This window comes from Janthinobacterium sp. 1L-D-8-B-C4, assembly GCF_057291295.1.
Genome location: NZ_JBXAVX010000007.1, coordinates 57,034 through 113,282 on the forward strand (window position 1 = coordinate 57,034; position 56,249 = coordinate 113,282).

Annotated in this window: 52 protein-coding genes, 1 tRNA gene and 1 pseudogene (2 of these 54 only partly in view); 32 read left to right on the forward strand and 22 right to left on the reverse strand. The window is 61.3% G+C overall.

Going from position 1 to position 56,249, the window contains the following annotated elements:
* Positions 1–277: the end of a pyridoxal phosphate-dependent decarboxylase family protein gene (locus AC0Z42_RS13855; protein ID WP_485468795.1), read on the forward strand. It extends 1,175 nt beyond the left edge of the window; the window shows 277 of its 1,452 coding nt (coding positions 1,176–1,452); the start codon falls outside the window, past its left edge; its stop codon occupies positions 275–277.
* A 14-nt stretch (positions 278–291) separates the two neighbouring features.
* Positions 292–1,524: an ATP-grasp domain-containing protein gene (locus AC0Z42_RS13860; RefSeq protein ID WP_485468796.1), complete on the forward strand. Its 1,233-nt coding sequence runs from the start codon at positions 292–294 to the stop codon at positions 1,522–1,524.
* Here the strand turns inward: AC0Z42_RS13860 and AC0Z42_RS13865 are convergent.
* Entirely contained in the window at positions 1,521–2,453 is a 933-nt protein-coding gene (locus tag AC0Z42_RS13865; RefSeq protein WP_485468797.1) for a hypothetical protein, read from the reverse strand. The two genes, AC0Z42_RS13860 and AC0Z42_RS13865, sit on opposite strands and share 4 nt — an antisense overlap.
* 63 nt (positions 2,454–2,516) lie before the next feature.
* Between AC0Z42_RS13865 and eutC the strand changes: the two genes are divergently transcribed.
* Positions 2,517–3,299, forward strand: a complete 783-nt coding sequence (gene eutC / locus AC0Z42_RS13870; RefSeq protein ID WP_485468798.1) for an ethanolamine ammonia-lyase subunit EutC — start codon at positions 2,517–2,519, stop codon at positions 3,297–3,299.
* Between the two features lie 15 nt (positions 3,300–3,314).
* On the opposite strand, the gene tsaD is transcribed toward eutC, so the two are convergent.
* Positions 3,315–4,355 (reverse strand): tRNA (adenosine(37)-N6)-threonylcarbamoyltransferase complex transferase subunit TsaD, encoded by a 1,041-nt coding sequence (gene tsaD, locus AC0Z42_RS13875; protein ID WP_485468799.1) that lies wholly within the window; start codon positions 4,353–4,355, stop codon positions 3,315–3,317.
* A 228-nt stretch (positions 4,356–4,583) separates the two neighbouring features.
* Between tsaD and AC0Z42_RS13880 the strand changes: the two genes are divergently transcribed.
* Positions 4,584–4,973: a Rieske (2Fe-2S) protein gene (locus AC0Z42_RS13880; RefSeq protein WP_485468800.1), complete on the forward strand. Its 390-nt coding sequence runs from the start codon at positions 4,584–4,586 to the stop codon at positions 4,971–4,973.
* A gap of 120 nt (positions 4,974–5,093) precedes the next feature.
* Here AC0Z42_RS13880 and AC0Z42_RS13885 read toward each other — a convergent pair whose 3' ends face one another.
* Both AC0Z42_RS13885 and AC0Z42_RS13890 read right to left on the reverse strand, forming a co-directional pair.
* Positions 5,094–6,155, reverse strand: a complete 1,062-nt coding sequence (locus tag AC0Z42_RS13885) for a 3-deoxy-7-phosphoheptulonate synthase (protein ID WP_485468801.1) — start codon at positions 6,153–6,155, stop codon at positions 5,094–5,096.
* Between the two features lie 89 nt (positions 6,156–6,244).
* Entirely contained in the window at positions 6,245–6,919 is a 675-nt protein-coding gene (locus AC0Z42_RS13890; protein WP_485468802.1) for a hypothetical protein, read from the reverse strand.
* 146 nt (positions 6,920–7,065) lie between these two features.
* Here AC0Z42_RS13890 and ybiB point away from each other — a divergent pair, with 146 nt between their 5' ends.
* The 7 genes from ybiB to AC0Z42_RS13925 all read left to right on the forward strand — a co-directional run bounded on the left by ybiB (position 7,066) and on the right by AC0Z42_RS13925 (position 15,154).
* Positions 7,066–8,058, forward strand: a complete 993-nt coding sequence (gene ybiB, locus AC0Z42_RS13895) for a DNA-binding protein YbiB (protein WP_485468803.1) — start codon at positions 7,066–7,068, stop codon at positions 8,056–8,058.
* A 54-nt stretch (positions 8,059–8,112) separates the two neighbouring features.
* Complete coding sequence (locus AC0Z42_RS13900; RefSeq protein ID WP_485468804.1) at positions 8,113–9,327, forward strand: BaiN/RdsA family NAD(P)/FAD-dependent oxidoreductase; 1,215 nt, start codon at positions 8,113–8,115, stop codon at positions 9,325–9,327.
* A 192-nt stretch (positions 9,328–9,519) separates the two neighbouring features.
* Positions 9,520–9,732 (forward strand): 30S ribosomal protein S21, encoded by a 213-nt coding sequence (gene rpsU / locus AC0Z42_RS13905; protein ID WP_008451879.1) that lies wholly within the window; start codon positions 9,520–9,522, stop codon positions 9,730–9,732.
* A 180-nt stretch (positions 9,733–9,912) separates the two neighbouring features.
* Complete coding sequence (locus tag AC0Z42_RS13910) at positions 9,913–10,365, forward strand: GatB/YqeY domain-containing protein (RefSeq protein WP_485468805.1); 453 nt, start codon at positions 9,913–9,915, stop codon at positions 10,363–10,365.
* Between the two features lie 140 nt (positions 10,366–10,505).
* Entirely contained in the window at positions 10,506–12,302 is a 1,797-nt protein-coding gene (gene dnaG, locus AC0Z42_RS13915) for a DNA primase (RefSeq protein WP_485468806.1), read from the forward strand.
* 460 nt (positions 12,303–12,762) lie between these two features.
* Positions 12,763–14,967 carry an RNA polymerase sigma factor RpoD gene (gene rpoD, locus AC0Z42_RS13920; RefSeq protein ID WP_485468807.1) on the forward strand — a complete coding sequence of 735 codons (2,205 nt, stop codon included), beginning with the start codon at positions 12,763–12,765 and terminating at the stop codon, positions 14,965–14,967.
* 108 nt (positions 14,968–15,075) lie between these two features.
* Positions 15,076–15,154 (forward strand) — tRNA-Ile (locus tag AC0Z42_RS13925).
* A 147-nt stretch (positions 15,155–15,301) separates the two neighbouring features.
* Here the strand turns inward: AC0Z42_RS13925 and AC0Z42_RS13930 are convergent.
* Positions 15,302–15,811, reverse strand: a complete 510-nt coding sequence (locus tag AC0Z42_RS13930; RefSeq protein WP_485468808.1) for a hypothetical protein — start codon at positions 15,809–15,811, stop codon at positions 15,302–15,304.
* Positions 15,812–15,890: 79 nt separating this feature from the next.
* On the opposite strand from AC0Z42_RS13930, the gene AC0Z42_RS13935 reads away from it, so the two are divergent.
* From AC0Z42_RS13935 to AC0Z42_RS13950, 4 genes are all read left to right on the forward strand, one after another.
* The gene (locus tag AC0Z42_RS13935) at positions 15,891–16,976 is read left to right on the forward strand and encodes a type VI immunity family protein (protein ID WP_485468809.1); all 1,086 of its coding nucleotides are present in this window, start codon (positions 15,891–15,893) and stop codon (positions 16,974–16,976) included.
* Between the two features lie 269 nt (positions 16,977–17,245).
* Entirely contained in the window at positions 17,246–17,446 is a 201-nt protein-coding gene (locus AC0Z42_RS13940) for a type II toxin-antitoxin system VapB family antitoxin (RefSeq protein WP_485468810.1), read from the forward strand.
* Positions 17,446–17,829: a type II toxin-antitoxin system VapC family toxin gene (locus AC0Z42_RS13945; protein WP_485468811.1), complete on the forward strand. Its 384-nt coding sequence runs from the start codon at positions 17,446–17,448 to the stop codon at positions 17,827–17,829. Before AC0Z42_RS13940 ends, AC0Z42_RS13945 begins: the two co-directional genes overlap by 1 nt.
* Before the next feature lie 22 nt (positions 17,830–17,851).
* Positions 17,852–18,187 carry an FKBP-type peptidyl-prolyl cis-trans isomerase gene (locus AC0Z42_RS13950; protein WP_485468812.1) on the forward strand — a complete coding sequence of 112 codons (336 nt, stop codon included), beginning with the start codon at positions 17,852–17,854 and terminating at the stop codon, positions 18,185–18,187.
* Between the two features lie 23 nt (positions 18,188–18,210).
* Here AC0Z42_RS13950 and AC0Z42_RS13955 read toward each other — a convergent pair whose 3' ends face one another.
* From AC0Z42_RS13955 to AC0Z42_RS13980, 6 genes are all read right to left on the reverse strand, one after another.
* Positions 18,211–18,618, reverse strand: coding sequence for a response regulator (locus tag AC0Z42_RS13955; protein ID WP_485468813.1), 408 nt, complete (start codon positions 18,616–18,618; stop codon positions 18,211–18,213).
* A gap of 9 nt (positions 18,619–18,627) precedes the next feature.
* Entirely contained in the window at positions 18,628–20,070 is a 1,443-nt protein-coding gene (locus AC0Z42_RS13960; protein ID WP_485468814.1) for an ATPase domain-containing protein, read from the reverse strand.
* A gap of 145 nt (positions 20,071–20,215) precedes the next feature.
* The gene (locus AC0Z42_RS13965; protein WP_485468815.1) at positions 20,216–20,917 is read right to left on the reverse strand and encodes a YjjG family noncanonical pyrimidine nucleotidase; all 702 of its coding nucleotides are present in this window, start codon (positions 20,915–20,917) and stop codon (positions 20,216–20,218) included.
* A 52-nt stretch (positions 20,918–20,969) separates the two neighbouring features.
* Entirely contained in the window at positions 20,970–21,461 is a 492-nt protein-coding gene (locus AC0Z42_RS13970; RefSeq protein ID WP_485468816.1) for a DUF4265 domain-containing protein, read from the reverse strand.
* 86 nt (positions 21,462–21,547) lie between these two features.
* Positions 21,548–22,363 (reverse strand): Crp/Fnr family transcriptional regulator, encoded by an 816-nt coding sequence (locus AC0Z42_RS13975; protein ID WP_485468817.1) that lies wholly within the window; start codon positions 22,361–22,363, stop codon positions 21,548–21,550.
* Between the two features lie 253 nt (positions 22,364–22,616).
* Entirely contained in the window at positions 22,617–22,814 is a 198-nt protein-coding gene (locus AC0Z42_RS13980; protein ID WP_485468818.1) for an oxidoreductase-like domain-containing protein, read from the reverse strand.
* Between the two features lie 348 nt (positions 22,815–23,162).
* On the opposite strand from AC0Z42_RS13980, the gene AC0Z42_RS13985 reads away from it, so the two are divergent.
* The 10 genes from AC0Z42_RS13985 (at position 23,163) to AC0Z42_RS14030 (ending at position 35,851) form a co-directional block, all read left to right on the forward strand.
* Positions 23,163–24,752 carry a DEAD/DEAH box helicase gene (locus AC0Z42_RS13985; RefSeq protein WP_485468819.1) on the forward strand — a complete coding sequence of 530 codons (1,590 nt, stop codon included), beginning with the start codon at positions 23,163–23,165 and terminating at the stop codon, positions 24,750–24,752.
* Between the two features lie 138 nt (positions 24,753–24,890).
* The gene (locus AC0Z42_RS13990; protein ID WP_485468820.1) at positions 24,891–25,805 is read left to right on the forward strand and encodes a glycosyltransferase family 2 protein; all 915 of its coding nucleotides are present in this window, start codon (positions 24,891–24,893) and stop codon (positions 25,803–25,805) included.
* A 70-nt stretch (positions 25,806–25,875) separates the two neighbouring features.
* Complete coding sequence (locus AC0Z42_RS13995) at positions 25,876–26,658, forward strand: glycosyltransferase family protein (protein ID WP_485468821.1); 783 nt, start codon at positions 25,876–25,878, stop codon at positions 26,656–26,658.
* Between the two features lie 21 nt (positions 26,659–26,679).
* The gene (gene rfbB / locus AC0Z42_RS14000; RefSeq protein ID WP_485468822.1) at positions 26,680–27,747 is read left to right on the forward strand and encodes a dTDP-glucose 4,6-dehydratase; all 1,068 of its coding nucleotides are present in this window, start codon (positions 26,680–26,682) and stop codon (positions 27,745–27,747) included.
* Positions 27,744–28,640: a dTDP-4-dehydrorhamnose reductase gene (gene rfbD / locus AC0Z42_RS14005; protein ID WP_485468823.1), complete on the forward strand. Its 897-nt coding sequence runs from the start codon at positions 27,744–27,746 to the stop codon at positions 28,638–28,640. The genes rfbB and rfbD overlap by 4 nt, the downstream gene beginning before the upstream one ends.
* A gap of 17 nt (positions 28,641–28,657) precedes the next feature.
* Positions 28,658–29,203 (forward strand): dTDP-4-dehydrorhamnose 3,5-epimerase, encoded by a 546-nt coding sequence (rfbC, locus tag AC0Z42_RS14010; protein WP_485468824.1) that lies wholly within the window; start codon positions 28,658–28,660, stop codon positions 29,201–29,203.
* On the forward strand, positions 29,203–30,024 hold the full coding sequence (locus AC0Z42_RS14015; RefSeq protein ID WP_485468825.1) for an ABC transporter permease: 822 nt from the start codon (positions 29,203–29,205) through the stop codon (positions 30,022–30,024). The genes rfbC and AC0Z42_RS14015 overlap by 1 nt, the downstream gene beginning before the upstream one ends.
* A complete protein-coding gene (locus AC0Z42_RS14020; RefSeq protein WP_485468826.1) occupies positions 30,014–31,381 on the forward strand; it encodes an ABC transporter ATP-binding protein in 1,368 nt (455 codons plus the stop codon). Before AC0Z42_RS14015 ends, AC0Z42_RS14020 begins: the two co-directional genes overlap by 11 nt.
* 64 nt (positions 31,382–31,445) lie before the next feature.
* The gene (locus tag AC0Z42_RS14025; protein WP_485468827.1) at positions 31,446–34,547 is read left to right on the forward strand and encodes a glycosyltransferase; all 3,102 of its coding nucleotides are present in this window, start codon (positions 31,446–31,448) and stop codon (positions 34,545–34,547) included.
* Positions 34,544–35,851: a glycosyltransferase family 4 protein gene (locus AC0Z42_RS14030; RefSeq protein ID WP_485468828.1), complete on the forward strand. Its 1,308-nt coding sequence runs from the start codon at positions 34,544–34,546 to the stop codon at positions 35,849–35,851. Before AC0Z42_RS14025 ends, AC0Z42_RS14030 begins: the two co-directional genes overlap by 4 nt.
* A gap of 126 nt (positions 35,852–35,977) precedes the next feature.
* Here the strand turns inward: AC0Z42_RS14030 and AC0Z42_RS14035 are convergent, their stop codons facing one another.
* A complete protein-coding gene (locus AC0Z42_RS14035) occupies positions 35,978–36,877 on the reverse strand; it encodes a sulfurtransferase (RefSeq protein WP_485468829.1) in 900 nt (299 codons plus the stop codon).
* A gap of 125 nt (positions 36,878–37,002) precedes the next feature.
* Here AC0Z42_RS14035 and dnaE point away from each other — a divergent pair, with 125 nt between their 5' ends.
* Positions 37,003–40,551 carry a DNA polymerase III subunit alpha gene (dnaE, locus tag AC0Z42_RS14040; RefSeq protein ID WP_485468830.1) on the forward strand — a complete coding sequence of 1,183 codons (3,549 nt, stop codon included), beginning with the start codon at positions 37,003–37,005 and terminating at the stop codon, positions 40,549–40,551.
* Positions 40,552–40,612: 61 nt separating this feature from the next.
* Here the strand turns inward: dnaE and AC0Z42_RS14045 are convergent, their stop codons facing one another.
* The 4 genes from AC0Z42_RS14045 to AC0Z42_RS14060 all read right to left on the reverse strand — a co-directional run bounded on the left by AC0Z42_RS14045 (position 40,613) and on the right by AC0Z42_RS14060 (position 43,481).
* Positions 40,613–40,843, reverse strand: coding sequence for a DUF6139 family protein (locus tag AC0Z42_RS14045; RefSeq protein WP_094441797.1), 231 nt, complete (start codon positions 40,841–40,843; stop codon positions 40,613–40,615).
* A 178-nt stretch (positions 40,844–41,021) separates the two neighbouring features.
* Positions 41,022–42,008: a DUF535 family protein gene (locus AC0Z42_RS14050; protein ID WP_485468831.1), complete on the reverse strand. Its 987-nt coding sequence runs from the start codon at positions 42,006–42,008 to the stop codon at positions 41,022–41,024.
* Positions 42,009–42,051: 43 nt separating this feature from the next.
* A complete protein-coding gene (locus AC0Z42_RS14055; protein WP_485468832.1) occupies positions 42,052–42,579 on the reverse strand; it encodes an adenine nucleotide alpha hydrolase family protein in 528 nt (175 codons plus the stop codon).
* A 104-nt stretch (positions 42,580–42,683) separates the two neighbouring features.
* Entirely contained in the window at positions 42,684–43,481 is a 798-nt protein-coding gene (locus AC0Z42_RS14060) for a MipA/OmpV family protein (protein WP_485468833.1), read from the reverse strand.
* A gap of 155 nt (positions 43,482–43,636) precedes the next feature.
* Between AC0Z42_RS14060 and AC0Z42_RS14065 the strand changes: the two genes are divergently transcribed.
* The 4 genes from AC0Z42_RS14065 to AC0Z42_RS14080 all read left to right on the forward strand — a co-directional run bounded on the left by AC0Z42_RS14065 (position 43,637) and on the right by AC0Z42_RS14080 (position 47,984).
* Entirely contained in the window at positions 43,637–44,302 is a 666-nt protein-coding gene (locus AC0Z42_RS14065) for a response regulator (protein WP_485468834.1), read from the forward strand.
* Positions 44,302–45,702, forward strand: coding sequence for a sensor histidine kinase (locus AC0Z42_RS14070; protein ID WP_485468835.1), 1,401 nt, complete (start codon positions 44,302–44,304; stop codon positions 45,700–45,702). The genes AC0Z42_RS14065 and AC0Z42_RS14070 overlap by 1 nt, the downstream gene beginning before the upstream one ends.
* A gap of 87 nt (positions 45,703–45,789) precedes the next feature.
* The gene (locus tag AC0Z42_RS14075) at positions 45,790–47,379 is read left to right on the forward strand and encodes an ATP-binding protein (RefSeq protein WP_485468836.1); all 1,590 of its coding nucleotides are present in this window, start codon (positions 45,790–45,792) and stop codon (positions 47,377–47,379) included.
* The gene (locus tag AC0Z42_RS14080; protein ID WP_485468837.1) at positions 47,376–47,984 is read left to right on the forward strand and encodes a response regulator transcription factor; all 609 of its coding nucleotides are present in this window, start codon (positions 47,376–47,378) and stop codon (positions 47,982–47,984) included. The genes AC0Z42_RS14075 and AC0Z42_RS14080 overlap by 4 nt, the downstream gene beginning before the upstream one ends.
* A 10-nt stretch (positions 47,985–47,994) precedes the next feature.
* Here AC0Z42_RS14080 and AC0Z42_RS14085 read toward each other — a convergent pair whose 3' ends face one another.
* The 3 genes and pseudogenes from AC0Z42_RS14085 to AC0Z42_RS14095 form a co-directional block, all read right to left on the reverse strand.
* Positions 47,995–49,095, reverse strand: coding sequence for a glycosyltransferase family 9 protein (locus AC0Z42_RS14085; RefSeq protein WP_485468838.1), 1,101 nt, complete (start codon positions 49,093–49,095; stop codon positions 47,995–47,997).
* A 149-nt stretch (positions 49,096–49,244) separates the two neighbouring features.
* On the reverse strand, positions 49,245–50,456 hold the full coding sequence (locus AC0Z42_RS14090; RefSeq protein WP_485468839.1) for an O-antigen ligase family protein: 1,212 nt from the start codon (positions 50,454–50,456) through the stop codon (positions 49,245–49,247).
* A gap of 234 nt (positions 50,457–50,690) precedes the next feature.
* A pseudogene (locus tag AC0Z42_RS14095) lies at positions 50,691–51,929 on the reverse strand (malic enzyme-like NAD(P)-binding protein); the annotation flags it as partial.
* 207 nt (positions 51,930–52,136) lie between these two features.
* Between AC0Z42_RS14095 and AC0Z42_RS14100 the strand changes: the two are divergent.
* Entirely contained in the window at positions 52,137–53,162 is a 1,026-nt protein-coding gene (locus AC0Z42_RS14100; protein WP_485468840.1) for a LacI family DNA-binding transcriptional regulator, read from the forward strand.
* Between the two features lie 90 nt (positions 53,163–53,252).
* The gene (locus AC0Z42_RS14105; RefSeq protein ID WP_485468841.1) at positions 53,253–53,789 is read left to right on the forward strand and encodes a hypothetical protein; all 537 of its coding nucleotides are present in this window, start codon (positions 53,253–53,255) and stop codon (positions 53,787–53,789) included.
* Here the strand turns inward: AC0Z42_RS14105 and AC0Z42_RS14110 are convergent.
* The 3 genes from AC0Z42_RS14110 to AC0Z42_RS14120 all read right to left on the reverse strand — a co-directional run.
* A complete protein-coding gene (locus tag AC0Z42_RS14110) occupies positions 53,768–54,388 on the reverse strand; it encodes a LysE family translocator (protein ID WP_485468842.1) in 621 nt (206 codons plus the stop codon). The two genes, AC0Z42_RS14105 and AC0Z42_RS14110, sit on opposite strands and share 22 nt — an antisense overlap.
* A gap of 75 nt (positions 54,389–54,463) precedes the next feature.
* Complete coding sequence (locus AC0Z42_RS14115; protein ID WP_485468843.1) at positions 54,464–55,240, reverse strand: AraC family transcriptional regulator; 777 nt, start codon at positions 55,238–55,240, stop codon at positions 54,464–54,466.
* A gap of 151 nt (positions 55,241–55,391) precedes the next feature.
* On the reverse strand, positions 55,392–56,249 hold the 3' portion of the coding sequence (locus AC0Z42_RS14120) for an alpha/beta fold hydrolase (protein WP_485469026.1). The gene runs 57 nt beyond the window's last position; 858 of the gene's 915 nt are visible here — the last part of the coding sequence; the start codon falls outside the window, past its right edge — the gene reads right to left on this strand; it ends in the stop codon at positions 55,392–55,394.

Below are 56,249 nucleotides of genomic sequence, written 5' to 3' on the forward strand. Positions count from 1 at the left end.
GCGCGTGCAGGCAACGCCGGAACTCGAACTGCTGGCGCACGTAACGCTCAATATCGTCTGCTTCCGCCATCGCGGCATAGCTGGTGGCGACAGCGACTCGTTCAATGGCGAGATCGTCGCCGACCTGCATGAATCGGGCATCGCGGCGCCGTCGTCGACCACCATCAATGGGCAGTTGGCGATCCGCGCCGCCATCGTCAACCACCGCACACGCGCGCAGGATATCGATGCGCTGCTGGCCGCCGTGCTGCGCTTTGGCGCCGCGCGCCTGTCTTGATTTTTGGAAACACCATGACTGATTTGATGCAACAGGCTGGCACGCCGTATGCGCCGCTGATCGGCCTGGCGCCGCTGATGCGGCTGGCCTTTTTACAGCAGGACCTGGCGCCCCTGGGCGAAGCGCTGCTGGCGCGGGCCCAGGCGCACCCCGATGACGCGCATGCATACCTGGATTTTTCCACCGTGCTGCAACTGAAAGGCCAGCGCGAGCTGGCGCTGGCGGTGCAGGCGCAGGCGATCGAGCTGCAGCAGTGGTACAGCCTGCCCGCGCAGGCGCCACAGTCCGGCCCCGGCCTCAAGCTGCTGGTGGTAATGGGACCGGGCGACCTGATGTCGAATACGCCGATCGAATTTTTGGTCGAGCAGTCCGACGTGGCGATGGACTTGCTGTACCTGACGGCCGATAGCGACTTTCCCGAAGAAGTGCCCGAGCATGATGTGCTGCTGGTGGCGGTGGCCGAATCGGATGCGAACCAGCCCTTGTTGGCGCGCCTGGCGACGTTACTGGAAGGGTGGCCGCGCCCGGTAGTCAACCTGCCGCAGCATATTGCACATACCTCGCGCGACGGCCTGTGCGCGCGGCTGCGGGACGTGCATGGGGTGGCCATGCCGCGCACGGCGCGTCTGGAACGTGCGAAACTCGAAGCGCTGGCCAGCGGCGAACTGCAGGTCGGCTCACTGCTGCCCGGCGACGATTTTCCGCTGATCGTGCGCCCGCTCGGCTCGCACGCGGGCCATGACCTGGAACGCATGGCCAGCGCCGCCGACTTGCAGGCGTATCTGCAAAAAGTCGACGCCGAACGCTTTTATATCGCGCGCTTTGTCGACTATCGCAATATTGATGGCCAGTACCGCAAATACCGCATCGCCCTGATCGACGGCCTGCCATATGTCTGCCACTTTGCCGTCTCGTCGCACTGGATGATTCATTACCTGAACGCGGGCATGGATGAAAGCGCGGTCAAGCGCGAGGAAGAGGCGCGCATCATGGCGCACTTTGACGACGAATTCGCGCGCCGCCATGCGCAGGCGTTCGCCGCCATCGATGCGCGCATGGGGATGCCGTATCTCGGCATCGACTGCGCCGAGACGCGCGACGGCGAACTGCTGGTGTTCGAGGCCGACAACGCCATGATCGTGCACGCCATGGATGCCGAAGAGATGTACCCGTACAAGCGACCCGCCATGCAGAAAGTGTTTGCGGCGTTTCGCACCATGCTGGCGCGCGCGGCAAGCGGCGCCTAGCCAAGCAATCGCGCCAGCAGGGCGCGTTTGGCCGCGCTTCGCGGTGCATCCCAGTAGCCGTCGAACTGCAGCAGCAGCTGGCCATCGCGCTCGATGCGGATCGCTTGCGGCTTGCCCAGCATGACGGCGTGCACATAGCTGGCGAACGACTCGGCAAAGTCCTCGTGCACGCTGGTGGCGGCGTACAGCGTGGCGAAATTTGCGCCTTGCAGCCGGCGGTAGGCGTCGGCCATCTGGCTGCCGGCCAGCCTGGCGCCATGGTAGTAGACGATGTCGCTGCGCAGCGCAAAGTCGTTCTCTGCCAGCGGCACCACTTGCCGGTTCGCGTCGATCTGCCAGGCCAGCGGCAGGTAGTGATACTCGTCGGCGCCGCGCAGCGATTGCGCGTCGAGCCACCAGTCGTGCAGCAGATTGCGGCCCGCCGACAGCACATGGCCGAATTCATGCAGCAGCAGGTATTGCAGCGCGCCCCGGCGGTTGTCGTCCTCGGGCAGCGCAATCTGCGCCGACAAGGAAAAACCGTCTTCCGCGGAAAACGGGGTATTTTCCTTCCAGCTGGCCCATTCATTTGCCGTGCGCGACTCGAACGCATCGACGTCGAGCGCCACCACCACGCCCAGAATCGCACCCTCAAGGCTGACGACGATATCGCTGATGGCCGACGATCCCAGCTGGCGCGCATAGCGTACGCCCAGCAGCACGCCGTCGAGCAGCGCCTGCACGGAGGCCGGCATGGTGGCCATCGCCGCGCGCACGTCGGCCTCAAAGGCGGCGTCCACTTCGGTCGACGACGGCCGCTCGGGCACGTCCATGGCGAGATTGACCTGCGTGACATGCGCGATGATTTCATCCTGCGCAGGGCCGAGCCGGTCCAGCAGGGGAGTATCGTACAACTGGTCCCACAGCACGGCATCGGCGGCGGCGATCATGGTGCTCCTTGGTGATATGCTGATGCGCAGTGTAGCAAGATTCCATTACCGCGGGAGCATGCCATGGCCAGTAGCGATACCGTTGTCACCGAAAATCCCTGGCAGGAACTGCGCCGCCATACGCAGGCGCGCATCGCGCTGGGACGCAGCGGCGTCAGCCTGCCGACATCACGGCAGCTGGCCTTCCAGCTGGCCCACGCGCAGGCACGCGATGCGGTGCACCTCGAACTCGATGCGCAAGCGCTGGCGGTGCAGGAACCGGGCAGCATCGTCTTGCACAGCGCCGCCACCACGCGCGCCGTCTATTTGCAGCGGCCGGACCTGGGGCGGCGTCTCGACGATGCCTCGCGCGAGCGCCTGGCGCAAGCTCCGCAAAACATGGACCTGGCGCTGGTGGCCTGCGACGGCCTGTCGGCGCTGGCGATCGAGCGCCATGCGGTGCCGTTCCTGGCCGCTCTGCGCGAACGGCTGGCGCTGGAAGCGTGGACGGTGTCGCCTTTGGCGATCGTGCAGCAGGGGCGGGTGGCGGCCGGCGATGAGGTGGGCCAATTGCTGCAAGCGCGCGCCGTGCTGGTGCTGATCGGCGAGCGGCCCGGCCTGAGTTCGCCCGACAGCCTCGGCCTGTATCTGACGTGGGCGCCGAAGGTGGGCCTGCTGGACGACCGCCGCAACTGCATCTCGAACGTGCGCCCGGAAGGCATGGCGTATGCGCAGGCAGCGTACCGGCTGCATTATTTGCTGTCGCAGGCGTTTGCGCGCCAGTTGTCGGGGGTGGCGCTGAAGGATGAGACGGTGGAGCAGGAAGGCGCGGCCCTGGCGGGCGCGCGCAATTTTCTCCTGGAGTGAATCCGATCTCGCGAGTTAAATTTCTCGGATTTCGTCCAGCGGCCACCGCGGCCGCACATTGAACGCATAGTCGCGCTTGGCCGCTTCGGGGTTGATCTGCAAGCGCATGGCGCCGGCAAAGGCGATCATGGCGCCGTTATCGGTACAGAATTCCAGCTCCGGGTAATACACCTTGAAGCGCTTTTTTGCCGCTGCCGCGTTGAGCGAGGCGCGCAGCTGGGCGTTGGCGCCGACGCCGCCGGCGATCACCAGCCGTTTCAAGCCCGTGTGCTTGAGGGCCGACACGCATTTGGCGGTCAGCACTTCGACGATGGCGTCGACAAAGCCGCGCGCAATATTGGCCTTGTCCTGCTCGCAAATATTGGCGATGACCTTTTCTTCGTGGTTCTTCACCACCGTCAGCACCGCCGTTTTCAGGCCGGAAAAACTGAAATTGAAGTCCTTCGAATGCATCATCGGGCGCGGCAGCTTGTAGGCCAGCGGGTCGCCGAATTCGGCCAGGCGCGAAATAGCCGGGCCGCCAGGGTAGCCCAGGCCCAGCAGCTTGGCCGACTTGTCGAACGCTTCGCCGGCCGCGTCGTCCAGCGTTTCGCCCAGCATGGTGTACTGTCCCACGCCATCGACGCGCATCAGCTGCGTGTGGCCGCCCGATACCAGCAGGGCGATAAACGGGAATTCGGGCGGCTCGGACGCCAGCAGCGGCGACAGCAGATGGCCTTCCAGGTGGTGGATGCCCAGCACCGGCTTGTCGATCGCCAGGCCCAGGCTGCAGGCCACGGACGAGCCGACCAGCAGCGCGCCGGCCAGGCCAGGGCCTTGCGTATAGGCGATGGCGTCGATCTCGGGCAGGCTGATGCCGGCCTTGGCCAGCGCTTCGTCGAGTAGCGGGATGGCGCGGCGGATATGGTCGCGCGACGCCAGTTCCGGCACCACGCCGCCATACTGCTCGTGCATGGCGACCTGCGAATAGAGGGCGTGCGACAGCAGGCCGTGGTCGGTGTCGTACAGGGCCAGGCCGGTTTCGTCACAGGAGGATTCGACGCCAAGAACAATCATGGAAGGTGCAAAGTAGGGGGAGTAATCCGCCATTGTAAAGGAAAGCGGCCACGCCAGCCTGGCCGCCGGCGCACCATTTCGGCGGCAGTGTGCACTTGCGCAGTGCGCGGTGGATGGCATTTGCACGCGATTTCCCCTTGCCGGCGGTATTTCAGCACTGGCACCGCTCTTGCTTATGGAACAGGTGTGCTTTTCTCACGGGAGCTTGTGATGCCGGAACAATGGAAAATGATATGCCGCCTGAAGGACATGCCTTTGGCGGGCGCGCGCATGGTGCAGCGTGGGCTGGCCTGGCAGGATTTGCCCGGCGTGGCGCTGTTTCGCGCGGCCGATGACACCGTCTATGCGCTGCTTGACACGGTGCCCTGCCTGGGCGGCCCGCTGGCGCATGGCGTCCTGATGGACAAGAATTTGCTGGGGCCGAAGAACAGCTGGATCATCGAACTCGATTCTGGCCGGCTGGTCGCGCCGGTGCAGGGCGTGGCGCGCATGTATGCGGTGCGTGTCCTGGACGGGCGCATCTACCTGGACCTGAAACAACTCAATGTCCCGGCCAGCAAGGCCGAACAGGCGCTGGCCGGCTCGCTTGCGCTGCTGCCGCACGTGCAGATGGCTTGATATGGCTGGTGGAGGTGTCGGCTTACGCGCTGCGCGCTAAGCCGACCTACCCGACGTACGCCGGTGACGTCGTAGGTCGGGTTAGGCGCAAAGCGCCGTAACCCGACAACATCGCCGGCATTACTTCGGACGATTGACCAAATGTGCATGCGCATCGCGCAGCATCGTCGCGGTGGTATCCCAGTCGATGCAGCCGTCGGTGACCGAGCAGCCATAGGTCAGCTGCGACAGGTCTTGCGGGATCTTCTGGTTGCCGCTGACGATATTCGATTCGATCATCACGCCCACCAGCGAGCGGTTGCCCTGCACGATCTGGTGGATGACATCGGCCATTACCAGCGGCTGCAGTTCCGGCTTCTTGTAGCTGTTTGCGTGCGAGCAGTCGACCACCAGGTTGGCCGGCAGCTTGGCCTTGGCCAACGCCTGTTCGGCGATCGCGATCGACACCGAATCGTAGTTCGGACGGCCGTCGCCGCCGCGCAGCACCACGTGCCCATACGCATTGCCGCGGGTGCGCACGATCGAGACATTGCCTTCGCCATTGATGCCCAGAAAGGAGTGCGGGTGCGCCGACGACAAAATCGCGTTGACGGCGATGCTGATATCGCCATCGGTGCCGTTCTTGAAGCCGACCGGCGTCGACAGGCCCGACGACATTTCGCGGTGGGTCTGCGATTCGGTGGTGCGCGCGCCAATCGCGGTCCAGGCGATCAGGTCGCCCAGGTATTGCGGCGAGATCGGGTCCAGCGCTTCGGTGGCGGTCGGCAGGCCCAGTTCGCACACGTCGAGCAGGAACTGGCGCGCCTTTTCCATGCCTTCGTTGACCTTGAACGAGTCGTCCATGTACGGGTCGTTGATATAGCCTTTCCAGCCGGTGGTGGTACGCGGCTTTTCGAAATACACGCGCATCACCAGCAGCATCGTGTCCTTCACTTCCTCCTGCAGCGTTTTCAGGCGGCGCGCGTAATCGAGGCCGGCCACCGGATCGTGGATCGAGCAGGGGCCGACCACCACGAACAGGCGCTGGTCCTTGCGGTCAATGATGCCCCGCAGCGCTTCGCGGCCGCGATTGACGGTGTCGAAGGCGCTGGCCGACAGCGGCAGTTTGGCGTGCAGTTCGGCCGGCGTGGGCATCGGCGCGAAGGAAGTGACGTTGATATTTTCGATGTCTGGCGTATTCATGATTCTGGCTGGGCTTTCGCTATTGCATGCTTTAAGAGGCAATAGTGTAGCGGAAATGCGCCCTGGCGGCGGATTGCCGGGCAAAACGCTTATAGCCTGGCTGCTTTTTCGATGGAAAACGCCAGGCGCGCCACGCGCTGGTGATTGCCGGCCAGCTCCGGCGGCTTGTCCAGGTTGGGGTGGCGCCGTATGTGCGCCAGGATCACCTCTTCATGCTGGGCGATCTGCTGGTCCAGGCAGACGATTTGCCGCCTCAGCAAGGCATGCAGCGCCTGCTGGCCGGCCTGCCGGTGGCTGTTTAGGCGGGCTGCTTCCTGGCGGCGCACATCCTGTACCGCCTGCAGCCGCTGCAGCCACAGCCGCAGTTCCATATAGGCGGGCGAGGGCGGCGTCCAGCGCGGCGGCTGGACTGCCGATGCATAGTTTGCCAGCAGCACGGCGCCCATGCCCATCCCATGCAGGCCGCTGCTGAGTGCGAACTGCTCCAGCGCGGCTGGCGGCGCATCGCACACCTGCATGCCCATCAGCGCCAGGCTGCGCGCCGCCGTGTCGCTGTGCGGCGCGTCCAGGCGCATGCACACGCGCAAGCCGGCAACGGCCACGCCGTTTTTTTGCAGCCAGCTGCGCAGCCAGCGGTAGCCGGCCATGTCGTTTTCCAGCACCTTGCACAGCAGTTCGCCATCGCGCAGCACCACCGCCTTCAAATGCAGCTTGCTCGTTTCCAGTCCGACCACGGCCTGGTCCGGTTTGTTTGCGTATCCCATGATGATTCCTCCATGTAACCATATACGCGGCGCGTGGGTGGCCGGATTCAAGTACGTGGCAAACGTTGTTGATTTACAACGTAATCAGGTCCCCCATCGGCACTACCGGCTGCAATAAACGCGGCAAATCCGTGTAAGCTGGCGCCATGACTACCGTATCCATTCCCCATACCGACGTGGCCGGAGAGCCATTTCCCGCCGCCCGCTTCATCAAGGAGATCGGCCGCGGCAAGAACGGTGCGCGCAGCATGACGCGCATCGATGCCTGCGCCCTGTACCGCGCCATGCTCGACGGGCGCGTGTCCGACCTGGAGCTGGGCGGCATTTTGCTGTCGATGCGCATCAAGGGCGAATCGGTGGAAGAGATCGCCGGCTTTCTCGACGCCGCCGAAGCGTCGTTTGCACCGCTGCAGGCACCAAACGGGCGATACGCGCCGATCGTCATTCCCAGCTACAACGGCGCGCGCAAGATGGCCAACCTGACGGCCTTGCTGGCGCTGCTGCTGGCGCGCGCCGGCGCGCCGGTGCTGGTGCATGGCGTCAGCCTGGACCCAGGCCGCGTCACCACCGCCGAAGTGCTGGCCGCGTTGGGCGTGAACTCCTGCGCCACCCATGCCGAGGCGCAAGACGCGATGGCGCGCGGCGAGGTGGCTTTCATGCCGATCGCCGCCCTGGCGCCGAAGCTGGCCCATATGCTGTCGCTGCGCCGTGTATTGGGCGTGCGCAATTCCACCCATACCCTGGTGAAAATCATGCAGCCGTTTGCCGGGCCGGCGCTGCGCCTGGTGTCGTACACGCACCCGGAATACCTGGAAATGCTGGGGGAATATTTCATCACGGCGGCGCCAAACGGGCGTGGCGACGCCTTTCTGATGCGCGGCACTGAAGGCGAAACGGTGGCCAACGCCAACAAGGCGCAGCAGATCGACTGGTTCCACGACAAGGAGCGTACGGTGCTGGTGGAAAAGCAGTTGCTGGTCGAACAGTTGCCCGATTTGCCTGTGGAGCGCGATGCGGCCACCACCGCCGACTGGATACGCCGGGTGCTGGCCGGCGAAATCGCCGTGCCGCCATCGATCGCGGAACAGGTAGAGCAATGCCTGATGGCGTCGGGCAAGATTGCAAGCACCGCCGCCTGATGGCCTGGCGCCGTTTACAATGGCGCTTTGTAATCAGCGGTGACCGGAATTCTTATGGCAAAACAATTTGATGTGGCAGTGATCGGCGCGGGCGCGGCCGGCATGATGTGTGCGGCGGTGGCCGCCCAGCAGGGCAAGCGCGTGGTGCTGATCGATCACGCGGCCAAGCTGGCCGAAAAAATCCGCATCTCGGGCGGCGGGCGCTGCAATTTCACGAATATCCACGCCGGCCCGCAGCACTTCCTGTCGGAAAACCCGCATTTCTGCAAGAGCGCGCTGTCGCGCTACACGCCGCAGGACTTCCTCGCGCTGGTGAAAAAACACCGTATCGGCTATCACGAAAAGCACAAGGGCCAGCAGTTCTGCAATGACTCGGCCGAGCAGATTATCGAGATGCTCAAGGACGAGTGCGCTGCCGGCGACGTGCACTGGCGCATGCCTTGCAAGATCGACAGCGTCGGGCGCCACGATGACGGCGGCTTCGTGCTGCATACCGACAGCGGCGAGATCGAAGCGGCCAATCTGGTGATCGCTACCGGCGGGCTGTCGATCCCGAAGATCGGCGCCACCGATTTTGCCTACCGCATCGCCAGCCAGTTCGAGCTGAAAATGGTCGAGCCGCGCCCGGCGCTGGTGCCGCTGACGTTCGACCCGGCCAGCTGGGCGCCGTTTGCCGAGCTGTCGGGCATTGCATTGGAGGTCGATGTCGAGACAGGCAGCCTGAAAGGGCGCAAGCCGAGCGGCGCGCGTTTCCGTGAAGACTTGTTGTTTACCCATCGCGGCCTGTCCGGCCCGGCAATCTTGCAAATATCCAGTTTCTGGCAGCCCGGCACGCCGATTGTCATCAATCTGCTGCCCGAAGTGGATGTGGCGCAAACCCTGATCGAAGGCAAGGGCAGTTTGAAAAAGCAGCTCGGCAATATTGTTGCGCAATGGCTGCCCGAGCGCCTGGCCGACTGCCTGCTGGCCGTCAACGGCCTGGCGGCGGATGCGCGCATTGCCGACATGCCCGATGCGCAGTTGCGCAAGCTGGGCCAGGCCATCAACGCCTGGTCGATCGTGCCGAACGGTTCGGAAGGCTACCGCAAGGCCGAAGTGACGCGCGGCGGCATCGACACGCGCGAGCTGTCGCAGCAGACCATGATGGTCAACAAGGTGCCGGGCCTGTATTTCATCGGCGAATCGGTCGATGTGACGGGCTGGCTCGGCGGCTACAACTTCCAGTGGGCCTGGGCCTCGGGCGTGGCGGCCGGCGTGGCGCTGCAATAAGCAAGATGAAACCGCTTGCGGTAAAATGAATTGACGCCACAGCGCGTTCCATTATTTGCGTGGTTTACGCCACAGCCGCAAGGCCTTGTCAGCCGGGATCCCAAGCGCAAGCAGGGAAGGGCTTCCCTTTTCTGATAAAAGCTGCTACTATCTACCTCTTCCTATACACCACCTCAACGGTTTGAATTTTACATGACCACTATTCGCCTTAAAGAAAACGAGCCGTTCGAAGTCGCAATGCGTCGCTTCAAACGCACCATCGAAAAAACGGGTCTGCTGACCGAATTGCGCGCACGCGAATTCTACGAAAAGCCAACAGCTGAGCGCAAGCGCAAGCTGGCCGCTGCTGTCAAGCGTCATTACAAACGCATCCGCAGCCAACAACTGCCGAAAAAATTATTCTAAGACTGTCCAGTCAGAACCAACCCGGGTAGCACGGCGCATTGTTCGCCACGGGTTTTGTTTTGATTCGCCTGGAGCACAGCTTCAGATGAGTCGCATACCCGCTCCGGTTCGCCGCAGCGGGTTTTCGCTTTTGTGGCCTGCACGCTTGCACCGCCAACAACACCAATAACGAGGATTGCCATGAGCTTGAAAGAACAAATTACCGAAGACATGAAAAATGCCATGCGCGCCAAGGAAACGGGCAAGCTCGGCACGATACGTCTGCTGCTGGCCGAGATCAAGCGCAAGGAAGTCGACGAGCGCATCGAGCTGACCGACGCGAACGTGACGGCCATCGTTGAAAAGATGATCAAGCAGCGCAAGGACTCGATCACCCAGTTCGAAGCCGGTGGCCGCGCCGACCTGGCCGACATTGAAAAAGCCGAACTGGTGCACCTGGCCGGCTATATGCCTGCCGGCCTGTCCGACGAAGAAGTGGCCGCTGAAGTGGCCGCCGCCGTGGCTGCCTCGGGCGCCGCCGGGCCGCAGGACATGGGCAAGGTGATGGCCATTGTCAAGCCGAAGCTGGCTGGCCGTGCCGACATGACGGTGGTGTCCGCGCTGGTCAAGAAGGCCTTGACGCCGGCTGCGTAGGCCTTATCTTCAAGCCTTATTTCAAACCTTAACGGCTGCTGGCGATTGCGCTGGCAGCCGCAGCGCCACACGTTGACCTGGATCAACATCCGGCCGCGTGCGGTAGTATAGTCTGACCTATAACAAAACCGCCCTCGCCAGTGATACCACAATCTTTCATTTCCGATTTGCTCAACCGCGTCGACATCGTCGATGTTGTCGGGCGCTATGTGCAGCTGAAAAAAGGTGGCGCCAATTTCATGGGCTTGTGCCCGTTCCACAGTGAAAAATCGCCCAGCTTTACCGTCAGCCCCACCAAGCAGTTCTATCATTGCTTCGGCTGCGGCGCGCATGGTACTTCAATCGGCTTCCTGATCGAGTATTCGGGCATGGGCTTTGTCGACGCCGTCAAGGACCTGGCGCAAAACGTCGGCATGGTGGTGCCCGAGGCGGACGATAAAATCCCGCCGGCCCAGCGCGCGCAGATCCAGGCGCAAAGCCTGGCCCTGTCCGACGCCATGACGCAGGCGTGCGACTATTACCGCGGCCAGCTGCGCCATGCGCCCGACGCCATCGCTTACCTGAAAAACCGCGGCCTGACCGGCGAAGTGGCGGCCCGCTTCGGCATGGGCTACGCGCCCGGCGGCTGGGACAACCTGCGAAGCGTGTTTGCCGACTATGAAGTGCTGGCGCTGGTGGAAGCGGGGCTGGTGATCGACAAGGTCGACGAAGACGGCAACAACCGCAAGCGCTACGACCGTTTCCGCGAACGCATCATGTTCCCGATCCGCAATACCAAGGGCCAGGTAATCGCCTTTGGCGGCCGCGTGCTGGACCACGGTGAACCGAAATACCTCAATTCCCCGGAAACCCCCTTGTTTTCCAAGGGATTCGAACTATATGGGTTGTTCGAGGCGCGCCAGGCGATCCGCGATGCCGGCTATGTGCTGGTGACGGAGGGCTATATGGATGTGGTGGCGCTGGCGCAGATGGGCTTTCCGCAAGCGGTAGCCACCTTGGGTACGGCCTGCACGCCGACCCATGTGCAAAAGCTGCTGCGCCAGACCGATAACGTGATTTTCAGCTTTGACGGCGACAAGGCCGGCCGCCGCGCGGCCCGCCGCGCGCTCGAAGCGAGCCTGCCGCATGTGTCGGATAACAAAACCATCAAGTTCCTGTTCCTGCCGTCCGAGCACGATCCGGACAGCTATATCCGCGAATTCGGCGCCGAAGGCTTCGAGCGGCAGGTGCACGAGGCGATGCCGCTGTCGCAGTTTTTGCTCAAGGAAGTGTCGGGCGAACACGATTTGTCGGAACCGGAAGGGCGCGCGCGGGTCCAATTCGACGCCAAGCCGCTGTTGCAATTGATGGCGCCGTCGTCGCTGCGGCTGCAAATCGTGCGTGGCCTGGCACAACTGACGCAGTCGACGCCGGCCGAGATCGAAGCGCTGTTCGAGCTGGCCAAGCCGGTCGCCGTGGCGCGCCGCGCGCCGCCCAAATCGGGCCGTCCGGTGCCGGTCGGGCTGGAACTGAAGATCATGCGCATGCTGGTGGCGCATCCACCGTTGAGCCTGCAGATCGATGCAGCGGCGCTGGCCGCCTTCCAGCACCTGGGGCCCGATGCGGCGCACAGCCTGGGGCAACTGGTGGAGGTAAGCCAGGCGCTGGGCGAGCACGGCAGTTTTGCCGCGCTGGCACAGCAGTTGAAAGAGTTGGGCAGCGAGTATGACGAGATCATCGGCGAGATCGCCGCCGGCAGCGAATCGGATTACGACAGCGAGCAATCATGGCTGGTCAGCACTATCCGCGAGATCAAGCTGAACGCCCTGAAGGCGGAATTGCAGCAATTGTTTGCGTCGGGTTTGCCATCGGAGAAAATTGGTGTACGCTACCGCGAAATCATGCAGGAGCAGGGCGAACTGGAGCGCCAGCGCGATGCGGAGTTGGTAAATAGGTAATGTTTCCCGCAGGATATTGTGTGGACTGGAAAATCATTTTTCGCGTGCTATAATCAAATGCTAAGTATTGTGTGCTTTGGCAAGCTAGTTTTGTTCGTAAATAGTGTTTGTTTTCAGTAAGTTAGGCTCTTGATCGGCGCAGGGATCGCGTCGGCAGCCAGGGCCCAATGGCGGTGTCATCATGCCAGGCTCTCGCTCCCGCGCGCTCGGATGCAGTATTTTCTGCCGAAACGGCTGGCGACAGCTGGTGGACAGGAAGTGTTGCGTTTCACGCGGATCGTGGCCGATGAGGTGTAAGTAACGTAACAGTGTCGAACCTGGGTTGTCGACAGGTTCGAAGATGGTGGCTTCCGTCGAGACGCGGGGGCTGGCAGCAAACTTTATCCTAATCCACCGTAAAGCAAGTCGTGTGTAATCGAAAGCGCCTGTGCCAATCAAGAAACCCGAATCCAAAGCGGCTGTGAAGCCCACTAAAGTTACCACGAAAGCCGAAAAGGCGCTGGACCGGCCCGAAACGCGGGTCATCAGCGCGCCCGTGGTAAGCCAGACCACCGATGCCGCCACCCTGGCTGCGATCGATACGTCGGGCTATGTCCTGCCCTCGGTAAAAGTGCCAGGCCGGCGTGGCCGCAAGCCAAAAGAATTCCAGCCAGAAAATGACGAAGTCGCCGCGCTGAACGCCGTCGAACGGGCCGAACTCAAAGCCGTCGACAAGGCCAAGGCCAAGGACCGCAAGGCGAAAGAGCGCGCGCTGCTGAAAGACGCGTTCTCGTCCGACACCGAAGCGAGCGAGGAAGAACTCGAACGCCGGCGCCAGAAACTCAAGACCCTGATCAAGTTCGGCAAGGAACGTGGTTTCCTCACCTACGCCGAGATCAACGATCACCTGCCCGAAAACATTGTCGACCCAGAAGCCATCGAAGGCATTATCGGTACCTTCAACGACATGGGGATTGCCGTCTATGAGCACGCGCCCGATGCGGAAAGCCTGCTGCTGACCGATAACGTCGCCGTGGTCACCAGCGACGACGAGGCGGAAGCGGCGGCCGAGGCCGCGCTGTCGACAGTTGATTCCGACTTCGGCCGCACCACCGACCCGGTGCGCATGTACATGCGCGAAATGGGTTCGGTCGAGCTCCTGACGCGCGAAGGCGAGATCGAAATCGCCAAGCGCATCGAAGACGGCCTGAAAGACATGATACAGGCCATTTCCGCCTGCCCCGTGACGATCGCCGAGATCATCGCCGCCGCCGACCGCATCGGCAACGACGAGACCAAGATCGATGAAATCGTCGACGGCCTGGTCGATGACAGCGAGCCGGTGGTCGCGCCGGTGGTTGCCGCGCCGGTCGAGGAAGACGACGAAGAAGGCGAAGAGGAAGAAGAGGAAGAGGGCGAAGAGGAAGAAGCGAGCGCCTCTGGCGCGGCCGGTTTCTCGGCCGAGCAGCTTGAAACCCTGAAACGCACGGCGCTGGAAAAATTCGCCGTGATTTCCCATCAATTCGACAAGATGCGCCGCGCCTTTGAAAAAGAAGGCTACAACTCGAAACCGTACGCCAAGGCGCAGGAAGCGATCTCGCACGAGCTGCTGGGCATCCGCTTCACGGCCAAGGTCGTTGAAAAGCTGTGCGACACCCTGCGCGGCCAGGTCGATGAAGTGCGCCATATCGAGAAGCAGATCCTCGACGTGGCCGTCAACCGCTGCGGCATGCCGCGCGCCCACTTCATCAAGGTCTTCCCGGGCAATGAAACCAATCTCGACTGGGTCGATGGCGAAGTGAGCGCAGGACACGCCTACAGCGCCATCCTGGGCCGCAACATTCCTACCGTCAAGGAACTTCAGCAGCGCCTGATCGACCTGCAGGCGCGCGTGGTGCTGCCGCTGCCGGACCTGCGCAACATCAACCGCCAGATGGCGGCCGGTGAAATGAAGGCGCGCAAGGCCAAGCGTGAAATGACCGAGGCCAACTTGCGCCTGGTAATCTCGATCGCCAAGAAATACACCAACCGCGGCCTGCAATTTCTCGACCTGATCCAGGAAGGCAATATCGGCCTGATGAAGGCGGTCGACAAGTTCGAATACCGCCGTGGCTACAAGTTTTCGACCTATGCCACCTGGTGGATACGCCAGGCCATTACCCGCTCGATCGCCGACCAGGCGCGCACCATTCGTATTCCCGTGCACATGATCGAGACGATCAACAAGATGAACCGTATCTCGCGCCAGATCCTGCAGGAAACAGGCGCTGAACCCGACCCGGCCACCCTGGCGATCAAGATGGAAATGCCCGAGGACAAGATCCGCAAGATCATGAAAATCGCCAAGGAACCGATCTCGATGGAAACGCCGATCGGCGACGACGACGATTCCCACCTGGGCGACTTCATCGAGGACAACAACACCCTGGCCCCCGCCGACGCAGCCCTGCACGCCTCGATGCGCGGCGTGGTCAAGGACGTGCTCGATTCGTTGACGCCGCGCGAAGCGAAGGTGCTGCGCATGCGTTTCGGCATTGAAATGTCCACCGACCATACGCTGGAGGAAGTCGGCAAGCAATTCGACGTCACGCGCGAGCGCATCCGTCAAATTGAAGCCAAGGCGCTGCGCAAACTGCGCCACCCATCGCGCTCCGACAAGCTGAAAAGCTTCTTGGAAGGCAATTAAAGGCCCGTCAGGGCTTGACGTAGGCGGCGGTTCCCCCTATGCTCGCGTGTCCGTTTCACAACGGCCACGCGAGGCAGGTATCAACGCCCGCCACGCCAGCACCACCCCGGGCCTCTAGCTCATGCTTGGTTAGAGCAGCGGACTCATAATCCGTTGGTGCCGTGTTCGACTCACGGGAGGCCCACCAGAATTTGCAGTATCAGATGAAGCCCCGGCGCGTAAGTGCTGGGGTTTTTTTATGGGCAAAACATGCAGCGACAGGTTTTGTCGCGCGCAAGCCCTGCAAACTGTCGTTGAGCGTGGTCGAATGGCAGCCTTCACCCTCGATCACTGTTCACGGAGTGTGCCGGGTATTGTCCGATACGGTGGCATAGATCAAGATGTTCCTGCTTCCCTGACAGGCCAAGCCAGCGACCGGCCTGCCGGATTTCCTCAGCACTGCTTCGACACTGCGACAACGTGGCGCCATCATCGCATCAACAGTCCGGTTTTTATATTGACTTAAAAATGCATGGAAATCGCTGTCCAGCCATGGTCGAGCTGATTCCGGTGCAATCCATGCTTTTGTAGTCAACGGGGGAAATGACGTGAAGGTTTTCGATCCTTCCGGCTCAATCTCCGCCACCAGCGTCAGGTAATCGGTCGGCCCGGGAATTCCGCCTGTATATTCAGGGGTGCCGAATATTTCCCATGTCACTTTTTTTACCGGGAAATCCAGTGCGATCAGATGATTGAACGCGGTGACATCATGCGATGGCTCGGGCTGCTTGTGGCTGTCACAGCTCGTGAGCAGGAGCATGGCAACCAGACAAACCACCATCGTTCTAATTTTTCTTGCTGACATGTTCAATCCTGTTGGATGATAATTCTGCGACGATAATGCGGGTTCAGTGCGCTGTACCGAAAACCAGCGACAAGGAAGCATGAGCACATTACAGGAACTCGACGATCTTTTGCCAGACTACCAGTATGTGGACGGCGACCGCATCGTGTTGACCGTCGCTCTGCGTGCCACTTTTTATTTCTGGCAAGGGCATTCCGTGGCCAGGCGCAATGCCCTGGTGGAATGCGTCGAGGCTTATGAACAGGCTTATGGCGCGGAACTGAGGTGGGCTTTTGATGTTGAACGGCACAAGGCTGTGCCCATCGACAAAATGCCGCCGATACGGCAACGCGTACAAGCAATGGCGCAAGACGATCAGGTGGAATGGTATGCCTCGTCGGAGGATGTCGAGACGGCGGCTTGCTACCGCATCAGTGTCCTGACGGATAGGGGCTGGCAGGCTGGTGAAATGTCGGTGCTCAGTTTCACGCTGCCACGCGAGCATGCCTACGCGCCGGGGAAGCGGGAAAAACTGCTGGAGTTGGTTGATCTGTTCACTGAACGCCTGTCCCCATTTCACGGCCATGTTGGCCTGGCCGCCGTCTCGACATATGAACAATACCTGTACCAGTGCGATGAAATGGACGTGGCGACGCGGTATCTGGGCCTGTTCATCGAGGCGCCCGCGATCGATGTCAGCCAGGCGCATCATGGGTTCAAGAGCGTCGACTGGATCACCTTTGTCGGCAATTCATTTGTGCAGCGCATGGGCGGCGTGAACGTGCTGGGCAATCTTCTACGCTTGCAAGGTATTAATTTCAAGGAAACAGCCGCCGGCCTCACCATCGTGGCGGGACCAGTGCCTGATATTGCTCCCCTTGAAAAAGGAATGCCCGAGCAACTCACGCGCATCAACGCACTGCTTCGCCCGCTGAGAAATGGCGCTTTCGGCTCGATGGGTTTTGCTTCAGTCAATGGCGAGCTGCGCTTTGACCGCTGGACCTCCGATCTGTGGATACGCCGGCTGGACAGCCGCGATATCTGGCCACCCAAGACGTTTGCACTTGCCGTGCACGCCTGTTGGCAAGCCCCCATGCCAGAAGCTGCAACTCAAAACGGGGGAAGCCTGCGTGGCGCATGGCCGCTACCGCCATCCTGGCTACGGCCCCATGCAGCACGAGGATGACGGAGCGCCGCAGGTGGTCTTGCTGCCTGGCGATATCGCCCCTTGCTGGCTGCAACTCGGCCCCCACGGTGAATACCTTGGCCGAGAGGCTGTGGCATGGGAGCTGATATTAGCGCTATGACCGATCAGAACGACAAGCACTTGACGAAGTGCTGGTCAGGTTGAAGATGGCCTGCATGATATTTTCGCAGTTCTGCACGCACGCACATGCTTGTATTGATGCTGCATCTGATGCAAAATAACATCAGATAAAGAATCAGGGAGCAGCCATGAGAACCACCGTGACGATTGATGACGACCTTTATAACAAGGCCCTGGAAATGGCCGATCCAGCCATGGACAAGGCAGATCTTTTTCGCGAAGCGATCAAGACCTTCGTGCGCGTGCAGGCCGCCAAGCGATTGGCTGCGCTGGGCTCGGCAACGCCGGATATGCCTGACGTACCTCGGCGCCAGACGGAGCATGTCTGATGAGTGGCGTACTGGTCGATACTTCGGTATGGGTAGACCACTTTCGTAACCGAAACTTAGTGCTTGAGACATTGCTGCAGCAGGATCAGGCATTGACGCATCCGATGGTTATCGGAGAGCTCGCCTGCGGCACGCCTCCTGCGCCACGGACCCAAACGCTGGGCGATCTTGATTTGCTGCCGGTGGCACAGCAAGCGGGCTTGCGCGAAACGATGGCGTTTATCGAGCGCGAGTCCTTGTATGGCATGGGCTGCGGGCTGATTGATCTGGTGCTGTTGGCATCGACCTTGATGACGCCGGGGGCAACCTTATGGACTATGGACAAGCGCCTGGCCGAACTGGCGCGCCGTTACGGGGTGCTGTACCGCGTGCCGGTGCATTAAGGTATCTCAAATAAAGAACAACATGACAACCGAACTGAAAATCGAAGACCTCATCATCGGCACCGGCAAGGCCGCCGAGCGCGGCGCCCTCATTACCGCCCACTACCGCGGCTGGCTGGAAGACGGCACCGAGTTCGATTCCTCGCACCAGCGCGGCGAGCCATTCAAGTGCGTGCTGAGCAATAACAAGGTGATACAGGGCTGGATACTGGGCCTGAAGGACATGCAGGTCGGCGGCACGCGCAAGCTGTGGGTACCGGCGGAGCTGGCGTATGGCGAGCGGCAGGTGGGCTTGATACCGCCGCATGCGGATCTGACGTTCGAGATTGAATTGCTGGAAGTATTGACGCGTGACTAGTTAGTTGGGGCTGAACGATCCCGTCATTCCCGCGCGCGGCCCTTGTCCAGCAGCCGTTTGACTTCCTTGATCAGCTTGTCGATCGGCACCGGCTTCCTGAAAAAACTGTCATACGGAATCGTGGCATGGTCGCGCACGATGCCGGCGCTGCACAGGATGAAGGGGACCGCCTGCAGTTTCTCTTCTTCGCGCCAGGCACGGCACAGGTCGGCACCGTCCATCACCGGCATCATGAAATCCGAGACGACAATCGCCGGCTGCTCGAGTGCCGCTGCGGCCAGCGCCTCGCGGCCGTTGGCGGCGGCGCGCACGCGAAAACCGCTGTATTCGAACAGCATGGTGTAGGTCGACAAGATATCGAACTCGTCGTCGACGAGCAGGACCAGCTTGCTTTCCGGTTGGGTGTCCATTATCGCGGTTTGATCGATCATGGCCGCTCGCTATAGCGCGATATCCGGCACGACCGGACCGGCAATGGCCGCTTTTACCGTCATGCCGCTATCGCTGATGGACAGGACGTGGTTGGCCGCGTCGTAGCTGTTTTCGCGCAGTTTCAACACGCCGATCTGGCGCCGGTTGATGCCGTCGACGTCGACGAAGCGCAGCAGGATGATATTTTCAAACAACATCGATGCCGACATATCGCCATGCAACTGGTCCTGGCCGAAGTAGGGCAGTTCCTGCGTGAAGAAAGTGGTCACGTTGCTGCAGCGCAGTTCGTTCACAAACGCCGCCAGGAAAGAGCGCGAACGGCCATCGTGCACAATAATGTCGCGCAAGCCATCGATGCCGTCGACGAGTAGCCGCGTCACGGCGCGTTCGGCAATATTGCGCAGCACTTGCTGGGCCAGGCGGTCGACCAGCACTTCCAGCGGCGGATGCCAGATCACCTGCAGGGTGCCGTTGTCGTGGTAGGGTTGCAGGTCGATGCCGACGCTGGCGGCCTTTTCGATCAGCCGCGACGGCGATTCATAAAAGCCGGCGATCAGGCAGTGTTCGCCACGCAGCAGGCCTTCGTGGATAAAGTGCAGGCCCATCAGGGTCTTGCCCACGCCGGGATTGCCCAGCAGCGCCGTGGTCGAACCTTTGGCGATGCCGCCCAGTGTCAGTTCATCGATGCCCTGGATGCCGAAGCCCAGGCGCTGGCGCGAGATGCCGGGCGCGGCGCCCGAGGTCGAGCTGATCGCTTCGAGGCGCGGATACATCACCAGGCCGTCTTCGCCCACTTCGAATACATGGCGGCCCAGCAAGTGCTTGCTGCCACGCAACTTGAAGACCTTGATTTCGCGGACCAGCTGCAAGCCATGCTCGAACTGGCTCAGTTCGATCAAGCCGTCGACCAGGGTGTTTTCCGAATCGGCCACATTGCCTTCGGTCGGCGACAGCAGGAAGGTGGTGCACTGCATGGTCGAGACGAGCGAATTGAGCGAGAGCATGAATTCGGACAGCGCGACGTCGGACGGCTTGGCGTCGCGCACGGTGCGAAAACCGTCGATGATCATGATGTCGGGGCGTTGTTCGGCCAGGGTCGTGGCGATGGATTTCAGCAGTTCGCGCAGGCCGCCCTTGAGCAGGTCGGGATATGCGCCAATAAACAGGATGCGTTCGCCCACCAGGGTTTCGTCGAAGAATGAAAAGCTGCTCAGGTGATTGAGCATCTTGTCATGGGTTTCCGCGATCAGGGTCAGGATCAGCACCTTCTTGCCCTGGTGTGCGTGGTGAAAGCCGATCTGGCAGGCCAGGGTGGTCTTGCCGCTGCCGGCCAGGCCCTGGATCAGATACAGGCTGTGCGATGGGAAACCGCCGCCCAGGATGTGATCCATGCCGGCCACGCCGGTATTCAACAAGGGTATGCGCACTGCCGGGTTGGTTCTGGTGGTCATGTCAATCTCATCGTGGACTTCGGACCGGTCGAGGCGGTCCCGCTTACAGCGATCGCTGGCTGGTGGAGCGTTTAAAAAGGCAGGTAATCTATGCTGGCGATTATAGCAAGGTGGGCGCCGTGCAACTGCCGTTTCCGTACTGGACTCACACCATTGCCAGGTTTTTTAATGCCGTGGCAATCTGCTGCAGGCTGGCGACCTCGAAGGTGGGCACCGCCAGCGAGGTATTGGCCATTTGTTCCGGATTGAACCAGCAGCTGTCGATGCCAAAGCGGTTCGCGCCAAGAATATCGGCGTCGAGCCGGTCGCCGATAATGATGGCCTGGTCTTTGCTGACGGGCCGCGCCATCCGCATGGCATACTCGAAAAAGCGCACATCGGGCTTGGCGTGGCCGCACGCTTCCGAGGTTGCCATAAATGAGATGTGTTGCTGCAGTCCGGAACTGGCGATGCGGCGGTTCTGGATGGTTTCGACGCCGTTGGTGATGATGCCCACTTCGCCGACGGCGGCCAGGCTGGCGCACAGTTCGATCGCGCCATCGATCAGCACCACCGTGTCCGACAGCGATTCGAGGTAGATCCGGCTGGCCAGTTCAGGGTCCAGCACCAGGCCGGCGGCCAGGAAGGTCTGGCGGAAACGCTCGACTTTCAGGAAGTCCTTGGTGACGGTGCCTTGCTCGAAGGCGCGCCACAGCGCCACATTGATGGGCTGGTAGTGGCCAAACAGTGTTCCGGTGGCGCCGGCCACGCCCAGCGCGTGCATGGTGCGGACAAACGACAGGTTTTCGGAGGCCTTGAAGTCGAGCAAAGTATCGTCGAGGTCGAACAGGAAAAGAGTGTGCTTCATGGATGTGCATGGCAAGATTAATGGTGCATCCTAGCATGGACGGCTTTGGTGTTCAGGGCGCCGCCCACCAGTTCAGCAAGGTCTCGTCATCGTCGTCATCGAGGTTGGCGTAGATATTGGCGAAATACCATTCCACGCCGGTCGCCTCGCGGAAGGCGTCGAATGGGCCGTTGACGTGGTAGATGCCATGCCGGCCCGGCACGCTGAACGTCAGGTTGCCCTCGAATTGGCCATCCAGGGTGCCGCCCAGTTGTTGCTGTACCTCGCGTTCGAGCTTTGCCACCGCTTCGTCGGGCACCTGATCGGCATAGATCTGGATGCAGAAGTTGCCGCCGCGTGTCAGCACTTCGGCAGGCGCCCCGGGGTCCTTGATGCTGACGATGTCGCCGCGCGCCAGGTTCAGGGTCAGCCCTGGCGAGGACAGCAGTTCGTAGACATCGTCGTCGATCTGGCGCGCCGGCAGCGATTCGTAGACGGGGCCGTTTTCGTTCTCGCCGGCCAGTACGCGGATATGCGGCAGGTCCTCGCAGTTGTAGTCGTCCATGGTGCCTTTCGTGATTAAGGCCACGATTGTACAGGCGAAAAAAAGCACGCCGCAGCGTGCTTCAAGGGAGATGCGGGACGCAGAGATCAGTTGTAGGCGCTGATGCTGCTGCGAAATTGTTCGAAACCGGCGCGCGCTGCCTTGTAGCAATTGCCTGCAGCCACTTCCAGGCCGGCGCGGTCCAGCACCTCGACGGTGCCGCGGCGGTACTGGATCAGGCCTTCGTCCTGCAGCTTGCGGGCGGTGACGGTAATGCTTTCGCGGCGCACGCCCAGCATGTTGGCCATGGTGTCTTGTGTAACTTTCAATTCGTTCGACAGCGAGCGGTCCAGGCGGTCCAGCAACCAGCGGCACAGTTTCTGTTCGATGCTGCAGTGACGGCCGCCAACGACGTTCTGCGCCATCTGGGCAAACATGGCGCTGGTGTAGCGCATCAGCAATTGGGCCAGGGCGCCGCCTTCGTTGAAGACTTCACGCAGGAAAGCGGTTTTCAGGCGGTAACCGTAGCCGGCGCTTTGCACGACAGCGGTGCAGGTGGCGCGTTCGGCTTCATACAAGGTCACGCCTGCCACGCCTTCACGGCCGACCACGGCGATCTCGGTGGTGGCGCCGTCTTCCATCACATACAGCAGGGAAACGATGGCGTTGGTAGGGAAGTAGGTGTATTCGATCTTGTCGCCGAAATCGAACAGGTGCTTGCCGGCAGGCAGGGCCACCAGTTCAAGCTGGCAGAACAGGCGTTCCAGGTCGGTGCGCGACAGGGCGCGCAGCAGTTCGTTCTGCTGGGCGCCGGTGATGCTGATCATGGGCGAGGCGGGTGCTTTGGCGGGCGCTGTGCTCCAGTCGCGGTTGGCGGTGGTGCTGGTGACGGCTGGGGACAGGTTGCTATAAGCTTTGTACATGATATGGCCTCGTCTTCTGATCTTGTTGATTGGCGTTGTTACTGTTGTTTTGTATTCTGTGCTGCGTTGTGTTCTGCAATGACTCCACTATAGGACGAAGGTGCAGCCGGCGGCATCGGATGAGCCGACGCGCTTATGTAGGCTAGGAACATTGCCCCGTGTCATCCCATTCCTACGTCGCCTATTACGGACGTGGCAAGGCCGCCGCGTGCCGTGATGGCGCGCGGCTTGTGGCCTGCAGTGTGGCGTCGGGTTAAGCGTTGCGCTGCTGCCGCTGGTCCGGGGCGGGCTGGCGAGCTTGCCAGGCGCGCAGCTTTTCTTCGTAGGCGAGCCGCTGTTCCTGGTACATATCGAGGATGCAATACGTGCAGCCGCTGTTGCAGCACTCGTCATCGCCCGGCCTGACAGGCGCTTCTGGTGGTGGATCGTGTGGGATGGCAGGGCTGGACATGGTGGTGGAGAGAGACGTAATGGCCGTTATCATACTGTATGGGAAGGCATGGTTGCGGGGATGGTTTTTGCCGCAAAATCACGGTTTCCGTGTACAGTTGCGCTGAATTAGGGTATCGTTTACAGCACTGATATTGTATCTTCTGCGCGCGATGTTCCGCCGGCGCGATCTCCGCCGCCATCGTCCGCACACCTTCCTGACGCTCCCGCATTCGCCGCACAGCCTGCCTCGGAGCACAGAGGTGCCGCAAGAACAATCATCGGGCTTGCAAAACGTAGCTGCTGCGCCCTGAAATGTTGTTTATTGAGAAAGCATGGCTTCCGCAGTGCGGAGGCACACCAGAAAACTATGTCTGAAACCGAAACGACTCCTACGCCCGATCCGGCGATCGCCCCAGCCGCGGCGCCTGTCGCCGCCACCGAAGCACCTCCTGTTACCGCCACGCCTGCTGTCGATCCCGTTGTTACCTCCGCTGTTACTCCCGCTCCCGCCGTTGCCGCTGCTGCCTTCAGCTTTACCGATTTCGGCCTGGCACCCGAGATCCTGCGCGCGCTGACCGAGCAGGGCTATACACATCCGACACCGATCCAGGAGCAGGCCATTCCGGTGGTGCTGCAAGGGCGTGACGTGATGGGTGCCGCGCAGACCGGTACCGGCAAGACGGCCGGCTTCTCGCTGCCGATCATCCAGTTGCTGCTGGCGCACGCCAGCAGCAGCATGTCGCCGGCGCGCCACCCGGTGCGCGCGCTGATCCTGACCCCCACGCGCGAGCTGGCGGTGCAGGTCGCGGAAAACGTCAAGGCCTACGCCAAGCACACGCCGCTGCGCTCGACCGTGGTGTTTGGCGGCATGGACATGAAGCCGCAAACGGTGATTTTGCGCGGTGGCGTGGAAATCGTCATTGCCACGCCGGGCCGCCTGCTCGACCATATCGAGCAGAAGAACATCAGCCTGGGCCAGGTGCAGATGCTGGTGATGGACGAAGCCGACCGCATGCTCGACATGGGCTTCCTGCCGGACTTGCAGCGCATCATCAACTTGCTGCCGAAACAGCGCCAGAATCTGATGTTCTCGGCTACCTTCTCGCCGGAAATCAAGAAGCTGGCCGGGACCTTCCTCAACGATCCGCTGACGATCGAAGTGGCGCGCAGCAACCAGACTGCCGACAAGGTCACGCAAGTGGTCTATAAAGTACCGGAAGACCAGAAGCACGCCCTGGTGGCGCACCTGCTGCGCCAGCGCGACCTGAAACAGGTGATCGTGTTTTCGAATACCAAAATCGGCGCCTCGCGCCTGGCCCGCGTGCTGGAACAGGAAGGCATGAGCGCCACCGCGATCCACGGCGACAAGAGCCAGCAGGAACGCATGGCCGCGCTCGAGTCGTTCAAGAAGGGCGAGATCGACGTGCTGGTGGCAACCGACGTGGCCGCGCGCGGCCTCGATATTTCCGACTTGCCGTGCGTGATCAATTTCGACCTGCCGTACAACGCGGAAGACTATGTGCACCGCATCGGCCGTACCGGCCGCGCCGGCGCCTCGGGCGACGCGATTTCGATCTATTCCGATAAAGACGAGCGCCTGCTGGCCGATATTGAAAAACTGATCAAGCAAACCGTCAAGCGTGGCGACCTGGGCGGCTTCTCGCCAGCGCCGGCCCGTTCCGCTGACAGCGACCGCGAGCGTCGTCCGCCACGCCGCACCGAAGGCGATACGCGGCCACCGCGTTCGTCCGCCGACGCTGACGTGCGCTCGTCTGTCCGCCCGCCAGAGCGCCCTGGCCGCCCGGCCTTTGGCCCTGGCGCGCGCCGCGAGAAGGTCGATCCGTGGTTCCTCAAGCCGTACGAGCCGGCAAAAGCGGCGCCGGTGGCGGTCGTCAATACGCCGGTCAGCAAGCCGAAGCAAAAGCTGGCCGCGTTATTGGGCGGCTTGAGCAAATAGTATCCGCCCGGCCATCCGTTGCCGGGTTCCCCCTTGCGGCAGCCCCGCCTGCCGCATCCTTCCTTCCTGTCATCGTCAGGCGCTGATGCGCGAAGCTTGCGCCTGGCTGCCGATGTGTATAGAGCCTGAGATTATTTCATGAGTCAGCTTGTCTCTGGTGAAACGGGTGTGTTCGCCATTATCGTCACCTACCATGCCACGCCGGCCCATGTGCTGCGCCTGACCTCGTCTCTCGCTGGCCAGGTCGACACCATCATCGTGGTCGACAATGGCAGCGCCAATCTTGATGCTTTGCGCATCTGTGTCTCGCATGACCCGCGTATCACGCTGATTGCGCTGGAGCAGAATATGGGGATCGCATTTGCGCAAAATGCCGGCATCGACCATGCGCGCAAGGCTGGCGCGCGCTATCTGATTTATTTTGACCAGGACAGCGTAATTACCGACGAGTTTGTACAGCCATTGAAAGCGGCATTTGTCTCCTTGTCGGCAACACATAAAGTGGCCTTGGTCGCGCCTATTTTCAAGGATGAAAAAAAAGGCTTTTTTTATCCCTTGATATGGTTGAACCGGCATGGCTTGCGGCGAAAAATCATTCCTGTCGGCAATGAGACAGCGCCGATTTCCGTTTCCATCGCCATTTCATCGGGCACTTTTACCAGCATGGCGGTCATGGACCAGGTCGGTGGCATGCGCAGCGAATTCTTCATCGATTACGTGGATATCGAATGGTGCTTGCGGGCGGTGAATGCCGGCTATGCATTATTTGCCATTCCCGCCGTCTGCATGCTCCATTCGATCGGCGACAGTTCGATGCCGTTCCTGAAGTGGCGGCTGGTGATTCATTCGGAATGGCGGCGTTACTACCGCATCAGAAATGGCTTCTGGATGCTGCGCCTGCCGCATGTGCCGATGCTGCTCGCGTTGCGGGAGGTATTGATTAACATCGCGCATCAGGGCGTACTGCTGCTGACGCAGAAAAACAGGAAGCTGCAGCTGAAGCATTTCCTGCGCGGCGTGCGCGATGGCTTGCGCGGTATCGGGCCTGCCTGAGCCCCACGCAGCGCCCGGTCCTTGCGCGCGAGGCACTTTTTGCACCGATTTTAACTATGGATCTTGCTTTATGAGTAGTCAGAATTTTTCACTGTCGATCGTCAGTCATGGCCACCAGGCTTACATCGTGCCCTTGCTGCGGCAACTGGCGGCTATCGAGGGCGCTACCTTCGATGTGATCCTGACGCTCAATATCGTCGAAGCCCTGCCGATCGACCTTGATGCCCTGCCTTTCAAAGTGTATCTGATTGTAAATCCGTCACCGAAGGGTTTTGCCGCCAACCATAATGCTGCCTTCATGTTGTCTAATAGTGATCATTTTGTCGTCCTGAATCCTGACATACGGCTGATCGAGGATCCTTTCCCAGCGTTGCTGGCGATGGTGGAACAGTCGCCTGATTGCATTTGCGCCCCCCTGATCGTCAGCGGCGCCGGTGAGATCGAGGATAGCGCACGTAATTTCCCATCGCCGTATCTTCTCGTGCGCAAGCTGGCCGGACGCATCTTCAATTTGCGCCTGCCGCATGAAATCGTGCCGCAACAGGGCGCCATGCTGACTCCTGATTGGGCGGCAGGCATGTTTTTAGTGGTGCCGCGGCATATTTATACGGCACTGCGCGGGTTCAGCGAACGCTATTTTTTGTATTTCGAGGATGTCGATTTTTGTGCCCGCGCACGTTTGGCCGGCTTTCATGTCCTGGTCAATACCGAGATACGGGTGATACACGAAGCCCAGCGCGACAGTCACCGCAAGCTGCGGTTCCTGCTGTGGCATCTGGGCAGTGCAATGAAGTTTTTCGTGTCCGGTGTGTACTTGAAAATTCAGTTTGGCCGCTTCTTCAGGAAGCGATGATTGCAATATAAGGAGCGGGTGATGATACTGGTAACGGGAGGCGCGGGTTTTATCGGCGCAAATTTTGTCCTGGATTGGCTGGCGCAATCGGATGAAGCACTGATCAATCTGGACAGCCTGACCTACGCAGGCAATCTCGATACCCTGCGGACACTGGCCGGCGACCCGCGCCATGTGTTTGTGCATGGCGATATTGGCGATGCCGCGCTGATGGCAAAGTTGCTCGCGCAATACCAGCCGCGCGCCGTCGTCAACTTCGCCGCCGAAAGCCATGTCGATCGCTCGATCCATGGTCCTGGCGACTTCATTCAAACAAATATCGTCGGCACCTTCCATTTGCTCGAGGCCGTGCGCGCCTACTGGAGCACGCTCGAAGGCGATGCGCGCCAGCAGTTCCGCCTGCTGCATGTGTCGACCGACGAAGTCTACGGTTCACTAGCCAAAGACGAGCCCGCCTTTACCGAGACCCACCGCTACCAGCCGAACAGTCCTTATTCGGCCAGCAAGGCGGCCAGCGATCATCTGGTGCGCGCCTACCATCACACGTACGGGCTGCCAGTGCTGACCACCAATTGTTCGAATAATTACGGTCCCTATCATTTCCCCGAGAAGTTGATACCGTTGATGATCGTCAATGCCCTGGCAGGCAAAGCGCTGCCAGTATATGGCGATGGACAGCAGATCCGCGATTGGCTGTATGTGAAGGATCATTGCAGCGCGATTCGCCGCGTGCTGGACGCCGGTACCGTGGGCGAAGTGTATAACGTGGGCGGCTGGAACGAAAAACCGAATATCGAGATCGTGCAGACGATCTGTGCCCTGCTCGACGAACTGCGTCCGCGTGCCGACGGCAGTCCTTACAGCGCACAGATCAGCTATGTGGCCGACCGGCCCGGGCATGACCGCCGCTACGCGATCGACGCCAGCAAGTTGCAGCGCGAGCTGGGCTGGAAGCCAGCCGAAACATTCGATACGGGCATCCGCAAGACGGTGCAATGGTACCTTGCGCACCAGGACTGGGTAGCCAATGTGCAGTCGGGAGCTTATCAACACTGGGTGGCAAAAAACTATGGCGAGCGTACGGCATGAAAATTTTACTGTTGGGCAAGAATGGCCAGGTCGGCTGGGAACTGCAGCGCAGCCTGGCGCCCTTGGGCGAGGTGATTGCGCTGGGCAGCGACAGCGTGCAGTGGTGTGGCAATTTCCATGACCTGGCGGGCATCGAAGCCACGGTGCGGGCCATCGCGCCCGATGTGATCGTCAATGCGGCTGCCTACACGGCGGTCGACAAGGCCGAGACCGATGTGGACGCCTGCCGCACGGTCAACGCGCTGGCGCCCGGCGTGCTCGCCTCGGTGGCAGCTGACACCGGCGCCTTGCTGGTCCATTACTCGACCGACTATGTGTTTGACGGCAGTGGCGAAGCGCCGCGCGATGAAGCGGCACCCACCGGGCCCTTGAGCGTATACGGCAGCACCAAGCTGGCAGGCGAACAGGCGATTGTCCGCAGCGGCTGCCAGTACCTGATTTTCCGGACCAGCTGGGTGTACGCCGCGCGCGGCGGCAATTTTGCCAGGACCATGCTGCGCCTGGCCGGCGAGCGTGACCGATTGTCCGTGGTCGCCGACCAGATCGGCGCGCCGACTGGCGCCGACCTGATCGCCGATGTGACCGCGCACGCCATCGGCGCCACGCGCGCGCAGCCCGCACTGTGCGGCATCTATCACCTGGCGGCGGCTGGCGCGACCTCATGGCATGGCTATGCCCGCCATGTGATCGAGCTCGCACGCCAGGCTGGCGCAGCGATCAAAGTGGCCGATTCGGCGATCGCCGCCGTTGGCAGCGAAGCGTTTCCCACGCCTGCCGTGCGGCCGAAAAACTCCCGGCTCGATACGGCCAAACTGCGGTCGGCATTTGCGCTCGCGCTGCCCGAATGGCAGCATGGCGTGACGCGCATGCTCAGTGAAATTCTTGAAAAATAAAAGAGAAGATTTTTTTAATGAAGACCATTCCACTTGCGATTCCAGACGTGATTGTCATCGAGCCCACCGTGTTTGGTGATGACCGCGGCTTTTTCTTCGAGAGCCACAATCACGCCAAGTTCGAAGCGGCCATCGGTCGCCAGGTCAATTTTGTGCAGGATAACCATTCACGGTCGGAAAAAGGTGTCTTGCGCGGCCTGCATTACCAAATCCAGCAAGCGCAGGGGAAGCTGGTGCGTGTCGTGTCCGGGGCCGTGTTTGACGTGGCGGTCGACTTGCGCCGCAGTTCACCGACGTTTGGCCAGTGGGTGGGTGAAATCCTGAGTGGCGACAACAAGAAACAGCTATGGGTGCCGGCAGGGTTCGCCCACGGCTTCGTGGTGCTCAGCGACAGCGCCGAGTTCCTGTACAAGACCACCGATTATTGGGCGCCGCAATTCGAGCGCAGCATTGCGTGGAACGACAGCGATCTGAATATCGCATGGCCGCTTGAGTTCGCACCTGCATTGTCAGGAAAAGATGCGAATGGCATCGCGTTCAAGGCGGCCGAGGTTTTTTCCTGATGCAGAATTTTTCCGTTTCCCCGCGCGAGATGGCCGGCAGCCTGGTGCGTCATCGTGGTTTGATCAGAGCGCTGATTCAACGTGAGGTAGTCGGTCGCTACCGTGGTTCGGTCATGGGTATCCTGTGGTCATTTTTTAATCCGCTGTTGATGCTGGTGATCTATACCTTTGTCTTTTCAGTGGTCTTCAAATCGCGCTGGGGCAGCGGTGGCACGGAGAGCAAATCCGACTTCGCCGTCATCTTGTTCGTCGGCATGATCGCGCACGGGCTGTTTGCCGAATGCGTCAACCGGGCGCCCGGCTTGATCCTGTCAAATGTGAACTACGTCAAGAAAGTCATTTTTCCATTGGAAGTGCTGCCCTGGGTCGCGCTGGGGTCGGCCGTCTTCCATACCTTGATCAGCCTCGGTGTGCTGTTGCTGGTGCAACTGGTACTGGCGCACCAGATGGTCTGGACGGCCCTGCTGTTTCCCTTCATTCTTTTGCCGTTGATCCTCATTACAATGGGCTTCAGCTGGTTTCTCGCTTCCTTGGGCGTCTACATGCGCGATATTGGCCAGTTGATGGGCATGTTTACCTCGATCCTGTTTTTCCTCTCGCCGATTGTTTATCCGGTATCGAGTTTGCCAGCGAAATACCAGGGCTGGATGCAGTTCAATCCGCTCGCCTTCACGATTGAAGAAGGGCGTAATAGTTTAATTTTTGGAAAAGCGCCAGATCTGCTGCATTGGAGCTTGATGATGCTGGCCGGCCTGCTGGTCGCTTTCGCCGGCTTTGCCTGGTTCCAGAAGACACGGAAAGGATTTGCCGATGTCCTTTGATGCTCAGATACCGGCAGTGGACAACGATGTTGTCATTAGCGTCAAGAATCTGTCGAAGTGCTATCAAATTTACAATCAGCCGCATGACCGGCTGAAAGAATCGCTGTATCCCCGCTTGCAGCGCCTGTTGGGCAAGCCAGTGAAGCAGTATTTTCGCGAGTTCTGGGCCTTGAAACATGTCTCGTTCGAGGTCAGGCGTGGCGAGACGGTCGCCATTATTGGCCGCAACGGCTCAGGCAAGTCCACCTTGTTGCAGCTCATCTGCGGCACCCTGGACAGCACCGGAGGCAGCGTCACGACCAGAGGGCGCGTTGCCGCCTTGCTGGAACTGGGTGCAGGTTTCAATCCAGAATTTACCGGGCGCGAAAATGTCTACATGAGCGGTACCATTCTCGGCTTGCGCAAGGAAGAAATCGATCAGCGTTTCGACGACATCGCGGCGTTTGCGGAGATCGGCGATTTTATCGAGCAGCCCGTCAAAGTGTATTCCAGCGGCATGTTCGTACGCCTGGCCTTTGCCGTGATCGCCCACGTCGATGCTGACATCCTGATCATTGATGAAGCGCTGGCCGTCGGGGACGCGGTGTTTACCCAGAAATGCATGCGCTATATCCGCGACTTCCAGAAGCGCGGCACCTTGCTGTTTGTCAGCCATGACATGGGTTCAGTACAGAATTTATGCCAGAACGGCATCTGGCTCGCGCACGGCGAATCCAAAATGGTGGGCACTTCCCAGGAGGTATCGGAAGCCTATCTGCAGCATACCTTGCAAGAAACTTATGGCAAAGATGCCAAACTGAGCGCGGTGGAGCGCAAGCCGGCTAAATCGGCCCTGATCGAGACCAAGCGCCTGCTCGACTACGAGGCGCGGGTGACGGTGAAAGACAATATCGAGCAGGCGAAAGGCTGGCAGACGGGCGTGATGGAAATGCTGGGCGTGACGCTGCAGCGACTCGACTCGGATGCGCAGGGCGCCTTCCAGGGCGGTGAGCGGGTCTGCCTGACGGTGCGTGCGAAAGCCCACCAGGATTTGCCCCAGCCGATCCTGGGCTTTACTGTGCGTGATCGTCTTGGGCAAGAACTGTTCGGCGAAAACACCCTGCCCTTTACCGACTTGCAGGCCAGCCCGGTTGCGGCAGGCCAGGCGTTTTCCGCCGAATTTACATTTGTGCTGCCGATGTTGCCGAATGGCGAATACGCGGTCATGGCCTCTGCCGCCACCGGTACCTTGTATGACAATATCCAGCACCACTTTTTGCACGATATCCTGGTGTTGACGGTGAGTTCCAGCAAGATCCGCTGGGGCCTGGTGGGCATTCCTTTTGAACATGTCGTCTTAAAAGTTGCGAATGAATAATAAATCCTTACGAGAGATGTACCTCGAGCATCACGGGAAAGTATCGGACAAATGGAGTCTGTACTTGCGTGAGTATGACCGTATCTTCGGACCGTACCGCGCGCAAAAAGTTTCCTTGCTGGAAATCGGCATCCAGAACGGCGGCTCGATGGAAATCTGGCCCCGCTATTTTCCCGATGCGGAAAAATTCATTGGCTGCGATATCGATCCGGAATGTGCTCGCCTGCGCTATGACGATCCGCGCGTGGTGGTGGTGACGGCTGACGCCAACCTGGATCAGACTGAACAGTACATCATTGCGCAGGCATCCGCCTTTGACATCATTATTGATGACGGCTCGCATCGTTCGTCCGATATCGTCAAGTCGTTCGTGCGCTATTTTCCATATCTGAAACAAGGCGGCGTATTTGTCGCCGAGGACTTGCATTGCAGCTACTGGTCCGAATTCGAAGGTGGCCTGGTCGACCCCACGTCGTCGATCCGCTTTTTCCAGCTGCTGGCCGATATCGTCAATTATGAACACTGGGGCGTTGCGCGTGCGCGCGCCGATTTGCTGGCGATGTTCGAGCAGCAGTACCAGGTGCGTTTTGATGAAACCCTGCTGAGCCAGATTCACTCCATCGAATTCATCAATTCGATCTGTGTGATTCACAAGGCGCCGGCGCAGGACAATGTGCTCGGCGAGCGTCTGATTGTCGGCGAAGAAGAACTGGTCGCCTCCAATGTCAAGGAGTATCACGGCAGCCATGCGACGGCCCTGGACCAGACGCACAATGTGTTGTCATATTTGCCGCCATCGGCGCCGTCAATGCGGTCGGCAATGACACAGCAGATGGCGTTGCAACGGACGGCTCACCTGGACGCCGTTGGCTATCTGCAGCAAATGGTGGTGTTGCGGACAGCGGCCGAGCAGGCCCAGCGCTATGCCGAGGAAGTCGAATTTTCCCGTCAGGCCCTGGCACGACAACTGGCTGCCAGCCATGGCCAGTCAGCGGCCTTGCAAGAGCAGTTGAGCCAGTTGCAGTTGGCGTCGGATGATACTCATGCACAATTGATCGATGCGCAGGCACAGTTGATCGATGCGCAGGCACAGTTGAGCGATACGCGCGTTCAAATCGGCGACGCCCGGCTTGTTGCGGCGCTGGAACTGCAGCAGGCGCTGGCCGAGCGCGAGAAACAGCTGGCCGCCGCGAACCAGGCGCTAGCCGAGCAGAACATTCATGTCGGTAACCTGGAATATCAGCGTAACTTCCTGAACGGCGAAGTGTCCCGCCTGACCCAGGAAGCCTCGAGTTTCGGCGCCCGCTTGGGACGACGCATCACGGGTTTGCGGGGCAAGCTGGCGCCCATGCAGAGCCGTCGCGGCAAGCTGGTGACGCTGGGTGTGCGCTTTGTTACCAAGGTGGCCGTCGCCGGCCCGAAAGAGGCAAGCCGGATTGCGTTGATGCGCCTGCGTTCCATGGGAACTGCCAAGACAGCGCAGTACCAGCATGCCGGCGATGGTGGTGCTGATGAGCAAGGCAATGCACCGCGCGCGAAAACCGATCATCCGCAACTGGAAGCATGGATTGCCAAGCACGAACCGGATCAGGCCGCGCTGCAGGCGCAGGTGCTGGAATCGGCCGGATTTAGCTACCGCCCCCTGATCAGCGTGATCATTCCCATTTATAAGGTCCCGCGTGATGTGCTGGCTGAAACCTTGTCCTGCCTGCGTGAGCAGACGTATGGCAACTGGGAAGGCTGCATCGTCTGGGCCGATTCGCAGGACCTCGAAGGCTGGCAATGGTTGCAGGACTATGTCCGCGATGAGCCGCGCTTCAAGATCGAATACCTGCAGGAAAACGCGGGTATTTCCGGTAACTCGAACGCGGCCCTGGCGTTGGCCGAAGGTGAATATGCCGCCTTGCTTGACCATGACGACACCCTGACGCCATGGGCATTTTATGAGGTGGCCAAGTTGCTGCAGACGGCGCCGGAAACCGACTTCATTTATTCGGACAAAGATTCGATGTCGGCCGATGGACATGTGCGCCTGAATGCCTTGTTCAAGCCGGAATGGAGTCCCGAGATGATGCACTCGGTAAACTACTTGACGCATTTGAATGTGATGCGCACGCATCTGATCCGTGACATCGGTGGCTGGCACAAGGAAACCGATGGCGCCCAGGATTGGGATATTTTCTTCCGCGTCATCGAGCAGGCGCGCCATGTGGCACGCATTGCGTCCATCCTGTATCACTGGCGTATCTTGCCCACCTCGACGGCGACTGGCCTTGCCGCCAAGCCGTACGCGGCGCTGGGCCAGTTGCGGGTACAGCAGAATTATTTCCGCCGCAAAGGCTTGTCCGCCACGGCGATGCCGACGCGCGACGGCTTGTTCCATATCCACTGGCCAACCAAGACCTGCGCCAACGAGGCTGTCATCTATCAAAGCGGAACCGCAGAGCAGCTGCTGGCGGCGCTGAATGTGCTGCGATGCAATCACCTTGCCCAGCTCGCCAAGATCCATGTGCTGTATCGCGCGGCCGATGCCGAGCAGATCGGCAAGGCCTGCCAAGGATGGGACGGGCGGTTTGTCTTGAATGCCGTCGATGCACCCGACTGGCGCCAGGCGCTACACGTATTTGACGATATCGACGGAGACCAAGTGGTGGTATTGCTCGATGGCCGCGCCTGCGATTATTCCGAGACCTTGCTCACCGAACTGACCGCGTGGGTGGAACAGCACGGCGAAATTGCCTGGACCAGCGCGATTGTCTTGAATCCAGACAATACCGTCTACGAGGCGGGCCGTGTGGTCGGCGCCGACCACCGGTCCGCTCCGATGTTCCATGGCAGCCCGCTGTACTCGTTTGGATGGTTCGGCGGTCCATTGTGGTATCGCAACAGCCGTGCGGCTTCGCCGTACGCGATGGCAATGAGGGCGGGTAATATGCGCAGCGCGTTGGCCAAGGTCAACGATGCCGTATTGCCAGCCGATGGTTTTGCCCGCTTCTGCCTGGAACTGACGGCAACTGGACAGCGTGGCCTGGTCAATCCTTTTGCCAAGGTATTCTTCAAACAGGCGCCAGAAACGCAATGGCCAAATGATGGCGCGCCATACCATGACGATCCGTATTTCAACCCCGCTTTTGATCAAGTAAGTCCGCTCAGGTTGCACTCATGAAAAAAGTAATCAAATCCGTTGTTCGAAAAGTAGCCAAACGTGTGCTGGGCACGGAGGTCATCCTCAATGACTCCACTTGGGCCGGCTACACGCGCGATGCGCTGCAACTGGCACGCATCATCGATTGTGCGCCAGAACATTTGCGCACGCCGCAACAACATCCCGAGCGTATCGCTGCGCGTGTCCAGGACCGTATCTGCAACTGGTATCTGCCGCAATTCGACAGCCCGTTCTATGGTGGCGTAATGACTATCCTGCGCCTGGCCGAAAGCCTGCAGCGCCTGCAGGGCATGCGACAGCGTTTCCTGATTTGTGGCGATGCCAGTGCCAGCGAGATGAAGGCGAAAGTGGTCAGCGCCTTCCCCTCGCTCGAACAAGCTGACGTGATCGTGCTCAATTCCGCCAAGGCCATCAACGATATTCCTGTCGCCGACTATTCGGTCGCCACGTTGTGGACCACGGCGTATGTCTTGCTGGGCGTGCAAAACACGGGTTATAAGTTTTATATGATCCAGGATTTCGAACCGGCTTTCTATCCTGCTGGCAGCACCTACGCGCAAACCGAGCTAACCTACCAGTTCGGTTTCTATGGCATCTGCAACACGCAGACGCTCAAGGAAATCTATGAGCGCGACTATGGCGGCTGCGCCGTGATCCTCCAGCCCAGCATCGACCAGACCGTTTTTTATCCGCCCAAGGTCGAGCGTCCGGCAGGTCCGAAAAGGCTGTTTTATTATGCCCGTCCGGGAACGCCGCGCAATGGCTTCGAACTTGCCGCTGCCGCCCTGACGCGCTTGAAGCAGGAGCAGGGCGATCGCGCGGAGATCATTTGCGCGGGTACCGGCTGGAATCCGGAGCAATATGGCCTGGGTGGCATGGTGACCAGCGTGGGCATGTTGCCTTACGCGGCAACCGGCGATCTGTACCGCAGCTGCCATGTGGGGTTCGTGATGATGATGACGAAGCATCCCTCGTATCTGCCGTTTGAATTGATGGCCTGCGGTTCCACCGTCGTCACCAACTACAACGAAGCCAATACCTGGCTGCTGAAGGATGGTCAGAACTGTTTCCTGGCGCCGCCAACGGCGTCGAATATCGCCGCCACGCTCGCTTACGCGCTCGATCATTACGAAGAAACGGCAGCGATACGCCAGAATGCCGCGCACCATATTCAACATACCTTGTCGAACTGGGACGCCAGCCTGGGGGCCGTGGCCGAGTTCATGTTGAATCCCCCCGTGGCATTCCAGGGCAGGACACCATTCGGCCTGCGCTTTGCCGCCGCGAAGCCTGCCGCATCATGATGGCACTTCCCTGGCCGGCTTGGCTAGGCATGCTTGACATATGCCATGCAAGGCGCTAACAGGGAACGACCATAGCGGCGGTAGTGCAAGCGACAGGATGCACACCGCTCCACTGCGGCCGGACGATTATTTGCCGTGGCAATGCGGGCAAGACACTTCGTACACATACTCGGGCGCCAGTTGCTGGCGCGGCGTGACGACGGCGCGGCACACAAAACACTGCACCGTTTCGGTTGGTTCGAGCTTCGGGTTCAGGGCGGTGCGGTAGTCGAACACGAAGCAGTCGCCGGTGTAATGCTCGCCGCCCACCTCTTCAAAATACTTCAAAATCCCGCCATCGAGCTGGTACACGCTGTCGTAGCCGATTTCCTTCATGTGGATGGCGGCTTTTTCGCAGCGGATGCCGCCGGTGCAGAAGGTCACCACGGTCTTGCCTTCGAGTTCCTCCTTGTGCGCGGCGGCGACTGCCGGAAACTCGGTGAACTTGTCGATACGATAATCGAGCGTGTTGTTGAAGGTGCCAACGTCCACTTCAAAAGCGTTGCGCGTTTCCATCATCACCACCGGTTTGCCGGCGTCGTCGACGCCGGCATCCAACCAGCGCTTGAGTGTGCGCGCGTCGACTGACGGCGCGCGACCCAGTTCCGGCTTGATCAAGGGCATGCGCATGGTGATGATTTCTTTTTTCAGTTTCACCAGCATGCGCTTGTGCGATTGCTCGTTCGACAGGCTTTCTTTCCACTCCAGGTCCGCCAGCCGTTCGTCGCTGTGCACCCAGGCGAGAAAAGCGTCGATATGCGCGCGCGTGCCCGACAAAAACATATTGATGCCTTCTGGCGTGAGCAAAATCGTCCCCTTCAGCGCCAAAGCCAGGCATTGCTCCTGGTACAGCGGACGCATGGCTTCCGTATCATCGAGGGTGATGAATTTATAGGCTGCAATATTGACAAAAGAGTCGGCTGGCGCGGCCACTACGGGGCTGGCGACGGCGGAAACGGCGGGGGTGGCTTGTATATCGGAATGCATGATGGCGATCGGATTGGACTGGACAGCCGATATTATAAGCCCGCCGGGCCGGGCGGCATACCCGGTCCAAGGCCGTGACGCGGTAGAATAGACCCCATTGAATTTTGCACGATGGGTACACAAAGATGGAAATGGTAATGCAAGAGGCCGCTACTGCGGCAGTGGCGCGTCCTGCTGCGCAGGGCCCTGGATTTGTGCACTTGCGCGTGCACTCGGAGTACTCGATCGTCGACGGCCTGGTGCGCATCGACGACGTGGTGGGTGCCGCCGCCAAGGACAAGCAGGCGGCGCTGGCTGTGACCGACCTGTCGAACCTGTTCGGCATGGTGAAGTTCTACAAGGCCGCGCGCGGCAAGGGCATCAAGCCCGTGGTCGGCGTCGATGTGTGGATTACCAACGAAGATAACCGTGAAAAACCGTCGCGCCTGCTGTTGCTGGCCAAGAACCGCATGGGCTATCTGCAGCTGTGCGAATTGCTGTCGACCGCCTGGCTGACCAACCAGTACAAGGGCCGCGCCGAAGTGCGCATCGAATGGCTGCAGGCGCTGGCCACCAATACCTACGAGCTGTACCCTGGCGAAAGCGCGGCCAATGGCCTGATCGTGTTGTCGGGCGCGCATTTTGGCGATGTTGGCATCGCGATTGAAAACGGCAACCTGGCGTTGGCAGAACGCAACGCCCAGCGCTGGGCCGATATTTTTCCTGGCCATTTTTATATCGAAATCCAGCGCGGCGGCCAGGCCAACCAGGAAGCGCAGGTGCGCCATGCGGTGGCGCTGGCGTCCAAGCTGGGCTTGCCGGTGGTGGCCACGCACCCGGTGCAATTCATTTCGCCCGAAGAATTCATCGCCCACGAAGCGCGTACCTGTATCGCCGAGGGCGAGATGCTGGCCAACGCCAAGCGCGTGAAACGCTTCAATGACAGCCAGCGTTTCATGTCGCAGGCCGAAATGGCCGAACTGTTCGCCGACCTGCCGGCCGCGCTGGCCAACTCGGTCGAGATCGCCAAACGCTGCAACCTGACCTTGGTCCTGGGCAAGCCACAGCTGCCGAATTTCCCCACGCCACCGGGCATGACGATCGACGAATTCCTGGTGGCCGAATCGCAGGCGGGCCTGGAAAAGCGGCTGCTGCAGCTGTATCCGAATCCGGAAAAACGCGAGAAAGAGCGCCCGCGTTACGAGGCGCGGCTGAAGTTCGAGACCGATACGATTTGCAACATGAAGTTCCCCGGCTACTTTCTGATCGTGGCCGAATTCATCCAGTGGGCCAAGGAAAACGGCGTGCCGGTCGGCCCGGGCCGCGGTTCTGGCGCGGGTTCCCTGGTGGCGTATTCGCTCTTGATTACCGACCTTGACCCGCTGCAATACAACCTGCTGTTCGAGCGCTTTCTGAACCCCGAACGCGTCTCGATGCCCGACTTCGATATCGACTTTTGCCAGGAAGGGCGCGACCGCGTGATCCAGCACGTCAAGGATTTGTACGGCAAGGAGGCGGTCTCGCAGATCGCCACCTTCGGTACCATGGCGGCCAAGGGCGCGATCCGCGATGTTGGTCGCGTGATGGACTTCGGCTATAACTTCTGCGACGGCATCTCCAAGCTGATTCCGTTCAAGCCGGGCAAACCGGTCAGCATCGCCGACGCCATCGAAGAGGAACCGCTGCTCAAGGAGCGCCAGGAAAACGAGGAAGAGGTCAAGCAGCTGCTCGACCTGGCGCAGCAGGTTGAAGGCATTACCCGCAATATCGGCATGCACGCCGGTGGCGTGCTGATCGCGCCGGGCAAGCTGACCGACTTTTGTCCGCTGTACACGCAGGGCGGCGATTCGGGCGTGGTGTCGCAGTACGACAAGGACGATGTCGAGGCCGTCGGCCTGGTCAAGTTCGACTTTTTGGGGCTGACCACGCTGACGATTCTCGACCGCGCGGTGCGCTATATCAAGCAGCTCGATCCGGCGCAGGCCGATTTTGACCTGGCGACCTTGCCGCTGAACGACAAGGCCTCGTACGACCTGCTGACCAAGGCCAAGACGGTGGCCGTGTTCCAGCTCGAGTCGCGCGGCATGCAGGGCATGCTGAAAGACGCGCGTCCCGACCGTTTCGAAGACATTATCGCGCTGGTGGCCTTGTACCGTCCGGGCCCGATGGACCTGATTCCCGACTTTTGCAAGCGCAAGCACGGCGAACGCTTCGACTACCCCGATCCGCGCACCGAATCGATTCTGTCCGAAACCTACGGCATCATGGTGTACCAGGAGCAGGTAATGCAGATGGCGCAGATCGTCGGCGGCTACTCGCTCGGTGGCGCCGACATGCTGCGCCGCGCGATGGGCAAGAAGAAGGCCGAAGAGATGGCCGAGCACCGCGAGATCTTCCGCGCCGGTGCGGCGAAAGACGGCCTGACGGCCGAAAAAGCCGACGAGATCTTCGACTTGATGGAAAAGTTCGCCGGCTACGGTTTCAATAAATCGCACGCCGCCGCCTACGCCTTGCTGTCGTATCACACGGCCTACCTGAAGCAGCACCACACGGCCGCCTTCATGGCCGCCAACTTGTCGCTGGCGATGGACGACACCGACAAGATCAAGATCCTGGTGGAAGACTCGCTGGAAATCTGCAAGCTGACCTTGTTGCCGCCCGATATCAACGAATCCGATTACCGCTTCACGCCGAGCGGCGCAGCGCCGTCGGTGAGCGGCAAGAAAGTCACGCAGATCCGCTATGGCCTGGGCGCGGTGAAAGGCTCGGGCCAGAATGCGATCGAGGCCATCATTGCCGCGCGCACGGCCGGCGGGCCGTTTGTCAGCCTGTTCGATTTCTGCAAACGGGTCGACAAGAAACAGATCAACCGCCGCACCATCGAGTCCCTGATCCGCAGCGGCGCGTTCGACTGCCTGAAGGTCGACCGCGCGATCTTGCTGGCGTCGGTGGCGTTCGCCATGGAATGCGCCGACCAGGCCGCCAAGGCGGCCAATCAGGTCAGCCTGTTCGGCGGCGACGACAGCGACATGGTGGCACCGCCCGAGTACGTCAAGGCGCAGCCGTGGACCGACAAGCAGCGCCTGACGGAAGAAAAGATCGCGCTGGGCTTCTATTTGTCCGGCCATCTGTTCGATTCGTATGCGCCCGAAGCGCGCCGCTTTGCCCGCACCAAATTGTCGGACCTGTCGCCGTCGCGCGAGCCGCGCATGATGGCCGGCGTGATTACGGGCTTGCGCACGCAGATGACGCAGCGCGGCAAGATCGTTATCGTCACCCTCGATGACAAAAGCGCCACGGTGGAGGTGACGGTGTACAGCGAATTGTTCGAGCAGAACAAGAAAATCTTCAAGGAAGACGAATTTTTGGCCGTGGTGGGCAAGGTTTCGGAAGACCGTTTTTCGGGCGGCTTGCGCATCATGGCCGAGAGCGCTTTCGACATTATCTCGGCGCGCGTGCAATATGGCCGTCAGCTGGGCCTGACCCTGCCCACTACCCTGGACGCGCGCCGCATCCGCGATGTGCTGATGCCGTTCCGTGCCGAATCAGGCTTGCCGATCGCGGCCAAGGTCAGCCCGCAGGGCGTCAGTTGCGTGTTGCAGTTTGGCGATGAGTGGAAAGTTGCGCCGTCGGACGAATTGCAGACGGCGCTGGTGCAGCAGCTGGGGGCGCAGGAAGTGGAAGTGGAATACTGAACACACTGCGCCTTGCAACAGCCAGACCGTCGAGGTCTGGCTTTTTTTTCGTGCGGCGCTCTTACATGTCTTTCAGGCTGGTGATCGCGTAACCCTTGGCGGCGATCTGCTGCAGCGGATGTTCGATATGGTAGTCGGGCAAGGCCTGGGCATCGTCGGCCACTTCGCTGGCCTGGGTTTCCAGTTGCCAGTCGGTGCTGGTGACTTCTTCGGGAATGATCTTTCCTTCTGGCACGGCGAGATAGGAAAAGATGCCATCGTGTTCGGCTCGACGGTAGATATCAACGCGCATAACTTGCCTCCTTGTAAGCGTTAGGGGAAACGGCGCACTGGTGTGCCAACCGATTTTGCTAGCGTAACAGGAATGCCGGGAGCATGCTTTTTGTCTGCGTGTTGCTGGGCAGGCAGATGGGTCGTGCGTGGCGTGGCTGGGCGCGGGGGCGGGGCGCCGGGCTTGCCGGAGAAATGGCTCAGGCGAAGGCGGCGGCCGGCGCGAGTTGATGCAGGCAATCGTTGGCGGCAGGGGCGACGCCGGGCAGGGGGACGGGCACGCTGTTATTGTCCAGGCCGTTACGCAGAGTCGCCATCATGGCCAGGGTCAGTTCATGGCGCTTGCGCGCTTCCGAGCGTTTTTTCGAGGCGATTTCTTCGAGCATCAGCGGCGGCAGGTTTTCGCATGGCAGGTCGAAATCACCATCGCTGCGCTGGCTGGCGCCCAGTTCTTGCCAGACACTGTTGTAGTCGGCCATCAGGCGGCCATATTTCTTCGCTGAATGGTGCACCGTGCGATTGTCATTGCCGACCAAAATCATGCTGCGGCAGCCATGTTCCCAGGCCAGCTGGCGCACCAGGCGCATCATCAGGAACTTGGGGCGCATGCCATGCAGGTCGCGCGTGGCCTCGCGCACGCGGCGCAAGCTTTCCTCGCCTTTGGGACCTTGCAGACAGCCGATGCGCACGCCCACGTCCATCGGTGCGCGCGTGCGGCAGCCGAAAAAGGTAAACACCACCGCATACAGCATCTCGCCGCCGTGCATCAGTTGCAGCACCATTTCGCCTTCGCGGTCCATGCGCGAGAGCGACGTCAGATGCAGGTGGTACAGCTCGCCGGACTTGCCTGCGACCGAGCCCAGCAGCACCGGCTGGTGCGCCGCGTCCACCATCAGCTTGCCCCAGCCCTGTTGCAGGATGAAACGGTAGTGGTCGACCAGCAAGGCCACGCGCTGGCTGCAGGACAGGGTTTTGCTCAGGTAATGGCGGTACACCTTGTGCATCATGCGTGGATAGGCCCGCAGCAAGTCCGGGAACACGGGGTGGGAATTGAGCAGCTGCAGCCAGGCGCGCGTCTCGCGCTGCTGCAGGCGGGCGCGCAGTTGCAGCTTGAGCAGTTCACGCAGGCGCGCCATGCCGGGCGGCATATTGGCCAGGCCGGCATGCAGGGTAATGGCTTGTGTCATAGGCAGTCCATGTGAGAAATAGAAGGGAACGGCGGGAAAAATCTCAGGCTGCGGGCGGGCAGCCAATGCCGTCGGCGTCGGCCAGCAGCACGGTGGCGCTGCGCGTGGCGCGCGCCAGCTTGTGCGCCAGGGTGTCGGCGAAGTGGCGTTGCCAGGAACTGCTTTTAAGTGCAGGCAAGACGATTTCATGGCAGCCAAGCAGCTCGGCGGTATCGAGGATGGTGAACAGGCGCTCACCGGAAAAAATATGGGTGCTGAATGACAGATCGGAACGGCTCAGGTACAGGCCGGTTTCATGCATCAGTTGCGCTGCGGCCTCGCCGTTGTCGGGTTGGCGGACAGTGCCGTCGGCATGCTGCGCCAGCGGCGGCGTCACATGCAGCAGATTGACGTTGACATGGATGCCCCATTCGCGCAATCGCCTGGCGTAGCGCGCGCCGTAGACGATGTCGCTGACGCGCTTGACCGGCAACAGCAGTTGCAAGATGATCGTCTGGCTGCTGCCAGCCGCACTCGCGACATGCTCGGTAGCATGCACGTGGCGTGGCGGAACAGGGTGTGCAGCTTGCATGGACGGGGCGCCGTTGTCAGGAAAATGGCCCCCATCTTAGCCAGCGCCATGGACCCTGTAAATTGGCGAAATGGCGTACGGGTTTCCCTTATGCGGCGCCGTTTTCAGTAGCGATAGGTTACGTAGACGGCGCCGATCGGCGCGCTCTTGCGCTGCACGATCGGGCTTTTTGCCGCGTCACCGAGACGGCGTTCCATACCGAGCATGGTATTGACTGCCCAGCGCGCATCGATGCGGTGCTCCCAGTTCACGCTGGCCTGGGCTTCATAAAAACCGCCCTTGGGCGTGTATTGGCGAAATGCGGTCCTGGACGCCTGTGCTGCCGTCACGCCATACATGGTTTGCACATATTTGTCTTGGCCCCAGCTGGTCTGAACGCGCAATACGACTGTGTCCGTTTGCGCGCCACTGCTGTCTTGGCGGTCGTAGATCTGTCCGCTTGCACCGAGTTGTACGGTGGCGCCGTTCTCGCGGCTGGTCACGGGCACATCGCTGGCCACGCTCAACTCGATGCCGGGCAGTGGCGAGTAGCCCAGGTTCAGCAAGGCACTGGCATTGCCCTTGACCTTGCCCATGCCTTTCAGATAGTCGCTGCCGCCCAGGCCTTCGCGCTTGTGGTCGGGCCGTTCGCCACGGTAGCCGAGGGCGGCGCTGTAACTGAGGGGGCCGATCTGGCTGCCATAGCCCAGGCCGCGCATGGTGCTGACGAACAGGCCGTTGCTCATGGCGTAGTCGAGCACCAGCACGGGTAAGACGGTGGTCTTGCTGTCGCCGGCGTAGGCGCTGCCGGCACCCACGCCGGCGCCAACGGTCAGCACGTTGCCGGCATGGTCGTCGGCCGCGAAGGTGTGCAGTGGCAGGCACAGCAAGCCAGCCATGGCCAGTACAGTAAATGGTTGCATGATAATTCCTTCAAGTGAAGAACCGAAGCCCCTGTGGTTCGGTTGACAACGGGCAGTATCAATAATTGCCATGAAGGAAAACTGAGCACTTTGTGAAGATTGCATGAAGCACGGTCTTTAACTGTTCTTCAGCTTGCAATGGTCTAATACCGGTCATGAAGATATTGCTGATAGAAGACGACATGGACCTGGGCAATGGCGTGCGGATCGCCCTGCGCGACCAGGGCATGCAGGTGGTGTGGGTACGCACGCTGGACGACGCGGCGCGCAGCATCGAACACGACAGCTGCGAGCTGGTGCTGCTCGATCTGGGCCTGCCCGATGGCGACGGCCTGGACTTGCTGACGCGGCTGCGCGCGGCGCGCCTGCCGGTGCTGATCCTCAGCGCCCGCGATACGCTGGAGCAGCGCCTGCGCGGCCTCGACGGCGGCGCTGATGATTACTTGGTGAAACCGTTCGTGCTGGCCGAGCTGCTGTCGCGCGTGCGTGCGCTGGCGCGCCGCAGCTATGGCTTCGACGGCGACACCATCGAGCTGCGCGGCCTGATGCTGCAGGTGCCCACGCGCAGGGTCAGCGTGCACGGGCGCCCGGTGGAACTGACGGCCAGCGAATATGCCCTGCTGAAAACTTTGCTGATGCGCGCCAACCGCGTCATCACGCGCCGCGTGCTGGAAGAACATATCTTGCCGGGTGGGCTGGCCAATGCCAGCAATACGCTTGACGTGCATATGGGCAACTTGCGCCGCAAGATAGGCGAAGGCTATATCCGCACCGTGCGCGGCGTGGGCTATGTGATCGACCAGCAGGGAGACAGCGCCTGATGCGCCGCTGGTGGGAGATCGCGCGCCGGCCGACGCTGGTGCGCCGCCTGATGATGGCGCAGATGCTGATGCTGACCATTCTATGGAGCATGGCGGTGGCGTTCGTGCTGATCGAGGGCACGGGTGAAGCGAGCAATGTCAGCCGTGGCGCACTGCACGCCATCATCAGCGTGGCCGACAACCTGGCCGACCAGCCGCAGCGCCAGCATGACAGCCTGCGCGCCATCGATGAAGCGCTGCGCGAAGAGTTTGAAAAAGGCCAGTTGCCGGAGCTGGCGCCGCGCATGCTGGTCTGGCGCGAAGGCAAGCTGGTCTACCGTTCGCCCGCCGCACCGGACGGTATCCGCAGCGCCGGGCCGGATGAGCGCGAGATCGTGTACATCAAGGGCCAGGCCTGGCGTACGCTGACCCAGATCGAGGGCGGAACGCGCGTGACGATGCTGGAAACGGGCGGCGCCTGGCAGTTTTTCGTGACCATCAATTCGCACGGCTATTATCTGCTGCCCCTCTTGATCAGCCTGCCATTCCTGCTGCTGCCGGCCTGGCTGTCGATCCGCCTGGCCATGCGGCCTTGGCGCAAGGTGGCGCAGGAGGTGGCGTCGCGCGGGCCGAGTGACTTGCGGCCACTGGCGTTCAAGCCGCCACATGGCGAACTGGCCGCGCTGGTCGACAATATCAATGCCTTGCTGCACAAGGTCGATGCCAGCGCCGCGCGTGAACGCAGTTTCATTGCCGACGCCACGCACGAGCTACGCACGCCGCTGGCGGCGATGCGCGTCAATGTCGAAGCCTTGCAGGGGCAGGCGCACGATCCGCGCCAGCGGGAGTTGCTCGATGGCATTTTGAACAGCAATAGCCGCGCGGCGCGGCTGGTGGGGCAGTTGCTGCAGCTTACGCGCAGCGAACTGCAGGCCGAAGCGGGCGGACATGGCGCACCGCAGGCGCTCGACGCCTTGCTGCAGGACCGGCTGGCGGCCCTGTCCTGCCTGGCGCAGGCTGGCGGGATCGAACTTGAATTGCAGGCGGCGATGCGCCTGTGGGTGCCGGGCCAGCGCGAGAGCCTGGTGTCGCTGATCGACAACCTGGTGGAAAACGCCATCAAGTACAGCCCGCGCGGCAGCAGCGTCACGGTGTCGCTGCATGCGCAGGGCGAACACGCCGTGCTGCACGTGGCCGACCAGGGACCGGGCATTCCGGCCGCCCTGCATGGTCGCGTGTTCGACCGCTTTTTCCGCGCGCCCCAGCAAGACCAGCCCGGCAGCGGCCTGGGCCTGTCCATCGTCGCCTCGGTGGTGGCGCGGCATGGCGGCGGCATCGCGCTGCACCAGGCCGATGGTGGCCAGGGGCTGCTGGTGGAAGTGCGCTTGCCGCTGAGCGCAACACCACCCTCCATTGCATAAGTTGCACCAAGTGTGCTTGAAGTGCAACATATGATGGTATTGCGCGCGGCCCCGATGCATAATGCGAGACGTTAAAAAAACACCGTTATGCGCCCATCCCTGTCCCGCTATCTGCAGTATCCCGCCTTTGTCGGCTTGTACCTGCTGTTTGACTGGGCCACTTACATCGATCCGATGTATGGCCTGAACATCACGCCGTGGAATCCCGACCCGGCGCTGGGCCTGGTGTTCTGGCTGATCCATGGCCGCAAGGCCGCGCTGCCCTGGTTTATTGCCCTGATGAGCGCCGAAGTGCTGGTGCGCGGCATGCCGGCCGGACTGCCGCTGACCTTGTTCTGTTCGGCCTGGCTTGTGCTCGGCTATGGCACCATCGGCGTGGCCCTGCGCCGCCGTTTCAACAGCAGCAATATGTTCGACAACCGGCGCCGTTTGCTGACCTGGGCCGGCATCGTGATGGCCGGCACGCTGTTCAATGCCGTCGGTTACATGTCGCTGCTGTCGCTGACGGGACGTATCCCGCCTGGCGAATGGGCTACCGCGCTGCTGCGCTTCGGCGTCGGTGACGCGGTGGGCATGCTGGTGTCGATGCCGCTGATCTGGGTGCTGGTGAGCGAGCGCGGCCGTGAACGTCTGCGCAACGCCATCTGGCGCTGGGAAACCCTGGCCTACCTGGCGCTGGGCGGCTGCGTGCTGTGGAGCGTGTTCGGCTCGATTTTACGCTGCGAATACAAGCATTTCTATTTCCTGTTCCTGCCGGTGATCTGGGCCGCCTCGCGCCAGGGCCTGTACGGCGCCGTGCTGGCCGTGTTCGCCCTGCAGCTGTGCATCATCACCCTGGTGAAATGGTCGCATGCGGTGCATATCCAGTTTTACGAGTTGCAGCTGCTCGACGCCATGCTGGCGCTGGTGGGCTTTTTTATCGGCATCGTGGTCGACGAAGTGCGCCAGGTCTCGCATGAACTCAAGCACACCATGCGCCTGGCCGCCGCCGGCGAAATGGCGGCCGCCCTGGCGCACGAGCTGAACCAGCCGCTGACAGCCCTGTCGACCTACGGCAAGGCCTGCGAATACCTGCTGGAGCGCGGCGAGAGTGGCCCCTTGCTGCAAAACGCCATCGGACACATGATCGTCGAATCGGGGCGGGCGGCCGAAGTGGTGCGCCGCCTGCGCGATTTTTTCCGCACCGGCGCGATGCAGCTTGAAGTGGTGCAGGCAAGCGCCCTGATCGCCGGCATCGCGCGCCAGTTCACGCCGCAGTTTCATGAACACGGCATCGAGCTGGTGCTGGCGCCACCGCAGCCGCTGGCCGTCAACGCCGACCGCCTGCAACTGGAACTGGTGCTGCGCAACCTGCTGGCCAACGCCCAGGACGCGGTGCTGGCCCAGCCGCGCAGCCGGCGCCGCATCACCGTCGCCGTCGAGCGGCTCGATGGCGGCCGGCTGCGCCTGTCGGTGGAAGACAGCGGCCCCGGCATTTCCAGCAGCCTGGCGGCGCGCCTGTTCGAGCCGTTTGTATCAAGCAAGGCCAGCGGCCTGGGACTGGGGCTGGTGCTCAGCCGCAGCATTGTCGAGGCGCATGGCGGCCAGCTGTGGGCCGAAATCGGCAGCCACGGTATTTTTCGCTTTATCCTGCCGCTGGCGCGTGCCAGCGAGCAATCGCCCGGAGAGCCTGCATGACGAGTAATCTGACCGTGTTTATCGTCGATGACGATCCGGCCGTGCGCGATGCGCTGGGGTTGCTGCTGGGCGTGCGCGGCTACCGCACGGCGCTGTTTTCCTGCGCCGAAGATTTTTTGCTGGGCTGGCGGCGCGAGTGGGCCGGCTGCGTGCTGATCGATATCCGCATGTCGGGCATGGATGGCCTTAGCCTGCAGCGCCGGTTGCAGGAACTGGGCTGCCTGCTGCCGGTGATTATCGTCACCGGTCACGGCGACGTGACGCTGGCGCGCCAGGCCTTCAAGGCCCAGGCCAGCGATTTTTTGGAAAAGCCGTTCGACCACGACAAGTTGCTGGCCGCCATCGATGAAGCGTTCTCGCGCGAGGCGGCCACGCGCGGCCAGTTGCGGCGCCAGCAGGAAGGGCTGGACTTGCTGCGCACCCTGACGCCGCGCGAACGGGAAGTGATGCAGCTGGTGGTGACGGGCAGCCACAACCGCGATATCGCCCCGGTGCTGGGCATTTCCGTGCGCACCGTGGAAGTGCACAAGGCGCGCGTGATGGACAAGCTGGGGATCGACAATGTGGCCGACCTGGTGCGCATCAGCATGCTGGGGACGGACTAGCCCCCGCGTCTCATGCGATGGCTTGCAGCACCTGTTCCACGCTGATCGCATCGACCCAGTCGTTGCGCCTGGCTACCGTCAGCACGGTGCTGTTGGCGCTGTCGAACGGCGCCCATTCGGGATTTTTCTTGCGCATCAGCGCCACCACCGGCACGTGCACGGCATTGGCCAGGTGCATGATCGACGTTTCCACTGAAATGATCAGGTCGCACTGCGCCAGCATGGCCGGCAGCTGGAAGAAGTTGTCGACCGCGCTGAAGGCCTGCGTGCGCGCCAGGCCGGCGGCCGCCACGGCGGCATTGACCTTGGCCAGGTCATGCGGCATGGCGTTGATCAGGAAGCAGGCGCCGGCCCATTTGGGTTGCTGCTGCATGCGCTGGATCAGTTCGCTGATGCGTGCCAGGGGCCAGCCGCGCTTGTGCGACTTGGCAAACGGATTGAGCAGCACCAGCGGCCCCTGGCGCTGGTCAAACCCCCAGCTGGCCAGTTGCTGCCTGGCCTGCTGCAGGGCGTCCTCGGGCAGGTGCACATACGGATAGCGCTGCTGCAACGGTATCTCCAGGCCCGTCAGCTGGCGGAACCAGTCGGCATAGACGGCGCTGATATGGTGTTCGCCGGCATCCTGGCCCGCATAGGGTGTCAGCAGAGCGTCGAGCTTGCGGTAGGCAAAATAGTGCATCGGGCGCAGGATGGTCACGCGCTTGCGCATGCCGATCACCAGGCCGTCCGGGCTGATGGCGCGCGCCAGGTGGGCGTAGCGCTGCGGGCGGATATGCGCCAGCGACACCACCACCGGATAATGTTCGGCCTGCGCCTCGCGCACGCTTTCCTGGTACAGCGCCGGGCTGTAGGTCTTGCGGTACACCTTGGCGAACAGTCCCGATTGTTCGACCCAGTCATACAGCGAATAGGTGCGCAGGCTTTCCCATTGCGCCGCGTCGTCGGTGCGCCGCACTTCATCGATCCACAAATGGATCTTCAGGTGCGGATAGGCGGCGGCAAAGGCGCGAAAGCCGTTTTGCATATAGGTGTAGTCTCCCAGCGCCAGGTGGGCGACAAAGAGGATCTTGTCCGACTTGGCAAGCAGTGCGGCGGGGATCAGAGGGGTCATGGTGCAATGCGGTGTGGTGGAGTGAGTCGGGCAAGCCAGGCCGCCGGCGTCATGCGATGGCGGTGACTGGCGGTTTCATTATTTGCCGATGGGACAATACCACGACTCGGTGTGCGTACTCAATGGGGATCGCCGATCAGCCCTGCCAATCACGCGCCGCGCTGGGCATGGCGCAGCAGCGCCCACTGCATGGCCATTGGAAACACCAGCATGATGATGCCGATATTCAGGGTCAGCGAACTGGTGGTCAGACCGAAGATGAGGTAGCAGATGCACAGCACCACGCCGCCCAGCGCAAACGGGTGGCCGCTGGCTGCTCCTTGGTGCAGGGCGCGGGCAAACAGGCACAGGGGCAGCAGGAACAGGCCGAACAGCGCCAGCAGGCCTGTTGCGCCGCGCTTGACGAGCGCGTCGAGATAGTCGTTGTGCGCATTGGTGGCGTCGCTGGTGGCGTTGCCCATCCTGCCCTCGAGGACCAGCTGTTTTTTTTCTTCCAGGTAACCGTTGCGTCCGATGCCCAGCAAGGGATGCTCGGACGACAGCAGCAGCGCCGTGCGCCACATTTCAAAGCGTTGGCCGATCGAGGTGGTGGCATTGGCCGGATCGTTCATCTTTTCCACTTCCGTCACGGCAATCGCGGTGCGCTCGCGGATCGGCGAGTGCGGCAGGGCATAGGCAATCGCCACCAGCACGACCATGGCCGACAAGGTGATGGCCAGGTAGCGCAGGCCGTGCTGCCGGGCATTGTGCACGGCGATGATCAGCACGCATACCGGCAAGGCCACCCAGCCGCCGCGGCTGCCACTGATCACCGAGCCGAACACGCCAGCCAGGCAACCGGCCAGCAGCAAGGCGCTCCAGGCCAGCGCGCGCCGCTGCGCCCTGGCCCATTCCAGGCCTGCCAGCGACAACATGCCCAGCAGCATGCTGGCGTTACCGTAATGGATGGCATTGCTGGTCGAACCCTGTGGGCGCTCCATGCCCTGCATCGTGAATTGCCACAGCGCCAGCGCGGCGCCGGCGATGGCGCCAACGGCTACGCCGCTCCACCAGGCTGCGGGCCGCGGCGGATACGCCAGCAGCAGCAGCAGCACCGGCACCACCAGCAAGGCGCGCAGCGGCATGTCGAATTCGCGTCCCGGGTCATTGTGGTAAAGCATGTTGGCGACAAACACCAGGCAGTAGCCCAACAGCGCCGCGATCAATAGCCAGTCCTGGCGCTGCAGGCCCAACCGGGGACGTTGCCACAGCAGGCAGGTGCTGCTCAGTAACAACACCACGGCGCCGAGCGAATAGCCGCTGCCGACGCACAAGGACAAGGCTGAAAAAAGAAAAACGCAGACAGAAGTTAAACGCAGCATTGCAGGTCCCTGGAAATCCCGGTAAAAAGTGGTTACTGTTACAACATCAAGGCAGGCGCCATTGTAGACGAAAGCCCTGCGTTGAAAGAGCGTTGCAGGCTTGTCAAAGCGCTACGGCTTGTCGGTTTTCATAGGGCAGAACGCAAAAAACCATGGTTTGCACCATGGTTCTTTTTTGTAAGCAATAGTAACTTGCCGCTATGCCGGCATGGCAGGGTCTTACTTTGCCGACGCGCGCGTGGCCACGCCGCTGTCGATCGCCGCTTGCGACACGGCTGGCGCGACCCAGCTGCGCAGGCGTTCGTCGAATGGCGACGGGATCAGCTGCAATGGCGTCAGGGCGCTCGACTCGTGGCCCGGCAGCGGCTCCTTGGCCAGAGCGGCGATCGCGCGCACGCAGGCCAGCTTCATCTCTTCATTGATGGTGGTGGCGCCGACGTCGAGCGCGCCACGGAAGATGTAAGGGAAGCACAGCACATTGTTGATCTGGTTCGGGTAATCCGAGCGGCCGGTGGCAACGATGGCGTCGTCGCGTACGGCGTGCACTTTTTCCGGTGCGATTTCCGGATGCGGATTGGCCAGGGCGAAGATCAGCGGCTTGGCAGCCATCGATTCGACCATCTGCGCGCTGACCACTCCACCTTTCGACACGCCGATGAAAATGTCGGCGCCGACCATGGCGTCGGCCAGGTCGCGGTCGCTGGTGTCATTCGCGTAGCGCGCCTTGTTCTCTTCCATCTTGGCGTCGCGGCCCGGGTAGATCACGCCCTGGCTGTCACATACTTTCAGCAGCGACTTGTTCAGGCCCAGCGACACCAGCAGGTCCAGGCAGGCGATCGAGGCCGCGCCGGCGCCCGAGACGGCCACTTTCACATTGCCGATCTCCTTGCCGACCAGTTCCAGGCCGTTCAGGATGCCGGCCGCAACGATGATGGCGGTGCCGTGCTGGTCGTCATGGAAGACCGGGATGTTCATGCGCTTGCGCAGTTGCTGCTCGATATAGAAGCAGTCCGGCGCCTTGATGTCTTCCAGGTTGATGCCGCCGAAGGTCGGCTCCATGCGCACCACGGTGTCGATGAACAGGTCCGGGTCGTTCTCGGCCAGTTCGATGTCGAACACGTCGACGTCGGCGAACTGCTTGAACAGGCAGGCCTTGCCTTCCATCACCGGCTTGCTGGCCAGCGGGCCGATATCGCCCAGGCCCAGCACGGCCGTGCCGTTGGTGATCACCGCCACCAGGTTGCTGCGCGAGGTGTAGATGCCGGCCGAACGCGGGTCTTCCACGATGGCTTCGCACGCAAACGCCACACCGGGCGAATACGCCAGGGTCAGGGCGCGTGCGTCGCCCAGCGGTTTGGTTGGCGTGACGGAAATCTTGCCGGCGCGCGGTTCGGCGTGATAGGCGAGGGCGGCTTCTTTCAGATTGAAGGCTGCGCCGGTTTCTTCGGCGTGCTTGCTTTGGGCAGTAGACATAAGAATTCTTGGAAGGGCGGGAAAGGCCCGAGTGGTAAGTCTGGACCATGTTATGCAAGCGTTTGCACGCTGTCAAGGCTCTATTTGTGACATTCCCATGAAAAGCGCTTTGAGCCAAGGGCGAGAGTCTGTGCAAGCGTTTGCTCGGTTTTTCACGAAAAGCGCCGTTTGTACGTTAAAATCACGCCATTGCGATCCGGGAAGCCCATGACAAACAAGAACCCCACCTTAAGCGACGTTGCGCGGGCCACCGGCGTGCACTTTTCCACCGTGTCGCGCGTGATGAACCCGGAAACGCGGCAAAAGGTCAGCGCCGAGGTCGCCAAGCGCGTGCTGGCCGAGGCCAGTCGCCTGGGCTACCGGCCGAACCGCGCGGCTTCGACCCTGGTCACGCGCAAGTCGCGCATTATCGGCGTGGTCCTGCCCGACATTACCAATGCCGTGTTCCCGCCGATTTTGCTGGGCATCGAGGAAGGCTTGCGCAAGCATGGCTACCTGTCGATTGTCGCCAATGTCGGCGCCGACGAAGAAGAACAATTGTTCGTCATCAACCGCCTGCTGGGCCAGCAGGTCGACGGCCTGATCCTGGCTACCGCGCGGCGCGACGACCCCGTCATCAAGATGTGCATCGACCAGAACGTGCCGGTCGTTACCGTCAACCGCAGCGATGAAAACGGCGTGGCCTCGTGCGTCGTCAGCGACGACATGGTCGGCATGCGTCTGGCCGTCGGCCATTTGCTGGCGCTGGGCCACCGCCATATCGCGCATATCGCCGGCCCCGAAAACCTGTCGACCGGCCATGTGCGCCGCACGGGTTTTCTGGCCGCGATCGAAGCGAGCGAACTGGACGCTTCACAAGCCTTCGTGTTTGAAAGCAGCGGCTACTCGCGCGAATGCGGCAAGGCCGCGTTGCTCGAACTGCTGCGCCAGTCGCCGCAGACCACGGCAGTGGTCACCGGCAGCGACCTGGTGGCCATCGGCTGCTACGACGCGATCCGCGAGCTGGGCCTGAGCTGCCCGGAAGACATTTCCGTGGTCGGCCACAACGACATGCCGTATATGGACATGATCCGCCCGCCGTTGACCACCATCCGCATCCGCCACCACGGCATCGGCGCCGAAGCGGCGCGGCTGATCCTGCAAACCATCGACGCGCCCGATTCCTCGGTGGTCGACGTGCGCCTGAAACCGGAACTGGTGGTGCGCGAATCGACGGCGCCGCCCCGCTCTTGAGCCGCGCTCTTGAGCCAAGGGTTTGAGGTGGCAGCAGGGCCGCAAGGTGGTACACTGGCGGCCCTCCCTGATTTCCTAGCCCTCATCGCCATGACCAAAACCAACACGCCTTCCCCGAAACGCCGCGAAGAGGGCGTTGCCAAGCTGACCGTCAATCCCTTCCTGGACGCCGAATTCTATGCGCGCATGCGCGACTACACCGAGCGCGACGCGGCCATCATCAAGGAATTGAAGGCGATCGCCGAAATCCGCGCCGGCAACAAACAGCCCGACCCGCGCCTGGCGCCCTCGCTGCAGGCACTGCGCGATACCGTCAAGAAAGGTCTGAATTTTGGCGAAATGCTGGAGCGCATCGCGGCCGGCAAGGAAAAAGGCCTGTGGGAACCATGGATGACCACCTTCGGCATCGAGATCCGCGCCGTCAACTACGGCGCAGGCCCGCGCAACGCCTGCCTGGTGCTGGACCTGGCCGCCAACGCCCCGGCGCACGCCATGTTCGCCAAGGCCGGCATCCAGAACTGGCGCAGCCTGGCCGCCGACGACTGCTCGGTAGTGCGCTCCGAAAAGGCCACCGAAACGTCGCCGTTGAAAGTGTATGCGGTGTTCTACCTCGATCCTGCCGCCTGAACCAGCAGCAGCACCGCCAGCACCATCAGCATCACGCCCGACAGCCGTTCCAGCAACGACAGCGCCCGCGCAAAGCGCTGGCGCAGGGCGGTGCTGCCGATCGCCAGCGCCACCGCCATATCCCACGCCAGCACCGCAAACACCATCCATGCGCCATACGCGGCCATCGCAGCAGGACTGGCCTTTCGGCTGGCCAGCACGGTTGCCAGGCTGACATAGAACAGCGCATTTTTCGGGTTCAGGATGGCCGACACAAAGCCCATCGCCAGACCGCCACGCCAGTGCGCCTTGCCGGTGGCAGGTTTTGCTTCCAGGCTGCTTTTACCTGCATGACGCAGGAACAGCCAGCCCAGGTAGAACAGATAAGCGCAGCCGGCCAGCTGCACCACCAGAAACGCCGTGCTGCCCGCCCGCAGCACTGACAGGCCTCCAAACGCCGCCACGATAAACACCGCATTGGCCAGTGCAATGCCGATGCACGCGCCGGTCGCGCCGCGCCAGCCATGCGCCAGCGAGCTGCGGGCAACCAGGAAAAAGTCGGGGCCGGGCGACAGCAGCGCCAGGAAATGGGCGCCGGCGATCAATAGAAAATCCTGCATTGCGCGCGATCCTTCGAATGATAAGAAGGCGAGTATGCGGATGCATTGGTGTCGTGTATTGAACAAAATTGCAGGCTAGCGGTAGCGCCCAGGCGTGATGCCCGCATGGGCCTTGAACACGCGCTGGAAATGGCTCTGGTCGGCAAAACCCAGTTCATGCGCTACTTGTGCAAGCGCAGTTCCCTCTTGAAGGCTGCTGCGTGCGCGGTTGACGTGTTGATTGAGCTGATACGCATGCGGCGTCATGCCGGTGGCGGCGCGAAAGACGCGGATCAGTTGAAAACGGCTCAGGCCTGCCGCCTGCGCCATCTGTTCCAGGCTTGCGGAGGGCTGATTCTGCAGCGCATCGAGCACGGGCGCCAACTGCAGCGGCAGCGGCTTGCGCACCGAAGGTAGGGTGTCTGTAGTGGCGCTGGCGCAAGCGCCCAGAAACGTCAGCAGCGCCGCATTCTTCTCCTGCGCACTGCTTGACGAAAACAGCAGGTCATTCATGGTGCAAAACTGTGCATACAGCACCGGGCAACGCAGTACCCTGGCCGTATTGCCATCGAGCGCCGGTGCGTGCTTTTGTAACCACTGCGCGTCGAGATGCAGCATCTGGTAGCTCCAGGCGCTATCTGGCAAGGGATTGCAGGCATGCACGCAACCGGCAGGCACCAGCACCAGGCTGCCCGGCGCCAGCGTGACTGCGGCATCGCCGCTGCCCGTAAAGATGCTGCCACCCGCATCGACGGCACCGATCGAAAACGTCGGATGGCTGTGCGGCTTGTAGCAGGCACGGCTGTGGCAGGCGCGACGGGTTTCCACGTGAGGCAGGGCGGGGTCGCGGCGGAAGGATACAGTGATATGCATGGCTACATCAGGGTAACATTAAAAAATTGGGGGGCGAGAGAACCCAAGCGATGGCGCAGTAGTGTGCCACGCCAAGCGCATGGGCACCTGTCACCGGGGACCACGGCGTGTGACCCCGGCGTGTGGAAGGCGAGAGGTCCGGCGTCGGCCCTTATTTGGCAAGAAAATTGTCGATCAGGTCGACCGTAGTTTTGGGGCTTTCTTCCATGAGCCAATGCCCGGCTCCAGGCACGACCGCTTGCTCGACGTTCGTTGCTGCGTTGCGCATGACGGCTGCCATAGTCGAACCGAAGGACTTTTCTCCCCCGACTGCGAGGACAGGCATGGTTAATTTGAGTTTCGACGACGCGCGGTTGTCGGCGACGTCTTGCAGGGCGATGGCGTTAAACTGCGCAAATGCCGCCTTCATGGCGCCCGGCCTGGCGTAAAGCCTGGTGTAAAAAACCCGTGTTTCTTCGTCGATTTTGGACGGATCACCGGCGAACTCGTTCCAGAATCGGTCCAGGTAGATCCGTTCACGGCCAGCCACCAGGCGCTCGGCATCTTTGCCACCAAAGTTGAAGTGCCACAGTTGAGGGCTCAATACGATCTCATCCCAGGGCGCCACACCGGGAACGGGCGCATCCATCACGACCAGCTTCGTTACCTTGTCCGGATAGCGCGCAGCGTAAGCGTAGGCCACCATGGTGCCGATATCATGACCAACCACAGCCGTATGGTCATGGCCGAGATTTTCGACGACTGCGCGAATGTCGCCTGCCTGCGATTTCTTGTCATAACCGGACGCGGGCTTGGAGGAGTTGCCCATGCCGCGCAGATCGGGAACGATGACGGTGTACTTTTTCGACAGGCGCTCTGCGAGCGGACCCCACATTTCGCCGGTATCACCGAATCCGTGGATCAATACCACCGCCGGGCCCGCGCCGCCGGTTCTCACATAAATTTTGGCGCCGTCCGTCGTCAGGACGTTACTCGTCTTGAAGTTGGCAGGCATTGATGGATCTTTGGC

Bases quoted from the DNA above. Each gene is read 5' to 3' on its own strand.
- AC0Z42_RS13860 (WP_485468796.1), top strand. From the start codon at position 292: ATGACTGATTTGATGCAACAGGCTGGCACGCCGTATGCGCCGCTGATC.
- AC0Z42_RS13865 (WP_485468797.1), bottom strand. From the start codon at position 2,453: ATGATCGCCGCCGCCGATGCCGTGCTGTGGGACCAGTTGTACGATACT.
- eutC (WP_485468798.1), top strand. From the start codon at position 2,517: ATGGCCAGTAGCGATACCGTTGTCACCGAAAATCCCTGGCAGGAACTG.
- tsaD (WP_485468799.1), bottom strand. From the start codon at position 4,355: ATGATTGTTCTTGGCGTCGAATCCTCCTGTGACGAAACCGGCCTGGCC.
- AC0Z42_RS13880 (WP_485468800.1), top strand. From the start codon at position 4,584: ATGATATGCCGCCTGAAGGACATGCCTTTGGCGGGCGCGCGCATGGTG.
- AC0Z42_RS13885 (WP_485468801.1), bottom strand. From the start codon at position 6,155: ATGAATACGCCAGACATCGAAAATATCAACGTCACTTCCTTCGCGCCG.
- AC0Z42_RS13890 (WP_485468802.1), bottom strand. From the start codon at position 6,919: ATGGGATACGCAAACAAACCGGACCAGGCCGTGGTCGGACTGGAAACG.
- ybiB (WP_485468803.1), top strand. From the start codon at position 7,066: ATGACTACCGTATCCATTCCCCATACCGACGTGGCCGGAGAGCCATTT.
- AC0Z42_RS13900 (WP_485468804.1), top strand. From the start codon at position 8,113: ATGGCAAAACAATTTGATGTGGCAGTGATCGGCGCGGGCGCGGCCGGC.
- rpsU (WP_008451879.1), top strand. From the start codon at position 9,520: ATGACCACTATTCGCCTTAAAGAAAACGAGCCGTTCGAAGTCGCAATG.
- AC0Z42_RS13910 (WP_485468805.1), top strand. From the start codon at position 9,913: ATGAGCTTGAAAGAACAAATTACCGAAGACATGAAAAATGCCATGCGC.
- AC0Z42_RS13930 (WP_485468808.1), bottom strand. From the start codon at position 15,811: ATGTCAGCAAGAAAAATTAGAACGATGGTGGTTTGTCTGGTTGCCATG.
- AC0Z42_RS13935 (WP_485468809.1), top strand. From the start codon at position 15,891: ATGAGCACATTACAGGAACTCGACGATCTTTTGCCAGACTACCAGTAT.
- AC0Z42_RS13940 (WP_485468810.1), top strand. From the start codon at position 17,246: ATGAGAACCACCGTGACGATTGATGACGACCTTTATAACAAGGCCCTG.
- AC0Z42_RS13945 (WP_485468811.1), top strand. From the start codon at position 17,446: ATGAGTGGCGTACTGGTCGATACTTCGGTATGGGTAGACCACTTTCGT.
- AC0Z42_RS13950 (WP_485468812.1), top strand. From the start codon at position 17,852: ATGACAACCGAACTGAAAATCGAAGACCTCATCATCGGCACCGGCAAG.
- AC0Z42_RS13955 (WP_485468813.1), bottom strand. From the start codon at position 18,618: ATGATCGATCAAACCGCGATAATGGACACCCAACCGGAAAGCAAGCTG.
- AC0Z42_RS13960 (WP_485468814.1), bottom strand. From the start codon at position 20,070: ATGACCACCAGAACCAACCCGGCAGTGCGCATACCCTTGTTGAATACC.
- AC0Z42_RS13965 (WP_485468815.1), bottom strand. From the start codon at position 20,917: ATGAAGCACACTCTTTTCCTGTTCGACCTCGACGATACTTTGCTCGAC.
- AC0Z42_RS13970 (WP_485468816.1), bottom strand. From the start codon at position 21,461: ATGGACGACTACAACTGCGAGGACCTGCCGCATATCCGCGTACTGGCC.
- AC0Z42_RS13975 (WP_485468817.1), bottom strand. From the start codon at position 22,363: ATGTACAAAGCTTATAGCAACCTGTCCCCAGCCGTCACCAGCACCACC.
- AC0Z42_RS13980 (WP_485468818.1), bottom strand. From the start codon at position 22,814: ATGTCCAGCCCTGCCATCCCACACGATCCACCACCAGAAGCGCCTGTC.
- AC0Z42_RS13985 (WP_485468819.1), top strand. From the start codon at position 23,163: ATGTCTGAAACCGAAACGACTCCTACGCCCGATCCGGCGATCGCCCCA.
- AC0Z42_RS13990 (WP_485468820.1), top strand. From the start codon at position 24,891: ATGAGTCAGCTTGTCTCTGGTGAAACGGGTGTGTTCGCCATTATCGTC.
- AC0Z42_RS13995 (WP_485468821.1), top strand. From the start codon at position 25,876: ATGAGTAGTCAGAATTTTTCACTGTCGATCGTCAGTCATGGCCACCAG.
- rfbB (WP_485468822.1), top strand. From the start codon at position 26,680: ATGATACTGGTAACGGGAGGCGCGGGTTTTATCGGCGCAAATTTTGTC.
- rfbD (WP_485468823.1), top strand. From the start codon at position 27,744: ATGAAAATTTTACTGTTGGGCAAGAATGGCCAGGTCGGCTGGGAACTG.
- rfbC (WP_485468824.1), top strand. From the start codon at position 28,658: ATGAAGACCATTCCACTTGCGATTCCAGACGTGATTGTCATCGAGCCC.
- AC0Z42_RS14015 (WP_485468825.1), top strand. From the start codon at position 29,203: ATGCAGAATTTTTCCGTTTCCCCGCGCGAGATGGCCGGCAGCCTGGTG.
- AC0Z42_RS14020 (WP_485468826.1), top strand. From the start codon at position 30,014: ATGTCCTTTGATGCTCAGATACCGGCAGTGGACAACGATGTTGTCATT.
- AC0Z42_RS14030 (WP_485468828.1), top strand. From the start codon at position 34,544: ATGAAAAAAGTAATCAAATCCGTTGTTCGAAAAGTAGCCAAACGTGTG.
- AC0Z42_RS14035 (WP_485468829.1), bottom strand. From the start codon at position 36,877: ATGCATTCCGATATACAAGCCACCCCCGCCGTTTCCGCCGTCGCCAGC.
- dnaE (WP_485468830.1), top strand. From the start codon at position 37,003: ATGGAAATGGTAATGCAAGAGGCCGCTACTGCGGCAGTGGCGCGTCCT.
- AC0Z42_RS14045 (WP_094441797.1), bottom strand. From the start codon at position 40,843: ATGCGCGTTGATATCTACCGTCGAGCCGAACACGATGGCATCTTTTCC.
- AC0Z42_RS14050 (WP_485468831.1), bottom strand. From the start codon at position 42,008: ATGACACAAGCCATTACCCTGCATGCCGGCCTGGCCAATATGCCGCCC.
- AC0Z42_RS14055 (WP_485468832.1), bottom strand. From the start codon at position 42,579: ATGCAAGCTGCACACCCTGTTCCGCCACGCCACGTGCATGCTACCGAG.
- AC0Z42_RS14060 (WP_485468833.1), bottom strand. From the start codon at position 43,481: ATGCAACCATTTACTGTACTGGCCATGGCTGGCTTGCTGTGCCTGCCA.
- AC0Z42_RS14065 (WP_485468834.1), top strand. From the start codon at position 43,637: ATGAAGATATTGCTGATAGAAGACGACATGGACCTGGGCAATGGCGTG.
- AC0Z42_RS14070 (WP_485468835.1), top strand. From the start codon at position 44,302: ATGCGCCGCTGGTGGGAGATCGCGCGCCGGCCGACGCTGGTGCGCCGC.
- AC0Z42_RS14075 (WP_485468836.1), top strand. From the start codon at position 45,790: ATGCGCCCATCCCTGTCCCGCTATCTGCAGTATCCCGCCTTTGTCGGC.
- AC0Z42_RS14080 (WP_485468837.1), top strand. From the start codon at position 47,376: ATGACGAGTAATCTGACCGTGTTTATCGTCGATGACGATCCGGCCGTG.
- AC0Z42_RS14085 (WP_485468838.1), bottom strand. From the start codon at position 49,095: ATGACCCCTCTGATCCCCGCCGCACTGCTTGCCAAGTCGGACAAGATC.
- AC0Z42_RS14090 (WP_485468839.1), bottom strand. From the start codon at position 50,456: ATGCTGCGTTTAACTTCTGTCTGCGTTTTTCTTTTTTCAGCCTTGTCC.
- AC0Z42_RS14100 (WP_485468840.1), top strand. From the start codon at position 52,137: ATGACAAACAAGAACCCCACCTTAAGCGACGTTGCGCGGGCCACCGGC.
- AC0Z42_RS14105 (WP_485468841.1), top strand. From the start codon at position 53,253: ATGACCAAAACCAACACGCCTTCCCCGAAACGCCGCGAAGAGGGCGTT.
- AC0Z42_RS14110 (WP_485468842.1), bottom strand. From the start codon at position 54,388: ATGCAGGATTTTCTATTGATCGCCGGCGCCCATTTCCTGGCGCTGCTG.
- AC0Z42_RS14115 (WP_485468843.1), bottom strand. From the start codon at position 55,240: ATGCATATCACTGTATCCTTCCGCCGCGACCCCGCCCTGCCTCACGTG.